Annotated in this window: 51 protein-coding genes (2 of these 51 cut by a window edge); 28 read left to right on the top strand and 23 right to left on the bottom strand. The window is 64.7% G+C overall.

Annotation, left to right across the window (positions count from 1 at the left end; translation table 11 throughout):
• From OSH05_RS07040 to OSH05_RS07025, 4 genes are all read left to right on the top strand, one after another.
• A protein-coding gene (locus OSH05_RS07040) for an HlyD family secretion protein (RefSeq protein ID WP_104216921.1) crosses the window boundary here: on the top strand, positions 1–440 show its 3' end. Its footprint begins 535 nt before the window's first position; the window shows 440 of its 975 coding nt (coding positions 536–975); the start codon falls outside the window, past its left edge; the stop codon is at positions 438–440.
• A 5-nt stretch (positions 441–445) separates the two neighbouring features.
• Entirely contained in the window at positions 446–1,408 is a 963-nt protein-coding gene (locus OSH05_RS07035) for an ABC transporter ATP-binding protein (RefSeq protein ID WP_104216922.1), read from the top strand.
• On the top strand, positions 1,405–2,547 hold the full coding sequence (locus OSH05_RS07030; RefSeq protein ID WP_104216923.1) for an ABC transporter permease: 1,143 nt from the start codon (positions 1,405–1,407) through the stop codon (positions 2,545–2,547). The genes OSH05_RS07035 and OSH05_RS07030 overlap by 4 nt, the downstream gene beginning before the upstream one ends.
• Positions 2,548–2,696: 149 nt before the next feature.
• On the top strand, positions 2,697–3,452 hold the full coding sequence (locus OSH05_RS07025; protein ID WP_104216924.1) for a hypothetical protein: 756 nt from the start codon (positions 2,697–2,699) through the stop codon (positions 3,450–3,452).
• Between the two features lie 126 nt (positions 3,453–3,578).
• Here OSH05_RS07025 and OSH05_RS07020 read toward each other — a convergent pair whose 3' ends face one another.
• On the bottom strand, positions 3,579–4,070 hold the full coding sequence (locus OSH05_RS07020) for a DUF1269 domain-containing protein (RefSeq protein WP_104216925.1): 492 nt from the start codon (positions 4,068–4,070) through the stop codon (positions 3,579–3,581).
• A gap of 169 nt (positions 4,071–4,239) precedes the next feature.
• Here OSH05_RS07020 and OSH05_RS07015 point away from each other — a divergent pair, with 169 nt between their 5' ends.
• Both OSH05_RS07015 and OSH05_RS07010 read left to right on the top strand, forming a co-directional pair.
• Positions 4,240–5,037 (top strand): hypothetical protein, encoded by a 798-nt coding sequence (locus OSH05_RS07015; protein ID WP_266352105.1) that lies wholly within the window; start codon positions 4,240–4,242, stop codon positions 5,035–5,037.
• 7 nt (positions 5,038–5,044) lie between these two features.
• The gene (locus OSH05_RS07010; protein ID WP_104216926.1) at positions 5,045–5,419 is read left to right on the top strand and encodes a VOC family protein; all 375 of its coding nucleotides are present in this window, start codon (positions 5,045–5,047) and stop codon (positions 5,417–5,419) included.
• 9 nt (positions 5,420–5,428) lie between these two features.
• Here OSH05_RS07010 and OSH05_RS07005 read toward each other — a convergent pair whose 3' ends face one another.
• The 5 genes from OSH05_RS07005 to OSH05_RS06985 all read right to left on the bottom strand — a co-directional run bounded on the left by OSH05_RS07005 (position 5,429) and on the right by OSH05_RS06985 (position 11,453).
• Positions 5,429–6,520 carry an ABC transporter ATP-binding protein gene (locus OSH05_RS07005; protein ID WP_104216927.1) on the bottom strand — a complete coding sequence of 364 codons (1,092 nt, stop codon included), beginning with the start codon at positions 6,518–6,520 and terminating at the stop codon, positions 5,429–5,431.
• Between the two features lie 23 nt (positions 6,521–6,543).
• Positions 6,544–8,211: a beta-galactosidase BglA gene (gene bglA, locus OSH05_RS07000; protein WP_104216928.1), complete on the bottom strand. Its 1,668-nt coding sequence runs from the start codon at positions 8,209–8,211 to the stop codon at positions 6,544–6,546.
• A 2-nt stretch (positions 8,212–8,213) separates the two neighbouring features.
• Complete coding sequence (locus tag OSH05_RS06995) at positions 8,214–9,044, bottom strand: carbohydrate ABC transporter permease (protein WP_104216929.1); 831 nt, start codon at positions 9,042–9,044, stop codon at positions 8,214–8,216.
• Positions 9,044–10,012 (bottom strand): carbohydrate ABC transporter permease, encoded by a 969-nt coding sequence (locus tag OSH05_RS06990; protein WP_104216930.1) that lies wholly within the window; start codon positions 10,010–10,012, stop codon positions 9,044–9,046. Before OSH05_RS06990 ends, OSH05_RS06995 begins: the two co-directional genes overlap by 1 nt.
• A gap of 175 nt (positions 10,013–10,187) precedes the next feature.
• Positions 10,188–11,453 carry an ABC transporter substrate-binding protein gene (locus OSH05_RS06985; RefSeq protein ID WP_104216931.1) on the bottom strand — a complete coding sequence of 422 codons (1,266 nt, stop codon included), beginning with the start codon at positions 11,451–11,453 and terminating at the stop codon, positions 10,188–10,190.
• Between the two features lie 400 nt (positions 11,454–11,853).
• Between OSH05_RS06985 and OSH05_RS06980 the strand changes: the two genes are divergently transcribed.
• The 5 genes from OSH05_RS06980 (at position 11,854) to OSH05_RS06960 (ending at position 15,332) form a co-directional block, all read left to right on the top strand.
• Positions 11,854–12,876 carry a substrate-binding domain-containing protein gene (locus OSH05_RS06980; protein ID WP_104216932.1) on the top strand — a complete coding sequence of 341 codons (1,023 nt, stop codon included), beginning with the start codon at positions 11,854–11,856 and terminating at the stop codon, positions 12,874–12,876.
• A gap of 54 nt (positions 12,877–12,930) precedes the next feature.
• A complete protein-coding gene (locus OSH05_RS06975) occupies positions 12,931–13,365 on the top strand; it encodes a lysozyme inhibitor LprI family protein (protein ID WP_104216933.1) in 435 nt (144 codons plus the stop codon).
• Positions 13,366–13,431: 66 nt separating this feature from the next.
• On the top strand, positions 13,432–14,367 hold the full coding sequence (locus OSH05_RS06970) for a 2-dehydro-3-deoxygalactonokinase (RefSeq protein WP_104216934.1): 936 nt from the start codon (positions 13,432–13,434) through the stop codon (positions 14,365–14,367).
• Positions 14,368–14,375: 8 nt separating this feature from the next.
• Positions 14,376–14,999: a 2-dehydro-3-deoxy-6-phosphogalactonate aldolase gene (locus OSH05_RS06965; protein WP_207778671.1), complete on the top strand. Its 624-nt coding sequence runs from the start codon at positions 14,376–14,378 to the stop codon at positions 14,997–14,999.
• A gap of 126 nt (positions 15,000–15,125) precedes the next feature.
• A complete protein-coding gene (locus OSH05_RS06960; RefSeq protein WP_104216936.1) occupies positions 15,126–15,332 on the top strand; it encodes a hypothetical protein in 207 nt (68 codons plus the stop codon).
• Here OSH05_RS06960 and urtE read toward each other — a convergent pair.
• The 6 genes from urtE to urtA all read right to left on the bottom strand — a co-directional run bounded on the left by urtE (position 15,322) and on the right by urtA (position 21,841).
• Positions 15,322–16,017 carry an urea ABC transporter ATP-binding subunit UrtE gene (urtE, locus tag OSH05_RS06955; RefSeq protein WP_104216937.1) on the bottom strand — a complete coding sequence of 232 codons (696 nt, stop codon included), beginning with the start codon at positions 16,015–16,017 and terminating at the stop codon, positions 15,322–15,324. The genes OSH05_RS06960 and urtE overlap by 11 nt on opposite strands.
• A 9-nt stretch (positions 16,018–16,026) precedes the next feature.
• Positions 16,027–16,551 carry a hypothetical protein gene (locus OSH05_RS06950; RefSeq protein ID WP_133163032.1) on the bottom strand — a complete coding sequence of 175 codons (525 nt, stop codon included), beginning with the start codon at positions 16,549–16,551 and terminating at the stop codon, positions 16,027–16,029.
• Positions 16,552–16,658: 107 nt separating this feature from the next.
• On the bottom strand, positions 16,659–17,447 hold the full coding sequence (gene urtD / locus OSH05_RS06945) for an urea ABC transporter ATP-binding protein UrtD (RefSeq protein ID WP_104216939.1): 789 nt from the start codon (positions 17,445–17,447) through the stop codon (positions 16,659–16,661).
• Positions 17,444–18,604, bottom strand: a complete 1,161-nt coding sequence (gene urtC, locus OSH05_RS06940; protein WP_104216940.1) for an urea ABC transporter permease subunit UrtC — start codon at positions 18,602–18,604, stop codon at positions 17,444–17,446. Before urtC ends, urtD begins: the two co-directional genes overlap by 4 nt.
• A gap of 181 nt (positions 18,605–18,785) precedes the next feature.
• Positions 18,786–20,408 carry an urea ABC transporter permease subunit UrtB gene (gene urtB, locus OSH05_RS06935; RefSeq protein WP_104216942.1) on the bottom strand — a complete coding sequence of 541 codons (1,623 nt, stop codon included), beginning with the start codon at positions 20,406–20,408 and terminating at the stop codon, positions 18,786–18,788.
• Between the two features lie 143 nt (positions 20,409–20,551).
• Positions 20,552–21,841: an urea ABC transporter substrate-binding protein gene (urtA, locus tag OSH05_RS06930; protein WP_407660383.1), complete on the bottom strand. Its 1,290-nt coding sequence runs from the start codon at positions 21,839–21,841 to the stop codon at positions 20,552–20,554.
• A 302-nt stretch (positions 21,842–22,143) separates the two neighbouring features.
• Between urtA and OSH05_RS06925 the strand changes: the two genes are divergently transcribed.
• Both OSH05_RS06925 and OSH05_RS06920 read left to right on the top strand, forming a co-directional pair.
• A complete protein-coding gene (locus OSH05_RS06925) occupies positions 22,144–25,500 on the top strand; it encodes an ATP-binding protein (RefSeq protein WP_104217640.1) in 3,357 nt (1,118 codons plus the stop codon).
• On the top strand, positions 25,493–26,416 hold the full coding sequence (locus OSH05_RS06920; RefSeq protein ID WP_104216944.1) for a response regulator transcription factor: 924 nt from the start codon (positions 25,493–25,495) through the stop codon (positions 26,414–26,416). Before OSH05_RS06925 ends, OSH05_RS06920 begins: the two co-directional genes overlap by 8 nt.
• A 7-nt stretch (positions 26,417–26,423) precedes the next feature.
• Here OSH05_RS06920 and OSH05_RS06915 read toward each other — a convergent pair whose 3' ends face one another.
• The 3 genes from OSH05_RS06915 to OSH05_RS06905 form a co-directional block, all read right to left on the bottom strand.
• On the bottom strand, positions 26,424–27,698 hold the full coding sequence (locus OSH05_RS06915; protein ID WP_104216945.1) for an NAD(P)/FAD-dependent oxidoreductase: 1,275 nt from the start codon (positions 27,696–27,698) through the stop codon (positions 26,424–26,426).
• 76 nt (positions 27,699–27,774) lie between these two features.
• The gene (locus OSH05_RS06910; RefSeq protein ID WP_104216946.1) at positions 27,775–29,160 is read right to left on the bottom strand and encodes an aspartate aminotransferase family protein; all 1,386 of its coding nucleotides are present in this window, start codon (positions 29,158–29,160) and stop codon (positions 27,775–27,777) included.
• Positions 29,161–29,267: 107 nt separating this feature from the next.
• Complete coding sequence (locus OSH05_RS06905; protein ID WP_207778672.1) at positions 29,268–30,677, bottom strand: glutamine synthetase family protein; 1,410 nt, start codon at positions 30,675–30,677, stop codon at positions 29,268–29,270.
• Between the two features lie 199 nt (positions 30,678–30,876).
• Between OSH05_RS06905 and OSH05_RS06900 the strand changes: the two genes are divergently transcribed.
• The 5 genes from OSH05_RS06900 (at position 30,877) to OSH05_RS06880 (ending at position 35,685) form a co-directional block, all read left to right on the top strand.
• Positions 30,877–31,968, top strand: coding sequence for a polyamine ABC transporter substrate-binding protein (locus OSH05_RS06900; RefSeq protein ID WP_407660352.1), 1,092 nt, complete (start codon positions 30,877–30,879; stop codon positions 31,966–31,968).
• 76 nt (positions 31,969–32,044) lie between these two features.
• On the top strand, positions 32,045–33,196 hold the full coding sequence (locus OSH05_RS06895) for an ABC transporter ATP-binding protein (protein ID WP_207778673.1): 1,152 nt from the start codon (positions 32,045–32,047) through the stop codon (positions 33,194–33,196).
• Between the two features lie 41 nt (positions 33,197–33,237).
• Positions 33,238–34,167 (top strand): ABC transporter permease, encoded by a 930-nt coding sequence (locus OSH05_RS06890; protein WP_104216949.1) that lies wholly within the window; start codon positions 33,238–33,240, stop codon positions 34,165–34,167.
• Positions 34,164–34,985, top strand: a complete 822-nt coding sequence (locus OSH05_RS06885) for an ABC transporter permease (RefSeq protein ID WP_104216950.1) — start codon at positions 34,164–34,166, stop codon at positions 34,983–34,985. The genes OSH05_RS06890 and OSH05_RS06885 overlap by 4 nt, the downstream gene beginning before the upstream one ends.
• An 85-nt stretch (positions 34,986–35,070) precedes the next feature.
• On the top strand, positions 35,071–35,685 hold the full coding sequence (locus OSH05_RS06880; protein ID WP_104216951.1) for a DUF2239 family protein: 615 nt from the start codon (positions 35,071–35,073) through the stop codon (positions 35,683–35,685).
• Between the two features lie 13 nt (positions 35,686–35,698).
• Here the strand turns inward: OSH05_RS06880 and OSH05_RS06875 are convergent, their stop codons facing one another.
• The 5 genes from OSH05_RS06875 to OSH05_RS06855 form a co-directional block, all read right to left on the bottom strand.
• Positions 35,699–36,157, bottom strand: coding sequence for a periplasmic heavy metal sensor (locus OSH05_RS06875; protein ID WP_165801415.1), 459 nt, complete (start codon positions 36,155–36,157; stop codon positions 35,699–35,701).
• On the bottom strand, positions 36,154–36,561 hold the full coding sequence (locus tag OSH05_RS06870; protein WP_165801416.1) for a hypothetical protein: 408 nt from the start codon (positions 36,559–36,561) through the stop codon (positions 36,154–36,156). Before OSH05_RS06870 ends, OSH05_RS06875 begins: the two co-directional genes overlap by 4 nt.
• Entirely contained in the window at positions 36,558–37,145 is a 588-nt protein-coding gene (locus OSH05_RS06865; protein WP_165801417.1) for an RNA polymerase sigma factor, read from the bottom strand. The genes OSH05_RS06870 and OSH05_RS06865 overlap by 4 nt, the downstream gene beginning before the upstream one ends.
• A gap of 85 nt (positions 37,146–37,230) precedes the next feature.
• Positions 37,231–37,755: an EF-hand domain-containing protein gene (locus OSH05_RS06860; protein WP_104216954.1), complete on the bottom strand. Its 525-nt coding sequence runs from the start codon at positions 37,753–37,755 to the stop codon at positions 37,231–37,233.
• Positions 37,756–37,829: 74 nt separating this feature from the next.
• Positions 37,830–39,650, bottom strand: a complete 1,821-nt coding sequence (locus OSH05_RS06855; protein WP_104216955.1) for an AsmA family protein — start codon at positions 39,648–39,650, stop codon at positions 37,830–37,832.
• 211 nt (positions 39,651–39,861) lie between these two features.
• Here OSH05_RS06855 and OSH05_RS06850 point away from each other — a divergent pair, with 211 nt between their 5' ends.
• Positions 39,862–41,817, top strand: coding sequence for an acetoacetate--CoA ligase (locus tag OSH05_RS06850; RefSeq protein ID WP_165801418.1), 1,956 nt, complete (start codon positions 39,862–39,864; stop codon positions 41,815–41,817).
• A 207-nt stretch (positions 41,818–42,024) separates the two neighbouring features.
• Positions 42,025–43,464, top strand: coding sequence for a pilus assembly protein TadG-related protein (locus OSH05_RS06845; RefSeq protein ID WP_266352104.1), 1,440 nt, complete (start codon positions 42,025–42,027; stop codon positions 43,462–43,464).
• A gap of 4 nt (positions 43,465–43,468) precedes the next feature.
• On the opposite strand, the gene OSH05_RS06840 is transcribed toward OSH05_RS06845, so the two are convergent.
• Positions 43,469–44,218 carry a 16S rRNA (uracil(1498)-N(3))-methyltransferase gene (locus tag OSH05_RS06840; RefSeq protein ID WP_104217642.1) on the bottom strand — a complete coding sequence of 250 codons (750 nt, stop codon included), beginning with the start codon at positions 44,216–44,218 and terminating at the stop codon, positions 43,469–43,471.
• A 103-nt stretch (positions 44,219–44,321) separates the two neighbouring features.
• On the opposite strand from OSH05_RS06840, the gene xseA reads away from it, so the two are divergent.
• On the top strand, positions 44,322–45,872 hold the full coding sequence (gene xseA / locus OSH05_RS06835; RefSeq protein WP_104216958.1) for an exodeoxyribonuclease VII large subunit: 1,551 nt from the start codon (positions 44,322–44,324) through the stop codon (positions 45,870–45,872).
• Here the strand turns inward: xseA and OSH05_RS06830 are convergent.
• Positions 45,869–47,548 (bottom strand): thiamine pyrophosphate-binding protein, encoded by a 1,680-nt coding sequence (locus OSH05_RS06830; RefSeq protein ID WP_207778674.1) that lies wholly within the window; start codon positions 47,546–47,548, stop codon positions 45,869–45,871. The genes xseA and OSH05_RS06830 overlap by 4 nt on opposite strands.
• Positions 47,549–47,689: 141 nt before the next feature.
• Here OSH05_RS06830 and OSH05_RS06825 point away from each other — a divergent pair, with 141 nt between their 5' ends.
• A complete protein-coding gene (locus OSH05_RS06825; RefSeq protein ID WP_104216959.1) occupies positions 47,690–48,616 on the top strand; it encodes a hypothetical protein in 927 nt (308 codons plus the stop codon).
• Positions 48,617–48,730: 114 nt separating this feature from the next.
• Positions 48,731–49,045 (top strand): YXWGXW repeat-containing protein, encoded by a 315-nt coding sequence (locus OSH05_RS06820; RefSeq protein WP_104216960.1) that lies wholly within the window; start codon positions 48,731–48,733, stop codon positions 49,043–49,045.
• A 39-nt stretch (positions 49,046–49,084) separates the two neighbouring features.
• Here OSH05_RS06820 and OSH05_RS06815 read toward each other — a convergent pair whose 3' ends face one another.
• Positions 49,085–51,517, bottom strand: coding sequence for a beta-mannosidase (locus OSH05_RS06815; protein WP_104216961.1), 2,433 nt, complete (start codon positions 51,515–51,517; stop codon positions 49,085–49,087).
• A 186-nt stretch (positions 51,518–51,703) separates the two neighbouring features.
• On the opposite strand from OSH05_RS06815, the gene tal reads away from it, so the two are divergent.
• From tal to OSH05_RS06790, 5 genes are all read left to right on the top strand, one after another.
• The gene (gene tal / locus OSH05_RS06810) at positions 51,704–52,672 is read left to right on the top strand and encodes a transaldolase (RefSeq protein ID WP_104216963.1); all 969 of its coding nucleotides are present in this window, start codon (positions 51,704–51,706) and stop codon (positions 52,670–52,672) included.
• Positions 52,673–52,840: 168 nt separating this feature from the next.
• On the top strand, positions 52,841–53,770 hold the full coding sequence (locus OSH05_RS06805) for a dihydrodipicolinate synthase family protein (RefSeq protein WP_104216964.1): 930 nt from the start codon (positions 52,841–52,843) through the stop codon (positions 53,768–53,770).
• Between the two features lie 81 nt (positions 53,771–53,851).
• Positions 53,852–55,090 (top strand): NAD(P)/FAD-dependent oxidoreductase, encoded by a 1,239-nt coding sequence (locus tag OSH05_RS06800; RefSeq protein ID WP_104216965.1) that lies wholly within the window; start codon positions 53,852–53,854, stop codon positions 55,088–55,090.
• Positions 55,091–55,107: 17 nt separating this feature from the next.
• Positions 55,108–56,124, top strand: a complete 1,017-nt coding sequence (locus OSH05_RS06795; protein ID WP_104216966.1) for a 4-hydroxyproline epimerase — start codon at positions 55,108–55,110, stop codon at positions 56,122–56,124.
• 81 nt (positions 56,125–56,205) lie between these two features.
• Positions 56,206–56,729 carry the 5' portion of an NAD(P)-dependent alcohol dehydrogenase gene (locus tag OSH05_RS06790; protein ID WP_104216967.1) on the top strand. 511 nt of this gene lie beyond the right edge of the window, so 524 of the gene's 1,035 nt are visible here — the first part of the coding sequence; its start codon is at positions 56,206–56,208; the stop codon falls past the right edge of the window.

Genomic DNA, 56,729 nt, shown 5'->3' with positions numbered 1-56,729 from the left:
GCGCGGCGGAGGAGAATGTCGCAGCGCTGACGGCGGCCGTCGACGTCGCCCGCATCCGGCTGGAGCGCCGGCAGCGAGCCGCCCCGGCCGCCGGGCGCATCGACGACACCTATTTTCGCATTGGCGAGATGGTCCCGGCCGGCCAGCCGGTCGTTTCGCTGCTGCCCGATAGCGGCCGCAAGATCATCTTCTTCGTTCCCGAGCCAAACCGCGCGTCCGTCCATCCGGGCGAGCGCGTCGCCATCGCCTGCGATGGCTGCGCGGCGGGCCTTTCGGCGATTGTCACCAGCATCGCCTCGGAGGCCGAATTCGCGCCGCCCGTGATCTATTCGACGCAGAGCCGCGCCAAGCTGGTCTTCCGGGTCGAGGCGCGGCCGGAGGGCGCGGCGGCGTCGCTGGAGCCCGGTCAGCCGGTCGACGTCACCTTGGCGGCGGAGTAGCGACCGTGGCGGATACGGCCTCGGACCGGGTAATCTCGATCGAGGGCCTCACCAAGAGTTTCGGCGGCCGCAAGGTCGTCGATGATGTCGCGCTGGAGGTTCGGCGCGGTGAGATCGTCGGCTTTCTCGGCCCGAACGGCTCCGGCAAGACGACGACGATCCGGATGATCTGCGGTCTGCTCCGGCCCGATGCCGGCAGCGGCACCTGCCTTGGCCTCGACATCCGAACCGACTCGGCCCGGATCAAGCGCGAGGTCGGCTACATGACGCAGCGCTTCTCGCTCTATGACGATCTCACCATCCGCGAAAATCTCGATTTCGTCGCCCGTATTTACGATCTGCCAGCGCGGCGGGAGGTGGTGGCCGAGACGCTGGATCGCCTTGGCCTCACCCGTCGCCGCAACCAGCTTGCCGGCTCGCTATCCGGCGGCTGGAAACAGCGCCTGGCGCTCGCCGCCTCGGTAATGCATCGCCCGCAATTGCTGTTGCTCGACGAGCCCACGGCGGGCGTCGATCCGCAGGCCCGGCGCGAGTTTTGGGACGAGATCCATCGCCTCGCCGCCGAGGGCCTGACCGTCCTGGTCTCGACCCACTACATGGACGAGGCCGAGCGCTGCCACCGCATCATTTATATCGCCTATGGAAGGGTGGTCGCGCGCGGCACGGTTCCGGAGGTGATTGCCGCCTCGCACCTGACCACCATGATCGTCACGGGCGGCGACACATTGAGGCTCGCCGACGCGCTGAAGGACCAGGATGGCGTCGAGCAGGTGGCCCCGTTCGGCAACGAGCTCCATGTCGTCGGCTCCAACGCCGATGCCCTCCGCCGCGCCGTCGATGCTGTCGTCGCGCAGTCGGGCGGCGGAGCGACGGCGCGAAGCGGCGAGACCAGTCTCGAAGACGTGTTCATCCGCCTGATGCAGCAGGCGCAGATCGAGGATCGCGCATCGAAGGACGGTGCCTCATGAACGGCGGTGGCCGTTTCTCGCCGGCGCGCATCGGGGCGCTGATGATCAAGGAATTCATCCAGCTCCGACGCGACCGCCTGACCTTCGCGATGATCCTGGTGATCCCGGTGCTGCAGCTCGTGCTGTTCGGCTATGCGATCAACACCGACCCGAAGCAGCTACCGGCGGTGATCACCTCCGCCGATAACGGCCCCGCCATCCGTTCGGTCGTGGCCGGCCTCGCCAGCTCGCGCTATTTCGCGATCCGCCCCGGCTTTGCCAGCGAGGCGGAAGCCGACGAAATGATGCGCAGCGGCGGCGTCGCCTATGTCATTTCATTCCCGCCGGATTTCGAACGCGACCTCGTCCGCGGCTTCCGTCCGCAGATCCTGGTCGAGGCTGATGCGACCGACCCTTCCGCCTCGGCCAATGCGCTGGGCGCGCTGCCGCAGATCGTCGACAAGGCGCTCGCCGTCTATCTGAAAGGTCCGATGGCGGGTACGGCGCCCACGGCCTCGCCGATCGATCTCGTGCTGCATCGCCGATTCAATCCGGAAGGCATCACGGCCTACAATATCGTGCCGGGCCTGCTCGGCACGATCCTGACCATGACGACCATCCTGATGACGGCGCTGGCGCTGACGCGCGAGCGCGAGCGCGGCACGCTCGAAAACCTGATGGCGATGCCGGCGACGCCGCTCGAGATCATGATCGGCAAGATCGTGCCCTATATCGGCATCGGCTGCCTTCAGGTCGCGGTGATCCTCCTCTGCGCCAATGTTCTCTTCCGCGTGCCGATGATGGGGTCGATGGCCCTGCTGGTGGCCATCACCTTCCTGTTCATCGCGGCGAATGTGACGCTGGGCTACACGTTCTCGACCATCGCCAAGACGCAGATGCAGGCCATGCAGATGACCTTCTTCTGGTTCCTGCCCTCGATCCTGCTTTCCGGCTTCATGTTCCCGTTCCGCGGCATGCCCGACTGGGCGCAGGTCATCGGTTCGATCCTGCCGCTCACCCACTACATCCGCTCGGTGCGCGGCATCATGCTGAAAGGCAGCGGCATCCCTGAACTGACAGGCGAAATCTGGCCCCTGGTTGCCTTCTGGCTGGGCGTCGCGGCGATCGCGCTGCTGCGATACCGGCGGACGCTGGATTGAACGAGACGAGCGCCGGGAACCCGGTGGCTCTTGACCCTCAGCGCTTCGCCGCGAGAGCGGGGGCCTCATACCGGCAAGACTTGACCTCGTCAGGGCCCTGTCACTACTTCTTGAGAGAGCATTTCTCGTCACCTCGGAAGTAGCTTTAGATGATCGAGACGAATCGGGACATGATGTCAAATGCCGTTCAAAATTGGATGAGCAAACTCGAGAACGAGCCGGGTTGGAAAGAATGGCGGCGAAAGCGGTTCTCCCGCACTTTATATTTCGATGATCCCTTCCCCTCCGATGCCAAATCGTTCGAAGCAGACTTTGTTTTCTCAGAAAAAATAGAAAAACAACATGCCGTCATTCTACAATATCTGGATCTACAGCGAACGATATTTTCCCTAAAAGAATGTGAGTATTATTTTCGGAGATACCCCTTTCGAGGATTGCCCGTAACGCGCGATAGTCATGTGACTAACGTTTGCGAAATGTATTTCAGTAGATTTTACGAATTCAAGGAGAGAATGAAGAAATATTTCGAGGCAATAAAGGCAGTCGAACCAAATCACGGCGCGGAATTTGGGAAATTCATCAAGCACTTTGCGGACGAATTCGACCAAGAGTTGCGAGCCCGGAATGATGTAAACCATCGTAGCCGATTTGAGGATATCGCGATCGATCGGGTGTTTCTAACTGGGTCAATTTCGCGAAATAACGATCAGCGGGGTTGGGCGCGCGAACACCTAGTTGCTTACCGCAAGTTGGTGCGCGAGTGGTCGCAACGAGTTCGAATGCGGGGCTTGAAAATGGATGAATTTCTTGAGGCAATCGCCAAAGCGACGCTCTCGATTTGCACGTTCCTTGAGACCTCGCAGCCTCCGTCCAAGCTTAGTCCTAACGGCTCACCAGTCGGCTAGTCGGCCCAAGTCGCCAAAGCAATCGACGTGCTGGCGCGGGCCGGCAAAGGCAATCCGCCGATGAAGGGCGACGCGCTGCCCGAGTAAGTGAACGGCGCGTCGCGAAGAGTTCTGAATGCGGACCGCTCAGGCAGCCGGGCCGGAAATCGCTTCGCGGAGCGCGGTTTCCTTCTCGTTGTCGAGCGAGGTCTTCAGCACGACGCCGCCGGTGCCCTTCATGTGCTCCAGCACCTTGTCGCCGGTCATCGAGCGGATCAGTACGAAGAGGGCGGCGTTGCCCGGCTGGATCGAACCGGCGAGGTCCTTCATGAACTTGTCGTTGATGCCGAAATCGGCCAGCAGGCCGCCGAGCGCGCCGGAAGCCGCGCCGATGGCGACGCCGACGACGGGCATCAGGAAAATCATGCCGACCAGCAGGCCCCAGAACGAGCCCGACGCGGCGCCGGCTGCCGTGGTGTTGACCATCTGGTGCAGCTTGATCTTGCCGTCATCCGTCTTGGTCGCGATCACCGCGTCATCGAGGGTGATCAGATATTCCTTCTGCAGCTCGAGCAGCTCGGTACGAACCGCTTCGGCTTTTTCGATCGTCGGATAGACGATGACGACGAGATCGGACATGGCGTGCCTCCTAGGGGACTGAGAACTCTAAAGCCGTCATCGCATATCATGCCGACGGATGAATGACAGCGGGGAAGGCCAATCGTCGCGCAATAGCCCGGACGATGCCGTGGGCGATTGCGTTCGCCCGAGGCGCGTGGCATCGAGAGATAGGTCTTGGGAGGATTGGATGATGAAACGGGTTTGGCTCCGCGCCTCGATGCCGGCGCTCCTATTCGCTATTGCCGCCGCGCTGCCCGCTTCCGCCGCGCCGACCAGCGCTCAGCAGCAGGCGATCCGCTCGGCTTGCCCCAGCGATTTCCGCGCGAACTGCTCCGGCGTTTCGCCGGGAGGCGCTGATGCGCTGCAATGCCTCGAAAAGAACCTTTCGAGCCTGTCGCCCGCCTGCCAGGCCGCGGTGAGCGCGGTCAGCCCTCCGGCTCCAGCCGCTGCCCCTGCTCCAGCACCCGCAGCGCCGGCGCCGGCCGCCGCGACGACGCCCCCGGCCGCCGCCAATCCGCCTCCCGCCGCCCAGGCCGCGCCGACCAGCGCCCAGCAGCAGGCGATCCGTTCGGCCTGCCAGGGCGATTTCCGCGCGAATTGTGCGGGCGTGTCGCCCGGAGGCGCCGAGGCGCTGCAATGCCTGCAGAAGAATGTCGCCAGCCTGTCGCCGGCCTGTCAGTCGGCGGTGAACGCCGTCGGCGCCGCTTCCGCCGGAGCCACTCCGCCGCCGCCCAAGAAGGGCGCCGCGCCGGCCGCGAAGGCTGTTCCGCCGCCCCCTCCGGCAGCCCAGATGGCGCCGCCGCCGCCCCCGCCCATGACCGCGCGCGAAGAAGCCCGCTTCGTCCGCCAGTCCTGCCGCGGCGATTTCCGCGCCTTCTGCCGCGGCATAACCGTCGGCGAAGGCAGAGCCGTCGCCTGCCTCCGGCTCAATTCCGCCGCGCTGTCGCCGACGTGCAAATATGCGCTGATGACGCTGGGGCGCTGAGCGCCGGATGGCGATCATTGGTCTGGACCACGTCCAGATCGCTATGCCTTGCGGTCGTGAGGCCGAGGCGCGCGCTTTCTATGGCGCCGTCCTCGGTCTCGCCGAGATCGCCAAGCCAGAGGAACTCGCCAGGCGCGGCGGCGTATGGTTCGAGGTGGGGGACCGCCAGCTGCATCTCGGCGTTGAGGCGGATTTCAGGCCCGCCCGCAAGGCGCATCCCGCCTTCCGCGTTGCCGATCTCGACGCAATACGCGCCAGCCTGACAAGCGCCGGCTACCAGCTGATCGAGGACGACGCGCTCCCCGGCTATGACCGCTGCTATGTCAGCGACCCGTTCGGCAACCGGCTCGAATTTCTGGAGCCGGCGGAAATCAGCGGCTGATTGCGCGGCTCAGTTCCGCGGATAGGCCTTGCCGCTCTCGTCGAAGACGTGGAGATGGCGGCGCTCGGTCGTCAGGGCCACCTTCTCGCCTCTGGCGACGGCGATGTCGTTGGCGATCTTGGCCACGATCGGCTCGGGCGCGCCGACATCGACATAGATCAGCGTGACCTCGCCGAGCTGTTCGACGATGTCGATGGTGCCGCGGAAGATCACGTCGTCGCCCGTGGCAATCTCCAGATCCTCAGGACGGACGCCGAAAGTGCCCTTCGAGCCTGCGGCGCTCGTCGGGATCACGGCGCGGACCGTGACGGGCTCGCAGCCATCCGGCTTGACGACCGGTTCCGCGCCGCCCGAGACGATCGTGCAGGGCATGGTGTTCATCGAGGGCGAACCGAGGAAGCGCGCCACGAACAGATTGTCCGGGTTGTGATAGAGTTCCATCGGCGCCCCGACCTGCTCGACGCGGCCGGCATTCAGCACGACGATGCGATCGGCGAGGGTCATCGCCTCGACTTGGTCATGCGTGACATAGATCATCGTCACGCCCGGCATGCTCTCGTGCAGCTTGTTGATCTCGATGCGGGTGGCCACGCGCAGCGCCGCGTCGAGATTGGAGAGCGGCTCGTCGAACAGAAAGACCTTCGGATCCCTCACGATGGCGCGGCCGATCGCGACGCGCTGGCGCTGCCCGCCGGAGAGCTGTTTCGGCAGGCGGTCGAGATAGGGCGTGATCTGCAGGACGTCCGCGGCCGAGCGTACGCGCTTGTCGACCTCGTCAGAGCTGTGGCCTTTGGCGAGCTTCATGCCGAAGGCCATGTTGTCGTAGACCGTCATATGCGGGTAGAGCGCATAGGACTGGAACACCATGGCGATGCCGCGCTTCGACGGCGCCAACTGGTTCACGACCTTGCCGTCGATCTGCAGCGTGCCGCCCGTAATGTCCTCGAGCCCCGCGATCAGGCGCAGCAGAGTCGATTTTCCGCAGCCCGACGGCCCGACGAAGACGACGAACTCGCCCGCCTTGATGTCGAGATCGATGCCGTGCAGTACCTTGACGTTGCCGTAGGACTTCTTGATCCCGCGCAGCAGCAGATCCGCCATGTTCGTCCCCTCTCTTCTGCCGTTCAGGCTATTCTTCCATAGAAAACATCGCGGCCGCCGAGGCTGACCGTCCGTGCCGCCGCATCGAGCGACGCCGTGAAGCCGTGTCCATCGAGCGCCGCCACCTCGGCGCCGGCCGGCAGCGCGACGCTCGCCGCACTGGCGCCGAGATTGAACAGACAAAGCACTGCCTCGTCGCCCTCGGTGCGCACGAAGCCGAGCACGTCGTCGGGCGTATCGACAAACGCGATCGAGCCGCGGATCAGCGCCGGATGGGCATGGCGGAAGGCGATCTGGCGCCGATACTGCTCAAGGACCGACGCATGGTCGCTCTCCTCGCGATTGGCCGCACGGGCGATGTGCTCCTGCGGCACCGGCAGCCAGGGCTTGGCGCTGGAAAAGCCGCCATAGGTGCCGTTCGATTCCCACACCATCGGCGTGCGGCAGCCGTCACGGCCCTTATATTCCGGCCAGAAGCGAATGCCGTAGGGATCCTGCAGATCCTCGAAGGCGATATCCGCCTCGGTGAGACCGAGTTCCTCGCCCTGATAAAGGCAGACCGAGCCGCGCAGCGACAGGAGGATCGCCGCGGCGAGCTTGGCCATGGCGTCGAAATCGCCGTCATGGGTCCAGCGGCTCACATGGCGAACGATGTCGTGGTTCGAGAACGCCCAGCACGGCCAGCCATCGCCAACGATCGCCTCGAACGCCTTGATGCGGGCGACGAAGTGCTCCTTGGTGAAGATCGGCGACAGGAAGTCGAAGGTGTAGCACATGTGCAGCTTGTCGCCGCCCGACGTGTACGCCGCCATGGTCTTCAGCGAACGCGGCCCGTCGCCGATCTCGCCGACGGTGGTCTGGCCCGGATAGCGATCAAGCAGCGCCCGCAACCGCTTCAGGAATTCGAGATTTTCCGGCTGGCTCTTGTCGTGGATGTGATCCTGCCAGTTATACGGATTGACGGCCGGCGCCTCGGGCGAATTGCGGTCTTCCAGCGACGAGGGCGGGTTGTTTTCCAGCCCCTGCGAGTGGACGTAGAAATTCACCGTATCGAGGCGGAAGCCGTCAACGCCGCGCTTCAGCCAGAACTCGACCGTGTCGAGCAGCGCGTCCTGCGCCGCCATGCAGTGGAAATTGACGTCGGGCTGCGAGGTCAGGAAATTATGCAGGAAATACTGGCAGCGGGTCGTGTCCCACTCCCAGGCCGAGCCGCCGAAGATCGACAGCCAGTTGTTGGGCGGGTTGCCATCCGGCTTCGCATCGGCCCAGACATACCAGTCGGCCTTGGCATTGTCCTTCGACGAGCGGCTCTCCTTGAACCAGGCATGCTGGTCCGAGGTGTGCGACAGGACTTGGTCGATCATGACCTTGATGCCGCGGTCATGCGCCTCGGCGATCAGGCGATCGAAATCCTCGATCGTGCCGAAAAGGCCATCAACGGCGCAATAATCCGACACGTCGTAGCCGAAATCCTTCATCGGCGATTTGAAGAAGGGCGAGATCCAGATCGCGTCGGCGCCGAGTTCGGCGATGTAGCCGAGCCGTTGTGTGATGCCCTTCAGATCGCCGACGCCATCGCCATTCGTGTCCTGGAACGAGCGCGGGTAGATCTGGTAGATCACCGCGCCGCGCCACCAGTCGGCATCGACGGGACGGGCAGCCGCCCCGACGGTGGAAACCTGCTCGTTCATTCTCAGCCTTTCACGCCGCCGGCCGTCAGGCCGGAAATGATCTTGCGTTGGAAGATGAGCACCAGCACGACCAGCGGCACGGTGACGATCACCGAAGCGGCCATGATGTTGCCCCAGGGGATCTCGAACTGGGAATTGCCGGACAGCAGCGCAATCGCGACCGGAACGGTGCGGGTGTCGTTGGAGGAGGTGAAGGTCAGCGCGAACAGGAACTCGTTCCAGGCGGCGATGAAGGCGAGCAGCCCGGTCGTCACCAGCGCCGGCCACATCAGGGGCAGGAAGACCCGCGTGACGATCACCCAGGAACTAGCGCCGTCGACGATCGCCGCTTCCTCGATCTCGATCGGCAGGTCACGCATGAAGGTCGTCAGCACCCAGACCGTGAAGGGCAGGGTGAAGATCATATAGGAGAAGATCAGCGCGAAGGGCGTGTTGAAGATGCCGAAGAAGCGCACCAGCTCGAACAGGCCCGAAAGCACAGCGATCTGCGGGAACATCGATACGGCGAGGATAGTGAACAGCAGGATTGAGCGACCCCGGAAGCGCACGCGTGACAGGGCAAAGGAAGCCGTCACGGCCAGTACCAGCGAGATCGCCACCACGACGGAGGCGATGAAGAGCGAGTTGCCCAGATTGCGGACGAAGGATCCTGTGGTCAGGACCGAATTGTAATTCTCCAGCGAGAATGTCGTCGGCCAATAGTTGATCGCGAACAGCGCCGTTCCGGTTTTGAACGACGTGATGATCGCATAGTAGAACGGGAAGACGGAGACGACGACGATGCCGACGACCAGCAGGTAGAAGGCCGCGCGTTTGACGATATGCCAGAGCATCAGCGGCCTCCCTCGAAATTGACCTTGCCGACGATGATGTAGACCACCGTAATCACGGTCAGGATCAGGAACAGCATGGTCGAGGCAGCGGAGCCATAGGCGAACTTGTCGAAATCGAACAAGTTCTCTCGGGCAAAGACCGACATGGTCTTGGTCTGCGAATTATTGGCGGTCAACACATAGATCAAATCGAAGATGCGCAGCGCATCCAGCATGCGGAAGATCACGGCGACCATCAGCGCCGGGCGGACCAGCGGCAGCGTGACCTTCCAGAATACTTTCACCGGATGGACGCCGTCGATCTTCGCGGCTTCATAGATGTCGCCGGGGATCATCTGCAGGCCGGCCAGGATCAGCAGCGCCATGAACGGCGTCGTCTTCCAGATGTCGACGACGAGCACGGCTAGCATGGCCGTATCGGCATTGGCGGTCCAGGCGATCTTGGTCGTGATCAGGCCGAGCCGGATGAGAATGTCGTTGATGATGCCGAACTGGTCGTTGAGCATCCAGGCCCACATCTTTGCGGACACAATGGTCGGGATCGCCCAGGGGATCAGGATCGCCGCGCGAACGACGCCGCGGCCGCGGAATTCTGCATTCAGGACCAGCGCGACCATCATGCCAATGATCGTTTCCATGATCACGGAGACGACGGAAAAGCGGACCGTGTTCCAGACGGACTTCCACCAGAGCGGATCGACGAGCAGGCCGTCATAAAGGACGCGACCGCTCTTCAGTGTGGTGACCGACAGGTAGTTCTCGAAGCCGATCCACTGCGCGCCCTCGATATTGGTGAGCGAGGCGTTGGTGAACGAGAAATAGATGCTTCGAAGCAGGGGCCAGCCCGCTACCATCGCCAGCACGATCAGCATCGGTGCCAGAAAGAGCCAGGCGGCTCGCACCCGCTGACGCATCAGTTCCGAGCCCGCCCTCGCGACGGGCGCATCCAGGGATTCGGCGACGGCCATGCTGCGTATCCCCCCTCCGAGCCGTTCGGCTTCGGTTCCGTTCTTGGTTGATCGTCGGGTCTAAGCTTTTAGGGTCTTGGCTTGTCGAATCGGACGACGGTATCGCAGTAGCGTCGTTCGTCAATCGCTTCGCCCCCGGCTTTGAAAGCCGGGGGCGATCTTCAGCGTCGAGCAACTACCAGGAGGCGCCCTTGAGCTTGGTCAGCTGGGCCTCGAGCAGTTCGAGGTTGTCGGCTGCCGATCCGTTGCCGCTGATCGTGTTGTGCACGGCGGTCCAGAAGTTGGACGAGACTTCGTTGTACTTGACCTTGGTCGGAGCCGACGGGCGCGGGACGGCATTCAGGAACACTTCCTTCCAGCGCGGGATGATCGGGACAGTCTTGGCGATATCGGGATCGTCATAGAGGTCGATGATCGTCGGCAGGTTGGAGGCCTTCATCGCCTGCAGTTTCTGCATGTCCTTCGAAGCCAGGAATTTCACCATCTCGATGGCTTCCTTCTGGTTCTTCGAATATTTCGACACGGCGAGGTTCCAGCCGCCGAGCGTCGCGGCCGACTTGTCGCCTTCGGCCGAGCCTGCCGGCAGCGGAACGACGTCAAACTTGTCCTTCACGGCCGAGTCGGCGCCATTGCCGAGACCATAGGCATAGGGCCAGTTGCGCATGAACACGGCATTGCCGGTCTGCCAGACGCCGCGAGCTTCTTCTTCCTGATAGGCGAGCACGCCGGGCGGGGAGATGGTGTTGACCCAGCCCTTGACGGTTTCGAGGGCCGCCGCGGCCTTCGGGTTGTTGATCGAGATCGTGCCGTCGGCCTCGACGATCTGACCGCCGCCATTCGACTTGACCCATTCCAGCGCGTTGCAGGTCAGGCCCTCATAGGCGTTGCCCTGGAACACGAAGCCCCAGATATCCTTGGAGCCGGCGGCGCGCTCCTTGTCCTGGATTTCCTTCGCCGTTGCGGTGAGCTCTTCCCAGGTCTTCGGCGGCGTCTTGCCGTATTTCTCGAGCAGGTCCTTGCGGTAATAGAGCGCCGGCGCGTCGGTGAAGAGCGGCATGGCGACGAGCTTGCCGTTCACGGTCTGCGATTCGACGATCGACGGGAAATGCTGGCCGATAACGTCCTTCGTCGCCTCGGTCAGATCGACGAGCTGCTCGGCGAGCTGCGGCGCCCAGATCACGTCGGTCTGGTAGACGTCGATGTCGGAATTGCCGGCCGCGAGCCAGAGCTTGTACTGGCCGAACTGGTCGGTCGTCGACGACGGCATCGGCACGATCGTGACCTTGTTGCCGCTCGCCTTTTCGAAGAGATCGAGTTTTTCGCGGAGCACCGCGATGCCGTTGCCGGTATCGCCGGACACGATCGAGAGATTGGCAGCATCGGCGCCGGCAATCAGCACGAAGCCCGCGGCAAAGCCGAGGAGCGCGGAACGCAATTTCATCTTGTGAACCTCCCTGAGAGATAGTCGATCGGCTCGGGAATGAGAGGTCGTCCGTGCCTGCCGCGAAGGACCGCGACAGCCGTCGATACCCCCCAGACCCAAAACGCACCAGAGTCTGCCAAAAGCGATGCCTCCAAAGCGCTTTGAGATGGAACATCATCAGCAAGCCAGTGGCGTGTCAAGCCTTCCGTGCAATTCCTCGTCGCTGCACCGCAACAGGCCGGGCATTGGAATAGTACGATAAATCAGAGTATTGCGTTGAATGTTCGATTGAATCCGAGGGCGCTGTGGCCTTGTGCACCGCAGTAACCCCCTGCCGTCGGGCACGTCGTTCTCAAAGAGGCTTGCCAGCATCTTTGAAAGCGCTTTGAATGGATTTAATGGGGAGGAATGGGGCTCAATGAAGCTCAAGGAATTGGCGTCGCATTTGAAGCTTTCGCAGACCACCGTGAGTCGGGCCCTGAACGGCTATCCGGAGGTCAACGAGGAAACGCGCCGCCGCGTGCTGGAAGCCGCGCGCCGTCACGGCTATCAGCCCAATGCGAGTGCCAGGCGACTGGCGACTGGCCAGGCCGGCGCCATCGGCATCGTCATGCCGACGGACCGCAACATGCTGCTCGATCCGCATTACATCGAGTTTCAGGCAGGGCTGGGCGAGACGCTGCTGCGCGACGAGATTGACATTGTGCTCACCCCGAGCGGGGCGGGCGACGAGACCGCCGCCTATCGCCGCATCGCCGTCGGCGAGCGGGTCGACGGCGTGGTGCTGTCCAGCCCGCTGGTCCATGACGAACGCATCGAATTGCTCACAGATCTCCGCCTGCCTTTCATCCTGCATGGCCGGACGGAGACGCCGATCGAGCACGCCTGGCTCGACATCGACAATGAGGGCGCGTTCCGCCATGCGACCAAGCATCTGCTCGATCTCGGCCACCGTCGCATCGGCCTGATCAATGGCGAGGCCCGCTACAATTTCGCCCGCGACCGCGAGCTCGGCTTCCGTGCCGCACTCGCCGCCCGTGGGCTGGAAGCAGATCCGCGGCTGATGGCGAGCGGGTTGATGAGCGACGAGATCGGCTATCGCATCACGGAGCGCTTCCTGGCCGAGCGGCCGAGACCGACGGCGCTTCTCGTCTCCTCCATGATGATGTCGTTGGGCGCATTCAGAGCCATTCGCGCCGCGGGGCTGGAACTCGGCCGCGACGTATCGATGATCGCGCACGACGACGTCTTCCCATTCCTGAACCCGGACGTGATGGTGCCGACCATGTCCACGACCCGTTCCTCGATCCGCGCCGCAGGCAAACGGGTCGGCGAATTGCTGCTGGAATTGCTGCGTGGGCGTTCCGCCGCTTCGATCCATGAGCTCTGGCCGGTGGAACTCGTCATCCGCGGATCGACAGGGCCTGTTCCGAGGGATTGACGGCAGCCCCCGCTTCAGCCGAAATCCCTCCCTCGACCCCTTGAGGAGGGATGCATGCTCATCTGGAAATCATCGGCAGCCGCCGCGATCCTCCTCGCCTTGGTCACGGCGGCCCCCGCATCCGCGCAGCCAGCGGCGGATGCCGCGGCGACCGATCCCATCGATGCGGAACTCAGCCGCTGCCTGGATTCGAAGGATGGCGAATCGACCGCTGGAATGCTCGTCTGCCTCGACGCCGCCTATGCCGCCTGGGACAAGGAACTCAACACCACCTATCAGGCGCTGTTCAAATCACTGGATTCCAAGTCGCGCGGCCTCCTGAAGCGCTCGCAGCGCCAGTGGGTCGCGTTTCGCGATGCCGAACGGAAGTTCTGGCAGGCACCCTGGACTGCGGGTCGGGGAACGCTGATCAACGTGACGCTGGACCAGGCCAATGTCGATCTCGTCAAGAGCCGGGTCCTGGCGCTGCGCAGCTATTCCAATCCGTGATCTTTTCTGAAGCCGGACGGGGCGGAGATCGCCGCGCCGGCAGCCATTCAATGGAGTCCAATTTCCATGACCGACGACCCCCTCGAAGCCGCCGCCCTCATCGCGGTCGATTGGGGCACCTCGCGCTGCCGGGCGCTGCTGCTGGGCAAGGACGGTGCGATCCTCGCCGAGGCCGACAGCGCCGACGGCATCGCCGCGCTGGGTGGCAACGGCCATGAGGAGGCCTTCGATCGCCTCGTGGCCGGCTGGCCCAACCGTCCGGCGATCATGGCGGGCATGGTCGGCAGTCGGCAGGGCTGGCGCGAGGCCGCCTATGTCGAGGTGCCAACCTCTCTGGGCGCCCTCTCCGCCGGGTTGCTGCGCTTCGAGACGACGCGCCATCGGCCCATGGCGATCGTGCCGGGCCTGGTGCTGCACTCGGCTGAACGCGATGGCGACGTCATCCGCGGCGAGGAGACCCAGCTTGTCGGGCTGATGGAGAAGGAGCCGGATTTCGAGGGTCTCGCCATCCTGCCGGGTACCCATTCGAAATGGGCTGCCATTCGCGGCGGCAGCATTTTGTCGTTCCAGACCTTCATGACAGGCGAATTGTTCGAGCTTCTTTCGAAGAAATCCTTCCTGCGCCATTCGGTCTCGGAATCGGCGGATGATCTCTCCGCCTCGCCGGATTTCGAGCTGGCGGTCCGCCGCAGCGTCGAGGCGGATCTGCCCTTTCTGGCGGCCGTCTTCTCGGTGCGCGTGCGTCAGCTTCTGAACGGCGTTTCCGGCGACGACAACCTCGCCTATCTCTCGGGCCTCGTCATCGGCGGCGAGATCGCGGCGGCTCGCAGGATCGGACTTCGCCGGACGGGCGAAGCGGTGCGCATCATCGGCTCGCGTTCGCTCGCCCGCGCCTATAAGAAGGCATTCAACATCCTCGGCGAGGAAGCCGAGACGCTCGACGGCACCGATCTGGTGCGTGCCGGGCTCGTCGTGATCGCCCGTGCCAACGGTCTTCTCTGAGGTTTCCATTGTCCCATCCGCTTTTCACCGGCCACCGCCCCCTCGTCGCCATCCTGCGCGGCATCACGCCGGCCGAGGTCGAGGCGGTGTTCGAGACGCTGGTTGCCGCCGGGATCACGCTGATCGAGGTGCCGCTCAATTCGCCCGATCCCTTTTCCTCGATCGGCAAGCTGGCCCGCATTGCCGGCGGCCGGGCGAAGGTTGGTGCCGGGACGGTGCTGACGGTTGAGGATGTCGTCGCCGTCAAGGATGTCGGCGGTACGCTGATCGTTTCGCCGAACGCCAATGTCGACGTGATCGCGAAGTCCAAGTCGCTGGGTCTTGAATCCTATCCCGGCGTCTTCACGCCGACCGAGGCATTCGCGGCGCTCGCCGCCGGTGCCGACGCGCTGAAGTTCTTCCCCGCTGAACTGATCGGTCCTGCGGGGATCCGGGCGATGAAGGCCGTGCTGCCCAAAGACGTGCCCGTGCTGGCTGTCGGCGGCGCCGGCCCATCCAACTTTGCCGAGTTCATCCAGGCTGGCTGCGCCGGATTCGGCCTCGGCTCGGCCGTCTACAAGCCGGGGTATGACGCGGCGGAAGTCGGCCGCAGGGCGGTCGAGATCGTCGCCGCCTTCGACGCTGCAGCATAGCGGTCGCGCGCGATATTGCCTTGCAGCATCAAGTAATTGTGAACGCGGCTTAAGGCTTCGTTCTTACAAACGTCACGTCCCGTCGTAATGTTACGGTCATACCGCAACACCCGAAGGAGGCCCGTGATGAACGACTCCACCGCCTGTGTGCGCAGGGACTCATCGCTAAACGAACTGCTGCATGAGCCGATTATCGCCATGCTGATGACGAGCGACGGCGTGCGCTCGGACGAGATAAGAGCGCTGTTCCGCGAAGTCGCCGAAAAAGGCCGCGTGCGTGACCCGATGCGATCACGCACGATGGAACTCTTCGAGCGCTGCTTCACACCGTGAGGTGAGCCCGGACGGTCTCGCTGCCCATCTCGGCCTGCGTTCCCGATGCGACGACTTCGCCGCGATCCATCACGGCGAAGGTGTCGGCGAGTTCATGCGCAAAGTCGAAATATTGCTCGACCAGCAGGATCGCCATCGTTCCCTGTTCGCGCAGCCATTGAATAGCCCGGCCGATATCCTTGATGATCGAGGGTTGGATTCCCTCGGTCGGCTCGTCAAGCACGAGCAGCCGCGGGCGCGTGACGAGCGCGCGTCCGATTGCTAATTGCTGCTGCTGGCCACCGGAAAGGTCGCCGCCGCGCCGGCCGAGCATGTCCTTCAAGACCGGGAAGAGATCGAAGATATAGTCGGGGATGTAGCGGTCCTTGCGGGAAAGCGGCGCATAGCCGGTTTCCAGATTTTCCTGCACGGTCAGCAGCGGGAATATCTCGCGGCCCTGCGGCACATAGGCGATGCCGGCCTTGGCGCGATCATAGGCCGGCGAGCGGCCGAGCACTTTGCCCTCCCACAGGATCTCGCCGGACGCGATCGGCTTCTGCCCGACGATGGCCCGGAGCAGGCTGGTCTTGCCGACGCCGTTGCGGCCCATCAGGCAGGTGACCTTGCCCGTCTCCGCCTTGATCGACACGCTCCGCAACGCTTGCGCCGCGCCGTAATAGAGATCGACATTCTTCGCTTCGAGCATGATCAGACCTCAGGATGGAACGACTAAGCCGCTGCGCAGGCGGCGCAACATATCTTTCTGCGCCGGCTCCGGCTCGCCCGCGCTGGATGCGAGATTGCCGGCGAACTCCAGAAGATCGTCTTTTTCCGACGGAGACAGCGCGTTGTTGAACAGCGGCAGCATCCGTCGCACGACATCATTGCCGTCTACGACCTCGCGCGACGCCCAGCGCGCGAAAGTGAGCGCCTCGACCGGTGACGCATAGTCCGCGACCTCGCGCAGCCAGCCGTCGATCCGCTTTTCGTGGTCCGGCCCGAAGGGACCTCCCGCCTCGACCAGCGATACGAACAGTACTGTCGCGCCGATGGCTGGATCCTCGATGCCTGATAGCGTCGAAGCCTGCGCCTTGTTGCGAAACTTTCGCCGTTTATAGGCGCCATGCAGCCGCCCGGCCTGGTCGACCACATCATCCACCGCCGTCTTGGCCGCATGAAGGCGCCAGTACCAGAAGCCGGCGCCAACGACGGCAGCTAGCAGCAATCCCAGAATATGCATTCCTTGGCCCCGTAATTCTTGCCCCTTCGAGCACAGCCCCTCGTCTGGCTCGGAATGCCAGATTGGATGCAGGCTGCGGTTGAGGCAAGTGACGGAGGGCACGCCAATCATCGTCCCAGATAGACTTCGATGACGGTCGGGTCGGCAGACACCGCGTCCAGCGTGCCCTCCGACAGCACCGAGCCCTGGTGAAGCACGGTCACCTTCACATCGAGGTCGCGGACGAAGGACATGTCGTGTTCGACGACGACGACGGATTTCGTCTTGGCGATCTCGCGCAGCAGCGAGGCCGTCTCGCGCGTTTCGGCATCGGTCATGCCGGCGACCGGCTCGTCGACGAGCAGGAGCTGCGGCTCCTGCGCCAGCAGCATCCCGATCTCGAGCCATTGCTTCTGGCCATGCGAGAGGTTGGCGGCGAGCCAATCCTTCTTGTCGGTCAGTCGTATCGTCGCGAGAATCTCCTCGATGCGGGCGGTCTCCCGCGCGCTGGTGCGATGGAACAAGGTCGCGAAGGGCTTCCGCACGCCGGCCAGCGCCAAGTCGATATTGTTCCAGACGGTGTGGCTCTCGAAGACCGTCGGCTTCTGGAACTTGCGGCCGATGCCGAGCGAGGCGATCGAGGCCTCGTCCATGCGCGTCAGATCGGTGTCGCCAGCGAAATAGACGTCGCCCGTGTCCGGCTTGGTCTTGCCGGTGATCACATCCATCATCGTCGTCTTGCCGGCGCCGTTCGGGCCGATGATAGCGCGCATCTCTCCTGGCTCGATGATCAGCGACAGGCCGCGGAGCGCCTTGAAGCCGTCGAAGGAAACCGAGACGCCGTCGAGATAGAGCAGCGAGTTCTTAGCCTTCTCGTGGCCCTTCGCCTTTTCGTCACCCTTGGCTTTCTCGCTCATGCCCCTTCCTCCGCAGCCTGGCTCGCCTGGATCGGCGTTGGTTCCGGCGGGGACTTCGCCTCGTCAGGCTTTCTGGCTTTACGCGCGAGGATCGTGCCGACGACGCCCTTTGGCAGGAACAGCGTGACGGCGACGAACAGCCCGCCGAGGACGAACAGCCAGTATTCGGCTAGCACGCCGCTCGTGAACCACGTCTTGCCGAAGTTCACGAGCAGCGCGCCGACGATCGGGCCGATCAATGTGCCGCGCCCCCCGACGGCGACCCATATGACCGCCTCGATCGAATTGGCAGGGGCGAATTCGCCCGGATTGATGATGCCGATCTGCGGCACGTAGAGCGATCCGGCGACGCCTGCCATCATGGCGGAGAGGACAAAAACGACCAGCTTGTATCCTTCGACACGGTAGCCGATGAAGCGCGTCCGGCTCTCCGCGTCGCGGACGGCAATCAGCACCTTGCCGAATTTCGACGAGATGACGGCGCGGCAGATTAGGAAGCCGAGCGCCAAAGCGAGCGCCGAAGCGAAGAACAGCGCACCGCGCGTCTCGGGGGCCTGGATGTTGAAGCCGAGGATGTCCTTGAAGTCGGTCAGGCCGTTATTGCCGCCGAAGCCCATGTCGTTGCGGAAGAAGGCGAGCAGCAGCGCATAGGTCATCGCCTGGGTGATGATCGAGAGATAGACGCCGGTGACGCGCGAGCGGAAGGCGAACCAGCCGAAGACGAAGGCGAGCAGCCCCGGCGCCAGCAGCACCATGAGCGCCGCGAACCAGAACATGTCGAAGCCGTGCCAGAACCAGGGCAGCTCCTGCCAGTTCAGGAAGACCATGAAATCCGGCAGGACCGGGTTGGCATAAACGCCGCGTGTGCCGATTTGGCGCATCAGATACATGCCCATGGCGTAGCCGCCGAGGGCGAAGAACGCGGCATGGCCGAGGGAGAGAATGCCGCAATAGCCCCATACCAGGTCGACCGAAAGCGCGAGCAGCGCATAGCAGAGATATTTGCCGATCAGCGCAATGGCGTAGGTCGGAATGTGCAGCGGGAAGGATGGGTCGGTGAGGCTGAGCAGCGGCAGCGCAATACCGATGCCGATCAGGATCGCCAATACGATTAGGGTCTTGCCGTCGAGGGCACGAAAGAAGAAGGCGGTGATCATGACTGGGGCCCCCGGGCCGACTGTTGCCTGTCATCGCCGGATCCGATTCTCGCACCCGGCTTCGATCCGACCGGCGTCGGGACGGAGGCCGGGCTCGGTTCCGGCTCGTTCAGCCCGCACCAGACCAGCGGCGAAACCTTGGGCGGCAGATCGATATAGGTGAACGCCCGCGCAATCATGCTCACGCCTCCACCGACCGGCCCTTGAGGGCGAAGAGGCCCCGCGGACGCTTCTGGATGAACAGGATGATGAAGACGAGCACCAGGATCTTGGCGAGCACGGCGCCCGCATACGGCTCCAGGAACTTGTTGGCGATGCCGAGCGTGAAGGCGCCGACCAGCGTGCCCCAGAGATTGCCGACGCCGCCGAACACGACGACCATGAAGCTGTCGATGATGTAGCTCTGGCCGAGATTGGGGCTGACATTGTCGATCTGGCTGAGTGCGACCCCGGCGATGCCGGCAATGCCCGAGCCGAGACCGAAGGTCATCGCATCGACCCAAGGCGTGCGAATACCCATCGAGGAGGCCATCGGACGGTTCTGCGTCACCGCTCGGGTCTGCAGGCCGAACGGCGTGCGCTTCAGTACCAGCATCAGCACGGCGAAGACGCCGAGCGCGAAGACCACGATCCACATGCGGTTATAGGTGATGGCGAGATGGCCGAGGTCGAAGGTGCCGGACATCCAGGACGGGTTGCCGACCTCGCGGTTGTTCGGGCCGAAATAGGTGCGGACCGCCTGCTGCAGGATCAGCGATATACCCCAGGTCGCGAGCAGCGTCTCCAGCGGCCGGCCATAGAGGAAGCGGATCACCGAGCGCTCGATCAGCACCCCGACGGCGCCCGAAACGAGGAAGGCGAGCGGCAGGGCGATCGCCAGCGACCAGTCGAACAATTCGGGATAGGAGGTGCGGATGATGTCCTGCACGACGAAGGTCGTGTAGGCGCCGAGCATGACCATCTCGCCATGCGCCATGTTGATGATGCCCATCACGCCGAAGGTGATGGCCAGGCCGATCGCGGCGAGCAGCAGCACCGAGCCGAGCGATACGCCGTACCATACGTTCTGTAGGCCGCTCCAGAGCTGCAACGTCCCCTGGATGGTGGAGATCGCGGAAGCCGCCGCCGTCTTAGCGGAGCCATCCGGGGCTGTGGCAAAGAACGAGGACAACAGCGAGACGGCATCCTGGTCGCCGCGCGCACTGATGACATCGACGGCAGCCAGCTTGTCGGCATCGCCCATATCGGAGCGAAGCACGGCCGCGGCCCGCGCCATCTGCAGAGCTGCGGTGACTTTCTTGTCGGTCTCCTTGGCGATCGCTGTATCGAGCAGCGGAATCTGCTTGGGATCCTGGCTCTTGTAGACGTCGCCTGCCGCGGCGAGCCGTTTCTGCGGGTCGGGCGAAAGCAGGGTCATCAGGCCAAGCGAGGCGCTGATCGTCTCGCGGACGGAATTGTTGACGGTGATCTTGCTGACTTCGTCGGCGGCCGCCGGTCCGGCGTCCTCGCCCGTCAGCGGATCGAGCAAATTGTAGCCGTCATCGGTCTCCGTGACCTTGAAGACGGCGCTGTCGGCCGCGCGGACGTAAAGCTCGCCATCGCTGAGCGATTGCAGCAAGGCGGGAACGGCGGGGTCGCCGGTTGCCGCCAGCGCCGCGATCGCGTCCTTCAGCGACGAATAGCCGGGATTGCCGAGCGCGTTGACCTCCGGGCGGATATCCGCGCCGAAAGCCGGGTTGAATGCCGTCAGGATCAGCAAGAAGGCGGCAGCCAGGGTCGAGAGGGACGGGAGCGAAACACGCATGGTCAACGATGTCCGTTCAGGCGTCACGAGGGTCCGGGCGGCAAGATGTCTTGGGGCCCTGGGGTTGCCCGGAGGCGGCGATCACCGCCTCCGGCGCTTTTTCCAGACGGATCGCAAAGCAGGATCCGTGCCATGCGTTGCCGTCAGCCGCCGCACTTTCCGGTGGCGACGTCGTAGTTTCCGCAGGAGAGCGGCGACCGCCAATCCGAGATCAGGCTCTTGGATTCCGGCAGGTAGGGCGACCAGGCATCGCCCGGAAGAAGACCCTTGGTCTGCCACACCACGTCGAGCTGGCCGTTGCCCTGGATCTCGCCGATATAGACCGGCTTGGTGATGTGGTGGTTCGGCATGACGGCCGAGTATCCACCCGTGAGGTTCGGCACGGCGGTGCCGATGAGCGCATTGATGACCGGATCGGTATCGGTCGTGCCGGCAGCCTGCACGGCCTTGATCCAGGCGTTGAAGCCGATATAGGTGGCTTCCATCGGGTCATTGGTGGTGCGCTTGTCGTTCTTGATGAACGCATGCCACTTCTTGATGAACGCCTTGTTCGCGGGCGTATCGATCGATTCGAAGTAGTTCCAGGCGGCGAGATGGCCGACCAGCGGCTTGGTGTCGATGCCGGCCAGTTCTTCTTCGCCGACCGAGAAGGCCACGACCGGAATGTCGGTCGCCTTGATGCCCTGGTTGCCGAGTTCCTTGTAGAAGGGAACGTTGGCGTCGCCGTTAACGGTTGAAACCACCGCCGTCTTCTTGCCGGCGGAGCCGAACTTCTTGATCGCCGCGACTTCCGTCTGCCAGTCGGAGAAGCCGAACGGCGTGTAGTTGACCATGATATCTTCTTCGGCGACACCCTTCGACTTCAGGTACGCCTCGAGAATCTTGTTGGTCGTGCGCGGATAGACGTAGTCGGTGCCTTCGAGGACCCAACGCTTCACCGAGCCGCCATCGGCGCTCATCAGGTAGTCGACGGCGGGAATGGCCTGCTGGTTCGGGGCAGCGCCCGTGTAGAACACGTTCCGCTCGGATTCCTGTCCCTCATATTGGACCGGATAGAACAGGATCGAGTTCAACTCCTTGAAGACCGGCAGGACCGACTTGCGGGACACGGAGGTCCAGCAGCCGAACACGACGGCAACCTTGTCCTGGCTGATCAGTTCGCGGGCCTTTTCCGCGAAGAGCGGCCAGTTCGACGCCGGGTCGACGACGACGGCCTCGAGCTTCTTGCCGAGAAGGCCGCCCTTCTTGTTCTGCTCGTCGATGAGGAAGAGAACGGTGTCCTTCAGCGTCGTCTCGGAAATCGCCATCGTGCCCGAGAGCGAATGCAGCACGCCGACCTTGATTGTGTCTTCCGCGGCCATCGCGCTCGTTACGCCGGCGCCGATCATGGCCGCCGTCGCAAGGGCGCCGATGGTACGGCTCACCTTGTTCAACATCTGGAATTCCCCCTGTTGCTTCTCGCCGCCCCGGAAGCGGGTCGGCGATTGCGGTTGGTTCACGGATCGAAACGGCGCGGAGACCTCATTGGAGGCCGGGACTCCGTGACGCTCGGGGGGAATGTCCGATGGTTTTCGCAACGCAGCATATACGTCGAACGACGTAGGGTCGCTCCCACTGCCGCCGGGCCGATCCGGCAAAACGCATCGAAGGGCCGGTCTTTCCTTGCGCTGGCGCGCCGGATCGCTACAGTTTTCGCTGAATTCCTAGGCAGGCTTATCGAGTGAGCAGAGGCAGCATAGCGGGCCGGCAGCGTATTCTTCCGGTCCGCCGGGAATATAATCGCTGGGTCGCCAACCAGACGCTGGAGGATTACGCGCTCCGCTTCACCGCGAAGAGCGCCCGCCGCTGGTCGTCGCCGCGCGTCGCGCAGACGGCGATCGGCGCCATCTCCTTCCTGGCATTGGAGGCGATCGGCGGCACGATCACCCTGTCGCACGGCACGGTCAACGTCATCGCCGCGACGCTGGTCGTCGGCGTCGTGCTGCTGCTCACCGGCCTGCCGATCGCCCGCTATGCCGCGCGCTACGGCGTCGACATCGACCTGCTGACCCGCGGCGCCGGCTTCGGCTATATCGGCTCGACGATCACCTCGCTGATCTACGCCACCTTCACCTTCATCCTCTTCGCCATCGAAGCGTCGATCATGACGACGGCGCTGCAGCTTGCCTTCGGTATACCGATCTGGCTTGGCTACATCCTCTCCGCCGCCGCCGTCATTCCGCTTGTCACCCACGGCATCACCTGGATCAGCCGTTTCCAGATCTGGACACAGCCGCTCTGGATCGTCCTCAACATCCTGCCGGTCGGGTTCATACTGTGGCAGGACTGGGGCTCGGTCTCGGAATGGCTATCCTTTCCCGGCCTCGCCTCGGCGCGTGGGTCGAGCTTCGACCTCGTCGCCTTCGGCGCTTCTTGTTCCGTCATCCTCGGGTTGATGCCGCAGATCGGCGAGCAGGTCGATATACTGCGCTTCGTGCCCCCTTCCGGCCCCGGAGGCTGGCGTGGCCGCCTCGCCATGCTGCTCGCCGGCGCCGGCTGGATCATCGTCGGCGCGCCGAAGCTTCTCTTCGGCTCCTTCCTCGCGGTGCTGGCACTGCGCCATGGCGTCCCGGCCGAGCATGCGGCCGAGCCGGCACGCATGTATGTCGTCGCCTTCGGCTATGTGTTGCCCTGGCAGGACGCGGCACTCTTCCTCACCGCCGCCTTCGTCGTGGTCTCGCAATTGAAGATCAACGTGATGAACGCCTATGCGGGCTCGCTCGCCTGGTCGAACTTCTTCTCGCGCCTGACGCACAGCCATCCGGGCCGCGTCGTCTGGCTCGTGTTCAACGTCGCGATCGCGCTGCTCTTGATGGAACTCGGCATCTATCGCGCGCTTGAGCAGACGCTCGGCCTGTTCTCGGTCGTCGCCGTCGCCTGGCTCGGCACGATCGTTGCCGACCTTGCCATCAACAAGCCGCTCGGCCTCTCTCCTCCAGGCATCGAGTTCAAGCGCGCCCATCTCTACGACATCAACCCGGTCGGCGTCGGCAGTATGGGCATTGCTGCTTCGATCTCGCTGATCGCCGCGGTGGGCCTCTTCGGCGAGACGGCGAAGGCGTTCGCCCCCTTCATCGCGCTCGGCATTTCGCTTGTCGCCGCGCCCGCCATCGCCTGGCTGACGGGCGGTCGCTTCTATTTGGCAAGGAAGCCTCGGGCTCACTGGCACCTCCTGAAGGAGATCCAATGCACGGTCTGCGAGCATTTCTTCGAGCCGGAAGACAGCGCCTATTGCCCGGCCTATTCGGGGCCGATCTGCTCGCTCTGCTGCTCGCTCGACGCCCGCTGCCACGATCTCTGCAAGCCGCATGCACGGCTGCAGACCCAGGTCAGCGAGGCGGTTTCGGCGGTGCTGCCCCGAAGCGTCGCCGCCCGGATCAGCCCGCGCATCGTCCAGTATTTTGGCATATTGACCTTGTTCATGGCCGTGATCAGCCTTGTCCTTATGCTGATCCACGTCCAGGCGACCTCCTATGGCGGCGCGCATAGCGCCATCATCGGCCAGACGCTCTGGGCCGCCTTCTTCATCCTCCTGATCGTCTCCGGTATTGCCTCCTGGTTCCTCGTCCTCGCCAATGAGAGCCGCCATGTCGCGCAGGAGGAATCGGCGCGGCAGACGACGCTGCTGCTGCGCGAGATCAGCGCGCACCAGCGCACCGACGCCGAATTGCAGCGCGCCAAGGAGGTGGCGGAGGCCGCGAACCTCGCCAAGAGCCGTTATCTCGTCGGCCTCTCGCACGAGCTTCGCACGCCTCTCAACGCGGTCTTCGGCTATGCGCAGATCCTGGAGCGCGACGAGGCGATCCCGCGTGTCCGCCGCGGCAACATTTCCGTCATTCGCCGCAGCGCCGAGCATCTCTCCGGCCTGATCGACGGGCTGCTCGAAATTTCGCGGATCGAGGCGGGTCGGCTGCAATTGCAGCGCGACGAGGTGCGGCTTGGCGATTTCCTCGACCAGATCGTCGACATGTTCCGCTTCCAGGCAGAAGCGAAGGGGCTCACCTTCCGCTTCGATCGCCCCGATCGGCTGCCGGAGGTGATCGCGACCGACGAGAAACGGCTGCGTCAGATCCTGGTCAACCTGCTGTCCAACGCGATCAAGTTCACCGAGAGCGGCATCGTCGTGCTGAAGATCGCCTATCGCAGCCAGATCGCGACCATCACGGTCGAGGATACCGGGCCCGGCATTCCGGCCGAGGATATCGAGCGCATCTTCGAGCCCTTCGAGCGCGGCACCAGCTCCGTGGCGAAGCTGGTGCCCGGTACCGGCCTCGGCCTGACCATCACCAAGATGCTGGCGCAGCTCATGGGCGGCGATCTGGCGGTCATGAGCGAGCCCGGCATCGGCAGCCGCTTCACCGTAAGGCTGATGCTCGCCGCCATCGACCGGCCTCTGCCTTCGCCCGCGCCGCCTCGGCGCATCTTCGGCTATGAGGGGCCGCGGCGCACCGTCCTCGTCGCCGACGACGACGAGGATCACCGCGACCTGGTGCGCCAGATCCTGGAGCCGCTGGGCTTCATCGTGCTCGCCGTGCCGGATGGGCCTTCCTGCCTAGCGCTCACCGGTGACATAAGGCCGGATATCTTCCTGCTCGACATATCCATGCCCGGCATGACGGGATGGGAATTGGCGGCGCGGCTGCGCGAAAGCGGCCATGGGGCGCCGATCGTGATGCTGTCCGCCAATCTTGGCGAGATGCAGCCGCAGAAGGCCGAGGACGCGGTTCATGACGGGGCGCTGCCGAAGCCTTTCGATGTTCGACAACTGCTGGACCGCATTCAGGCTCTGCTGCGCATAGATTGGATCGACGAGGCGTCTGTACCGCCCAAGGCGGAATCGGACGCGACGCTGCGCAGTCCGGGCGCCGGCCATGTGCGCGAACTTCTAGACCTCGGCCATATCGGCTATGTCCGGGGGATCGAGGCGAAACTCGCCCGGCTCGAGACGGATGCGGATAATCAGGCCTTCGTCGCGGCGATGCGGGTCCACATCCGCAATTTCGATTTCGCGCAGTACCATTCCGTCCTGGAGGCGATGGCGAGCCATGACTGAAGTATCGCGCGCGCGCGACATCGTCCTGGTCGTTGACGATTCACCCGAGACGCTCTCCTTCCTGACGGACGCGCTGGAGCATTCCGGCGCCACGGTTCTGGTCGCGACCGAGGGGGCGCGGGCGCTGGCTCTCGTCGAGCGGATCACCCCCGACATCGTCCTCATGGATGCGCTCATGCCGGGCATGGACGGTTTCGAGACCTGCCGCCGTCTGAAAGCCAACGCCGCGCTCAGCCATGTGCCGATCATCTTCATGACCGGGCTTTCCGAGACCGAGCACATCCTTGAAGGGCTGGAAGCCGGCGGCGTCGACTATGTGACGAAGCCGATCGTGCTCGACGTGCTCCTCGCCCGCATCCGCGTCCACCTCGCCAATGCGCGCACCGCGCAGAGCGCCCGATTGGCACTCGATACTGCGGGCCGCTTCCTCCTGGCGGCCAATCGCAACGGCGAGATCCTCTGGTGCACGCCGCAGGCCGCGAAGCTGCTTGAGGCGGCGCTGCCGAGTCGCGGCGGTACCATCCATCTGCCCGAGACGGTTCGCGTCTGGCTCAAGGTCGCGGCCGGTCAGCGCGGCGCCGTCTCCCCGCCGACGCCGATCATCGTCGAGGGTGGGCGCCAGCTTCAACTCTCCTTCCTCGGCAATACCGGGGAAGACGAGTTCCTGTTCCGTCTGACCGGCGACAATGACAGCGGCCAGGAGGCGGCGCTGCGCCGCCAGTTCGCCGTCACGCAGCGCGAGGCGGAGGTACTGCTCTGGATCACGCGCGGAAAATCCAACCGCGACATCGGCGAAATCCTCGGCCTCTCGCCGCGCACCGTGAACAAGCATCTGGAAACGATCTACCAGAAGCTCGGCGTCGAAAACCGCGCCTCAGCCGCGATCGTGGCGCTGTCGGCAATCGGGGAGCGGTAGAGCTTCTTCAGATCCGGTCCCGGAGCGCGTACCAGCTCATGCCCGCAACCAGCGCCGGCCAGCGCAGCAGCTTGCCGCCGGGAAAGCGCGGGCAGGGCAGAGCGGCGAAGGCGTCGAGGCGGCCCGGATCACCGAGGATCGCATCGGCGATGATCTTGCCCCCGAACGGCGCCAGCGCGACGCCCTGACCCGAATAGCCGGAAGCCGCATAGACTCCGGTACTTAGCCGGCGCAAGAACGGCAGCCGATTGACGGTGACGGCGAGCGTGCCGCCCCAGGCGTGGTCGATGCGGGCGCCCGCCAGTTGCGGATAGATCTTCAGGAGATGCCTGCGCACGAACGCGGTGATGTCGGAGGGGTCGCGGCGCGAATAGGTTTCGCCGCCGCCAAACAGGATGCGGCCATCCGCCGTCGGGCGCCAGTAATAGACGACGAAGCGCGAATCCGACACCGCCTCGCCACCGGGAATAAGCCCGCCGGGTGCACCGGCGCCGATCGGCGCCGTCGTCAGGATGTAGTTCTTGATCGGCATCGCCCGCGTCTCGGTCTCTGCATCGATGCCGTCGAGGAGGCCGTTGCCGGCGAGGACGATGATGTCGGCGCGAATGCGCCCGCGTGCCGTCTCGATCGTCGGCGTCGCCCCGTCGAGGAGACGGATCGCCGGCGTTTGCTCATGGAGCCGCGCCCCGGCCCTGGATGCGGCGCGGGCGAGGCCCTGTGCGAATTTGAGCGGATGGAGATGGCCGGCTGTGCGGTCGAACCGCCCGCCATAATAGTCGCCCGTGCCGATCCTCGCGGCCAGGCGGTCGCGCTCTATCCACTCCGCATGCGGATAGGCGTAGTCGTCGCGAAGCTTGTCCACATAGTGCCGCTCTTCGTCGACGAGGCGCGGCTTGTGGACCGCCTCGATCAGGCCGGGGCGCCATTCGGCGTCGATGCCGTGCCTGTCGATCAGCGCCATGACCAGCGCCTTGGCCTCCTCGGCAAGGTTCCATAGCTCATGCGCCGCCAGCCGCCCGACATGGCGCTCCAGCCAGTCCTGGTCGCGGCGTTGGCCGGTGTGAAGCTGGCCGCCATTGCGCCCCGAAGCGCCCCAGCCGATGGTGTTCGCTTCGATCAGGATCGTGTCGATGCCAGCTTCTGCCAGATGCAGCGCGGCCGACAAGCCCGTAAAGCCGCCGCCGATGATCGCGACATGGGCCTTGGTGTCGCCGTCGAGCGGCGGGAAGGCGAGCTTCCCGTCGGCCGTCGCCTCATACCAGGAAGGCGGTCGGTCGGTCATGGGGCGATGTCGATGAAGGCGGCGGGACCTCTCCCCCACAAGGGGGGCGGGAATGCGACGGAGACCCGGCCCGGCATCAAACCAGCCCCAGCCGCTTCACCTCGGCCCACGTATCGTCGAGCGTCTTGCGCGCCGTCGCGGCCAGGATATCCGCCTCGTCATGGCTGAGCGTCAGCGGGGGGGCGATGATCAGCGAGTCACGCACCGCGCGCATCACCAGGCCGTTCTTGAACGAGAAATCGCGCGCGATCGTGCCGACCTTGCCCGTATCGGGAAAGTGCTTCGCGCGTGAGGGCTTGCTCGGCACCAGTTCCAGCGCGCCCATCAATCCGGTCATTCGCGCTTCGCCGACGAGCGGATGGTCACCGAGCGCCAGCCAGAGCTTCTGCAGATAGGGCCCGATATCGCCCCGCACCCGCTCGACCAGATTCTCGGCCTCAAGGATCCGCAAATTCTCGATCGCAGCCGCTGCCGTCACCGGATGGGCGGAATAGGTGAAGCCGTGATTGAATTCGCCGCCCGGCCCGATCAGCACATCGGCCACCTTGTCCGAAACCATGACGCCGCCGATCGGCAGATAGCCGGAGGAAAGGCCCTTGGCGATCGGCATCAGGTCGGCCTCGATGCCGAAGGTCTCGCATCCGAACCAGTTGCCGGTGCGGCCGAAGCCGGTGATGACCTCGTCGGCGACCAGCAGGATCTCGCGATCTTTCAATATGCGCGCGATTTCCGGCCAATAGGTGGAGGGCGGGATGATGACGCCTCCCGCGCCCTGGATCGGCTCGGCCACGAAGGCTGCGATGTTCTCCTCGCCGATCGCCTCGATCGCCTTCTCAAGCTCGCGCGCGGCGAGGATGCCGAATTCCTCGGGGCTCGCCTCGCCGCCTTCGCCGAACCAGTAGGGCTGGGCGATGTGGTGGATTCCGGGGATCGGCAAGCCGCCCTGCGAATGGATTGAGGACATGCCGCCAAGACTGCCGCCGCCCATGGTCGAGCCGTGATAGCCGTTCTTGCGCGCGATCAGCACATTCTTGTTCGGCTTGCCGAGGCTCGCCCAATAATGCCGAGCCATGCGGATGACGGTGTCGTTCGCCTCCGAGCCGGAACCGCAGAAGAAGACGTGGTTGAACTGCGGCGGCGCCAGACGGGCGAGCGTCTCGGCGAGCGCCACCGCCGGCGGATGCGTCGTCTTGAAGAAGGTGTTGTAGTAGGAAATATCCGCCATCTGGCGCTGGACCGCCGCGGCGATTTCCGGGCGGCCATGGCCGATATTGACGCACCAGAGCCCCGACATGCCATCGAGAATGCGGTTGCCGTCGCTGTCCCAGATCCAGGAGCCCTCGCCGCGCACGATCACGCGGCTGCCCTCGGCATTGAGCGCCTTCATGTCCGAGAAGGGATGGATGTGATGGGCGGCGTCGCGAGCGCGATAATCGGCCGTGATGTTGGAAAGCTGGGTCAAGGTACCGACTGCCCTGTGTCGCGGTAGCGAAGATGATCGCCGTCATCGCCGTTCGACGCGGCGACGAAAGCGCAGGCCGAAAGCTCGCACACCGAGCCGATAGCGCCCTAGACGTTCAGAAGCAGGAATTCCCGCTCCCACGGGCTGATCACCTGCATGAACGTCTCGTATTCGGCCTGCTTGATCGCGCGGTAGGTCGACACGAAGCGCTGACCGAAGATCTCGACCAGTTCCTCGCACTCCTGAAACAGCGACACCGCTTCGAGGATCGAACGTGGCAGGTCGATCTCGTCGGAATTGGCCGATCCGGTCACCGGCTCGCCGGGCTTCAGACCTTCCATCAGGCCGAGATAGCCGCAGGCCAGCGAGGCGGCGATTGCCAGATAGGGATTGGCGTCGGATGACGGCAGACGGTTTTCCAGCCGACGGCCGGACGGACTCGAATTTGGCACGCGCAGGCCGACCGTGCGGTTGTCGTAACCCCATTGTGTGTTCACCGGCGCCGAGGAAGAGCGGACCAGCCGGCGATAGGAGTTCACATAGGGCGCCAGCATGCACATGACGGCCGGCAAATATTTCTGCGAGCCGCCAATGAAGGCGAAGAACTCCGGCGTCGGGTCGCCATCGGCATCGGAGAAGATGTTCTTGCCCGTGTCGCGGTCGGTGACCGACTGGTGGATATGCATGGCCGAACCCGGCTCGCGCGACATCGGCTTGGCCATGAAGGTCGCATACATATCGTGCCGCAGCGCCGCCTCGCGGATGGTGCGCTTGAACAGGAACACCTGATCGGCGAGCGCCAGCGGATCACCGTGCAGGAGGTTGATCTCCATCTGCGCCGCGCCTTCCTCGTGGATCAGCGTGTCGATCTCGAGGCCCTGTTGCTCGGAGAAATCATAGATGTCGTCGAATAGATCGTCGAACTCGTTGATCGCGGCGATCGAATAGGACTGGCGCGCGGCTTCCGGCCGGCCCGAGCGCCCCGTCGGCGGTTCAAGCTGATAGTCCGGGTCGTGGTTGGGCTTGACGAGATAGAACTCGATTTCCGGCGCCACCACCGGGTTCCAGCCCTGATGGTGATAGAGCTCGACCATGCGGCGCAGCACCTGGCGCGGCGCCGTTTCCACCGGCCGCCCGTCGCGGTGATAGCCGTCATGGATCAGCTGCGCCGTCGGGTCCGTTTCCCATGGCACGACGGCGAGCGTCGAAAAGTCCGGCTCGAACAAGATGTCCTGGTCGGCCTCATCACTCTTGTAGTCGTCATCGTCAGGCGGATAGTCGCCGGTGATCGTCTGGGTCAGGATCGAGCCCGGCATCGACATGGTCGCGCCGGCCAGAAACTTCGATACCGGCATCATCTTGCCGCGGGCGACGCCGGCCTGATCCGGAACGACGCACTCGATATCCTCGATGCCTCGTTGCTTCAGCCAGTCGCGCGCCTCCTCAAGCGAAGTGGCGCCGCGCCGCGCATCTTCGAGCGGCTTCAACGGCTTCAACGGTTTCTTCCGCTTCGTCACAGCGTCTCCTGGGCCTCTAGCCTTTACCTCGGAAGTGACGCCAGCCAGCCGATGAAGTCAACTGCCGCGCCTTGCGGGACGGAGTTGTCGCAGCGCAAAAGGAAACGGTTGAGCTGACGCAAAAAGCCTCATAACGTCCTGAACATCAGGCAGGCTTGACGGGGGCGCATCGATCTCCGCGGGCGCCGTTCCGGAGGTAGTGCGAATGAAGGAATTGCTGGGCCGGCTGGCCTTGTCGACAATGCTGGTTGCTGGCAGCACCCTGGTTGCCTCGGCTGCGAACCAGGAAGTTCACATCTACAACTGGTCGAACTATATCGACGATTCCATCCTCAAGGATTTCACCAAGGAAACCGGCATCAAGGTCGTCTATGACGTCTATGACGCGATGGAGACGCTCGAAGCCAAGATGTATGCCGGCCGCTCGGGCTACGACATCGTCGTCCCGACTGATCGCAACATGCAGATCCTGATCGAGGCCGGCGCCTTCCAGCCACTCGACAAGGCCAAGATCCCGAACCTCCAATATGCCTGGCCGGACATTTACAAGCGCCTCGCGACCTATGATCCGGACAACAAATACGCCGTGAACTATATGTGGGGCACCACGGGCCTCGGCTATGACAAGGTCAAGATCGACCAGCGCATGCCGAACGCGCCGGTCGATTCCATGGACATGATCTTCAAGCCGGAAGTGGCGGCAAAGTTTGCCGATTGCGGCATCTATCTGCTGAACTCGGCCGAAGACGTGATGCCCGCGGCGCTCAACTATCTCGGCCTTCCTGCCGATTCCAAGAGCCCGGAAGATCTGCAGAAGGCCGCCGACCTCCTCATGAAGGTCCGCCCCTATATCCGCAAGTTCGACTCCTCGCTGATCAACCCGCTGGCGACGGGCGAGGCCTGCCTCGTCTTCTCCTTCTCCGGTGACATTCTGCAGGCCAAGGACGGCGCCAAGGCCGGCATCGACGTGCATTATTCGATCCCGAAGGAAGGCGCGCTGCTCTGGATGGATTCGATGGTGATCCCCAAGGATGCGCCTAACCCCGAGGCGGCTCTCGCTTTCATCAACTACATCCAGAAGCCGGAAGTCATCGCCAAGGCGACGAATTTCGTGAAATATCCCAACGGCAATCTCGAGTCCCAGAAATATGTCGACCCGGCGATCCTGAAGGATCCGTCGATCTACCCGCTGCCGGATACTTTCGCGCATCTCTACACGACTACGCCGAACAGCGAGGATGTGCAGGATGCTCTGACGGACACCTGGCAGAAGATCCTCGCCGGCAACTAGTCGGCCCGTGCGCATCATCGGCCGCCCGCTGCATCTCGCTGCGGGCGGCTTCTTCCGGCGAAATGGGGGTTAGAGCATGGTGGGTCTTGCGATCGGTCCGGTTCGGCGCTCCTTTGCGCCCTGGAATGACCCCAGCTCCAAGCCCTTCATCGAATTTCGCAACGTCACCAAACGCTTTGGCGATTTCGTCGCCGTCGACAATCTGAGCCTCAAGATCTACGAGCGTGAGTTCTTCGCCCTGCTTGGCCCGTCTGGCTGCGGCAAGACGACCTTGATGCGCATGCTTGGGGGCTTCGACAATCCGACCGAAGGCCAGGTGCTGCTTGACGGGCAGGATATGGTCGGCATTCCCCCTTACCGGCGCCCGACGAACATGATGTTCCAGTCCTATGCGTTGTTTCCGCATATGAGCGTCTGGGACAATATCGCCTTCGGCCTGAAACAGGCTGGCATGCCGAAGGCCGAGATGGCGCAGCGTGTCGAGGAGATGCTCGCCCTCGTCAAGCTGGAGAAATTCGCCCGCCGCAAACCGCACCAGCTCTCCGGCGGCCAGCGCCAGCGCGTGGCGCTGGCAAGGTCGCTCGCCAAGAAGCCGAAGGTGCTGTTGCTCGACGAGCCGCTCGGCGCGCTCGACAAGAAGCTGCGCGAACAGACGCAGTTCGAGCTGACCGATCTGCAGGTCAATCTCGGCATGACCTTCCTGATCGTCACGCATGACCAGGAAGAGGCGATGACCGTCGCCGATCGTATCGCCGTGATGGACCAGGGCCGCATCGTCCAGGTGGCGACGCCGGCCGAGATCTATGAGCAGCCGAATTCCCGCTACGTCGCGGATTTCATCGGCGACATCAATCTGCTCGAAGGCCGCGTCGGGGCGAGCGGGGCCGGCGAGGCGCGGCTCGAATGCGTCGGCACTGGCGCAACGGTCCAGATCGCGCAATCGCTGTCGGCGCCGGTCGGCTCGCAGGCCTGGTTTTCGATCCGCCCGGAGAAGGTGCGCATCTCGCTGGAGCCGCCAGCCGATCCGACGGTCAATGCCGTTTCCGGCGAAGTCTGGGATATCGGCTATCTGGGTGACGTGTCGATCTATCATGTGCGGCTTCCAACCGGCGCCACCATGAAGGCGACGATCACCAACGCGACCCGGCTCGTCGCGCGGCCAATCACCTGGGAAGACAAGGTCTGGCTCACCTGGTCGAACGATGCCGGCGTGGTGCTGACGAGCTAGCAGCGGCCATCGGTGACGAGGCAATGAGGGGCGGGAACGACATGGCGGTGACGGAAACGATCGCTCCCAAGGAAAAGCGCGGCTGGCTCAAATGGCTGCTGGTCGCGATCCCCTTCGCCTGGCTGCTGGTCTTCTTCCTCATCCCGTTCTTCAACGTCTTCAAGATGTCGTTTTCGACCCGGGCGAGGGCGATGCCGCCCTATAAGCCCGTGCTCGATTTCGCCGATGGAATCGCGGGACTGTGGGCGCAGCTCCAGCTTTTCACGCCTGCCAATTATTGGACGCTGATCAGCCAGTCCAAATATTGGCAGTCCTATCTCTCCAGCGTCCAGATCGCGCTCATCTCAACGGTGCTGATCCTCATCGTCGCCTATCCGATCGCCTATGGCATGGCGCGGGCGCCGCGACAGTGGAGGTCGATCCTGGTGATGCTGGTGATCCTGCCGTTCTGGACGTCGTTCCTGATCCGCGTCTATGCCTGGATCGGCATTCTCGGCAATGAGGGCCTGCTCAACGGCTTCCTGCTCTGGACCGGGCTGATCGACCAGCCGCTGACCATCCTGACGACGAATTGGGCCGTCTATATCGGCATCGTCTATTCCTACCTGCCCTTCATGGTGCTGCCGCTTTACGCGACGCTGGAGAAGATGGACGAGACGCTGCTGGAGGCCGCTGCCGATCTCGGCTGCCCGCCGACGCAGGCCTTCTGGAAGATCACCTTCCCGCTGTCGCTGCCGGGCGTCGTCGCCGGCTGCTTCTTGGTCTTCATCCCGATCACCGGTGAATTTGTCATTCCGGAGCTGCTCGGCGGTTCCGGGACGATGATGATCGGCAAGCAGCTCTGGTACGAGTTCTTCAACAACCGGAACTGGCCGCTGGCATCCGCCGTGGCGGTGGTGCTGCTGCTGATCCTCGTCGTGCCGATTGTCCTGTTCCAGAATCATCAGCAGGCGGCGGAGGCCGGAAAATGAGATACGGCCAAAGCTGGTTCAACACGACCTCGGTCGCGCTCGGTTTTGCGTTCCTCTATGCGCCGATCGTCATCCTCGTCATCTATTCCTTCAATGATTCAAAGCTCGTAACGGTCTGGGGCGGCTTCTCGACGCGCTGGTATTCCGCGCTGCTTCAGGACCAGGCCATGCTGGATGCGGCGTGGATCACGCTGCGCCTCGCCTTCGTCTCGGCGACAATCGCGACCGTGCTCGGAACGCTGGCCGCGATCACCATGGTGCGGTTCGGCCGCTTTCTCGGCCGGACTGTCTTTTCCGGCATGATCTATGCGCCTCTCGTCATGCCGGATGTGATCACCGGCCTGTCACTGCTGCTCCTCTTCGTCTCGCTCGACCTCGACCGCGGCTTCTGGACGGTGACGCTCGCCCATGTGACGCTGACCATGTGCTTCGTCGCCGTGGTCGTGCAGTCGCGCCTCGTCGTCTTCGATCGCAGCCTGGAGGAAGCGGCGCTGGATCTCGGTTGCCCGCCCTTCAAGACCTTCTTCGTCATCACGCTGCCGCTGATCCTTCCGGGCGTCATTGCCGGCTGGATGCTGGCTTTCACGCTCTCGCTCGACGATCTGGTGATCGCGAGCTTCACCACCGGTCCCGGCGCGACGACGCTGCCGATGAAGATCTTCAGCCAGGTGAAGTTCGGCGTGACGCCGGAAATCAACGCGATCTCCACGATCTTGATCGCCATTATTGCCGTCGGCGTGCTCGTCGCCTCGCTGTTTGGCAAGCGGCGCGAAGTCGAGCGGCAGAAGGCCGAGCGGCTGGCGGCCCAACAGGGCTGATACCAAGCACACTGCTTCCGTCATGGACACGGATATTTTATCCGGGTATAAATTGTCCATTGGTCGGAAAGCTGAGGATGCCGCGATGAAAGTTGTCAGTACGCTCTATTGCACGGCCTTTTGCGGGCTGAAGCGGGTCGCCTCGGGGCTTGCCGGCGATGTGGCGGTCGCTGTCAAGGGACTGGTCGACCGCGGCGAAACCGTCGCGATTTTCGATGATGCCACCAGCCGTCCGATCGAGATCGACTTTCGCGGCACGGCGGAGGAGGTGCGGGCCCGCATCGATACCGAACCGGAAACGGTCGAGGCGGTCGCTAAAACGGAGCCGGCCGACATGGACATCCCGGCAGCGAGGGGACGCGGGCGGCCGAAGCTCGGTGTCGTCGCTCGCGAGGTCACGCTGCTGCCGCGGCATTGGGAGTGGCTGGGCCGCCAGCCGGGCGGCGCGTCGGTCGCGCTGCGGAAGCTCGTCGATGAGGCCCGGCGCGTCCATGGCGAGCGGGACCGGAAGCGCGATGCCCAGGAAGCCGCCAATCGCTTCATGATGGCGATGGCCGGAGACCAGCCGCGCTTCGAGGACGCGAGCCGGGCACTGTTCGCGAGCGACGCCGAAGCGTTCGACGCGCTGACCGAACTCTGGCCGGCGGACATCCGCGATCACAGCCGCGGATTGGCCGCCGCCGCCTTCGCCGCGGTCTGACTTTTCGCCTCGATCAATTGTCCTTCCGAACCGTGGCCTTCGGCTTGCCTGATGCTTCGATCTGGCTGCGGATCTCCGGCGAGACATGCTGGAGTCCCTGGACGACCGCCGCCTCGCCGATCGCCGCGACCTCGTCGAGCCGGCGCCGGAGATCGGCGAACGCGGCTTCCAGGTCCGCCGGATCGAGCGGATCGGCCCGCATCGCCTGCAGGACCGCAAGCCGCGCGTCGCGCATCTGGCGGAACGCGGTCTTGAGATCGTCGCGTCGCGGCGCCAGCGCCGCAGCGATCTCGGCGCGCAACGGCTTGGGCAACGCGGCACCCCCGAGCGAAATCAGCCTTTCGGCGGAGGGTGGCTGCGGACCCGGTCCGACGGAACGGGAGACCTGAAAGCCGAGCCAGACGAAATTGGCGCAGAGCGACAGGCCCAGTGCTGTGAGGACGAGCGCCGCCCATCGGCCGGTCAAGGTCACAGCAGGCCTCCGTCGCCGGCATCGACATCCTGGACGGCTATATAGACCGGGCCGATCTCCTCGTCCGGCGGCGGTACCACGCTGCCCATCACGAAGCCGGCGACCAGCGAAGCTGCGAGCCCGACCGAACCCCAGGTAGCGATGCGCCGGAAAGATGGCCGTTGCACGATCGCGGCGCGGGGCGCAAACCGTCGAACGGAGAGTGTATCTTCGCGCATGAGGTCGAAAAGTGCGCCGTCCACCCGCCTTGCCGCCTCATGAATGCGCCGGGCCGGTTGGCTGGAGATGAGCAGCCGCTCGGCGGTGATGCGCTCCGCCTCCGGCCAGCGGCCAAGCTCGGAGCCCCAGCGGTCGAGACCATGCTCCAGCCGCCGGATGCCGTCCTCCTCGTCAAACTGGTTCATTGCCCCTCACTTCCTTCGGCCCTCAACCGTTCGAGCGCCCTCGCCCTCAGCGTGCGGCGGGCTCGAACCAGTAATTGCTCCACCGCCCCCACGGAGAGCGCCATCGTCTCGGCGATCTCGGCGATCGAATGATCGCCGCTTGAGACCAGCAGGATGGCCGCGCGCTGTCGCGGCGGCAGCGTTGTCAGGTCACGGGCGACCGCCCGCATCTCCGACCGGGCCTCGATGACATCATCCGCCGCCGGAGCCTCGTCCTCAACTTCGGGAACGACGTCGAGGCCGATCCATCGGCGTATCCGCTCCCGCCGGGATCGATCGATGCACCGGTTGATCACCGTGCGGGTGAGATAGGCGCCGATGGAGACCTGACCGACTTCGATCCGGGCCGCGCGGCGCCATATTGCGACGAACGCCTCCTGCACGATGTCCTCGGCCTCGTCGGCCCGCCCGGTCATGCGCCGGGCGAGCTGCCGCAATCTTCCGCCATGCCTTGCCATGAGCAGACCAAGGGCCTGCTCGTCGCCGGCCTGGAGGCGGACGGCGAGCAAGGCGTCAGGATCGTCCGACGGCGTCGCTGGGGGCAAGCTCACCTTCCGATAAGGCTCTCGGGCGGGGTGAATACCACCCGTCCTCCCCCAGTCGCCGAACGCTGCCCGCACGGCATTTTCCTCAGTCTGGCATTGCCCGATGCGCCTTGCTACCCCAAGAGGCGAGGAACTCGGCCTGATCGATCTTGCCATCGGCGTTCTTGTCGGCGCGCTTGAACCAGCCCGGCTCCTTGGCGACGAATTCGGCCAGCGTGATCGTTTCGACATCGCCCGTGAAGCCCAGCCGGCGAAGCATGGCCGCCTCGCGCTTGGCGAAGCGCTCGCCTCGCGCCTCGTCCTTGTCGAGCTTCACCTTGTCCGGCTTGGCCCCATCCATCTTGCCGCCATGTCCGGGACGCCGCGCCGTCTCGATCATCGTGGTCGCTTCGGCCTTGGTGAGCGTGCCACTGCCATCTTGGTCGATCGAGCGGAACTGCGCGGTGCGGAACGCCTCGATCTCGCTGGCATCGATGAAGCCGTCGCCATTCCTGTCGAGGAACCAGAACATCATCTTGGCGCGCGGCGGCGCCGGCTCGTCTGCCGCGGCCGGCAGGGCGAGCGAGGCGGCCATCATGGCGAGGCCAGCGGAAATGATCAGCTTTTTCATCGGAACTCCGGGTACGATCGGACCGGCGAGTGCCGCTCCTGATCTCTTCACGCACCAGGGACCGTGTTCCTACGTCAGCGCGCGAAGAATTCCGCCGGCACGATCCGATCGGTGAGGCGGACCGGAGCGACGTCTCCGGCCGAGCCCTGCTCGCTTCGCCGCATCGGCGCCGGATCCGGCGCGAAGATCGGTGCGCCCTTGCCGTCGCCATGTACGGTAAAGGGAACCGGCTCCGCCGCCGAACCCGTCGCGGTGCCAAAGCGGATTTCGCCGCGCAGGTCATAGCCGGAATCGGCGAGCGCGGCGGCGCCTGCCAGGCTCACCTTGAAATCGCTGCCGGTTGCCTCGGCCTGATCGACCCGGGCGACATCGCCTCGTATCGTCACGGCGCAACTTGCCGTGCTGAAGCGGGTCGATCCCGATATAGCGGCCCGGGCGGTCGTATCGGCGCTGCCCCAGCCGTTGCGCAGTGCCGTCAAGTCGACGCCGTCAAGACCGCCGTCGGTAATTACGAGATCGCCATCGCCGGAGAGCGATGCGGAGAACTCGCTCCAGTGGTTGCCTGCCGCTTCGAGGTTGAGCGTGCCTTCGGCCGTTCCGCGAGCGGAGAGCAGCGGCAGCCAGTCATTGGGAAGGGACTTCAGCGGCAGGCTGTCGAGGCGCAGGCGAAGCGCGGCCGATGGGCGCGGTCCACTGGCATCCGCCGTCACGTTTCCTGACAGGCGCCCGTCGAACAGCCGCATGTCGGCAAGGGCAATATCGAGCCGCCCGTCCCGCAGCGCGGCCGAACCGGCGACCCGGCCGATATTGCTTCCGCTATAGAGAAGACGTTCGGTGGAAAGGCGCATATCGAAATCGACCCAGCGCATCGGGGCGGGATCGATCGGCGCATCCGGCGTGGCACGAACGTCCCGGACGAAACTGGATGCAAGCTCCACCAGTGGCGCTGCCTCGAAATCGTCGAATGCCAAAGTCGCCTGCAGCGAAGGCCGCGGACCGGTCAGGTCGAGCGCGAGCGCGCCTTCGCCGTCGCTGCCATCGATGGAGAGCGCGGCATCGGCCATCGTCGCGACACCCCGGGCAAAGGAAAGCGAAGTGCGCAGCGACGCCGCGCCATAGGCGGTATGTTCCGACAGCTTCCAGCCGAATATGTCGCCGAGCTGCCGGATCGAAGGAGTCTCGGCCGAAATTTCGCCATTGGCGGTGAGGCCGTCCACCGACTGGACCTGGCCGTTGAACGTCGTGCGCAGCGGCGTCGAGGCGAGCGCGAATTGCAGCGCCGTCGGCTGGCCGCCGAAGAAATCGCGCAGCGATCCGATCGAGGCCGAAAAGTCGCCGGACTGTCCTCTCCAACTGGCGCTGCCCTCGAAGCTGGCGGCCCCGGCTACGCTTGGCCAGCGCAGCACCGCGTCGACGTCGCCGATATCGACGACACGGCCGTCGGCGGCGCGATAGTGGATCGAACCACCCGTCACGGTGAGGCGGCTGACGCGGCTGGTGGAATCGAGGCCGTAGGGCAGCGTCCAGTTCGGTCGGCCGGCAGCGTCGCTCTCGAAATGAAACTCCGGCTTGCGGAAATCGAAGGCGGAAGGCTCGATCCGTCCCTGGAAGAGGAGCGGCAGCAGCGGAACCTGCGCGGAGAGCTGGTCCATGGAAACGAGCGTTTCGCCGTTCCGGCTGGATGCGATGCGAGCCTTCGGGAACGTGACGGTGAGATACGGGCGGAACGCGACCGTCGGCGTGCCTTCGAACGTCAGGGCGCTGCCGCCCCAGCCGGCGATCTCATAGGCGAGCGAGCGGCGCACCACCTCGATCGAGACGAGGCTCGGCGCAGTGATGATGAAGGCGCCGACGAGCACGACGAGTGCGATGGAGAGGGAAGCGAGCCTTTTCATTCTACCCGATGGCAATTGGTGCTGCGCGCAACGGCCAAGGGGATAGGCACAATCCGGCCGCGACGCAACGATTCCGCCGAAAACCGAACGGCTTGCGGCACGTGACTCGCACGTATGATCCGGTTATCCAATGGTTCTGTGGCGCATTTGTGCCGCACCGCAATGCATTCCTGCCGGAGGTTTCCGGCGCCTCGGACCGTGTGAGATGCTTATGGAATCCTCGCCCCTGTGGACGCCGTCCGAAGAGCGCATGCGCCGCCATCCGATGACGCGATTCCGCGCGGCTGCCGCGACGCGGGCCGGACGTGCGTTGCCCGATCACGACGCGCTCCATGCCTGGTCCATCGAGGACCGAGCCGCGTTCTGGGACCTCGTCTGGGATTTCTGCGGCGTTTCCGGCGACAAGGGCGAGCGACGCCTCGTCGCTGGCGACCAGATGCCGGGCGCCCGCTTCTTTCCCGATGCCAAGCTGAATTTCGCCGCCAATCTGCTGCGCCGGCACGGCACAGACGACGCGCTGGTGTTCTGGGGTGAGGACCGCGTGCGACGTCGGCTCTCCTGGAACGAGCTGCATGATCTCGTCTCGCGCCTGCAGCAATGGCTTCGCGCGTCCGGTGTCGAGCCGGGAGACCGCGTCGCCGCCATGATGCCCAACCGGCCGGAGACGATCGCGCTGATGCTGGCGACCGCCTCGATCGGCGCGGTGTTCTCCTCCTGCTCGCCGGATTTCGGCCCGCGCGGCGTGCTCGACCGTTTCGGCCAGATCGAGCCCAAGGTGTTCGTTGCCTGCGATGGCTATTATTACGCCGGCAAGACGATCGACCTCGCCCCGAAGCTGGCCGAGATCGTGCCGCAACTGCCGACAGCGGCGCAGGTGCTGATCGTTCCCTATATCGGCACGGCGGATGCCGTCGCCGCCGGCTTGCCTCATGCGGTCACGTTCCGTGTGGCGTTGGAGCCTTACTTGGCGAAGCCGGTCGAGACCGTGTCGATGCCGTTTTCGCATCCGCTCTACATCATGTTCTCGTCCGGAACGACGGGCGTGCCGAAATGCATCGTCCATTCCGCCGGTGGGACATTGCTGCAGCATCTGAAGGAGATCCATCTCCATTGCGGCATCGGCGAGGGCGACCGGCTGTTCTATTTCACGACCTGCGGCTGGATGATGTGGAACTGGCTTGCCTCGGGCCTCGCCACCGGCGCGACGCTGCTGCTCTATGACGGCTCGCCCTTCCATCCGAGCGGCAACATCCTGTTCGACTATGCTGACGCCGAGCGCATGACGCTTTTCGGCACTTCGGCGAAGTTCATCGACAGCGTCGCCAAGGCGGGCCTGCGCCCCATCGAGACGCATGACCTCTCGTCGCTGGCCATGATGACGTCGACCGGCTCACCGCTCTCGCCGGAGAGCTTCGCCTTCGTCTATGAGGGCATCAGGCACGACATTCATCTGGCCTCAATCTCGGGCGGCACCGACATCGTCTCCTGCTTCGTGCTCGGCATTCCGGGCAAGCCGGCCTGGAAGGGCGAGATCCAGGGGCCGGGTCTCGGCCTCGCCGTCGATGTCTGGGACGATGACGGACGGCATATGGATGCCGGCAAGGGCGAACTCGTCTGCCGTAAGGCGTTTCCGTCCATGCCGGTCGGCTTCTGGAACGATCCGGACGGCGCGCGCTATCACGCCGCCTATTTCGAGCGCTTCGACAATGTCTGGTGTCATGGCGATTTCGCCGAATGGACGGAGCATGGCGGCCTGGTTATCCATGGCCGTTCCGATGCGACGCTCAATCCCGGCGGCGTCCGCATCGGCACCGCCGAGATCTACAACCAGGTCGAGCAGATTCCGGAAGTCCTGGAAGCCTTGGCAATCGGCCAGGACTGGGACCATGATGTCCGCGTCGTGCTGTTCGTGCGCCTGCGCGAAGGTATCGACCTCGACGACGCGCTGCAGGCGGTGATCCGCACCCGCATCCGCACCGGCTGCACACCGCGCCACGTGCCGGCCCGCATCGTCGCGGTTCCCGACATCCCGCGCACCAAGTCCGGCAAGATCGTCGAACTGGCCGTTCGCGAGGTGGTGCATGGCCGCCCGGTCAAGAACCAGGAAGCCCTCGCCAATCCGGAAGCGCTCGCCTTCTTCAGAGACGTTCCATCGCTGCGCGAATGAGCGAGGAGCGTATGGTTATCGATCTATGAATCGATAGTAAGGATTATCGCAATTGGATTAAATGAGGTCTTTATCAAGTTTAAATCCAATATTATTTGTTAAGGTCTCGTTTACTGGTTCAGCTCGCATATCGACCGCATTCGGGTTGGATGCGCGGGCTGGACCATGTGGTTTTTCGATTTCTTTCGCCGGGATCGCCGGGGCAATGTGGCGGTTGCCTTTGCGCTTGCCGCCATACCGCTTCTCGGCGCCACGGGCGCAGCGGTTGACTATGGGCGGGCGAGCGTCGCCAGGTCACGCATGGCCGATGCGCTCGACTCGGCCCTGATCGCGGTGGGCTCCAAATCGTCCATGTCCGACGATGCCGCCAAGGCGATGATAACGGACTGGGTCAATACCCAGCTCAAGGACCAGACGATCGGTAGCTGGAAGATCGCCAGCTTCTCGCAGGCGGGCGGCAAGATCGACGTCACCGTGTCCGGCACCGTCCCGACGACGGTCGCCAGCATCCTTGGCGTCTCAAGCCTGCCGATCGCGGTCGCCAGCCAGGCGGTGCGTAGCATCAACAAGCTCGAAGTGGCGCTGGTGCTGGATACGACGGCGTCGATGAACCAGCCGGCAACGAAGATGTCGAGCCTCAAGCAGGCGGCGACCGATCTGGTTACCAAGATCACCGCCGACCCCAAGGCCGACGTCAAGATCGCCGTGATCCCATACGGACAATACGTCAATATCGGTGTCGCCAACCGCACGCAGCCTTGGGTCAGTGTTCCCGACGACTACAATACGACCAAGGATGCCTATTGCGATCCCGATGTCACCAGCGCCACGGTCTGCGACAAGTCGACTACGACCAAGACGAGCTGCACCAAATATAGCGACGGCGTTCCCTATACCACGACCTGCTCGACGACGACCTGCACGGCTTCGCACACCGTCACCTATGATCCGCCAAAGAAGGGAACCTGCTATGCAGCCAAGACGACTCCGCACGTCTTCTCAGGCTGCGTTGGCTCGCCCAATTATCCGGACAACGTCACGGACGACAATTCATCCCGCGTCTATCCGGGCTATATCGATCTGACCTGCAACAGCCAGATGATCCCGCTGACTACCAATGTTGCGACGGTCAAGAGCACGATTTCCGGTCTGACGGCCAAGGACAACACCTATATCCCTTCGGGACTTGCTTGGGGCTTCAACGCCTTATCCTCCGCCGTCCCGCTCACCGAGGCGGCTGCCTATGACAGCTCCGGTCGCAACATCAATCCAAGCAAGGCGCTCGTTCTGATGACGGACGGTTTCAACACCGTTCTGCGCAACACGACCACCAACAAGACCAGCACCAGCTTCGGACGTCACGATAAGAGCCCCGGCACGAATTCCGACGGCTCGACCAAGATCGCGACGCAGACCAACACTTGGACGACCGAGCTCTGCAACAATATCAAGGCGAAGAACATCGAGGTCTTCACGGTTGCCTACGCGCTCGACAGTTCGATCTCGGGCGCGACCGAGGCGAAGACAATGCTGAAGAACTGTGCGTCCAACGACGGAAATTTCTACGACGCCGCCGATTCAGCGGCCCTTCTCGCCGCCTTCTCTCAGATTGCCGAGGACATGAACAAGCTCCGCCTGTCGAAATAGGCCTTCAACTCCGCCAGTCGCCGATCGCGGCTTGAACCAGCGCCAGGGCCGCTACCGCCGCCGTGTCGGCTCTGAGGATGCGCGGTCCGAGCGCGATCGGCGTGACGAAGGGCAGGCTCGCCAGCAGCGCCCGCTCCTCCGCCGAGAAGCCGCCTTCGGGTCCGATCAGAACGGCGATCGGGGCGGGTGGCAGGGCCCGGAGCCGCGCCGCTGGATCGGCGCCGGTCTCGTCCTCGTCGCAGAACAGGATCCGCCGCTCGCCGGATTCGGCAGTCCAGCGCGCCAGCACATCGCCGAGCGCCACCGGCTCGTCGATCGCGGGAATCGTCAGGATGCCGCATTGCTCGGCCGCCTCGATGGCGTTGGCGCGCAGCCTTTCGCCATTCAGCCGATGCACCTGGGTATGCCGCGTGATCACCGGCCGCAGCCTTCCGGCGCCCATCTCGACCGCCTTCTGCACCATGTAGTCGAGCCGCGCCTGCTTCAGCGGCGCGAAGAGATAGTGCAGGTCCGGCGGCCGCGTCTGTTCGCGCGTCTGGTCCTCGATGCGGAGCGCGGCACGCTTGCGATCGCCCTCCAGCGCGGCGCGCCATTCGCCGTCGCGCCCGTTGAAGACGAGGACCCCGGCGCCGGGGCTCAGGCGCAGGACATTGACCAGATAATTCGCCTGGTCGCGATCGAGCGGCACGGTCTCACTGGCACCGAGGTCGGCGTCGAGGAACAGCCTTTGTGAGGTGAAATCGTAGCGGGACATAAGCGAGCGATACGCAAGCCGCGTCCGGGCCGCAAGTCCCATTGCTGGCAACGCCTGGCTTGACCGGCGCGGAGACGGCGGGCATTCAGGAGTGGAGGACCCCATGCCCGAATCCCCGTCCAACGCCACCGAATATTCCGTCTCCGAAATCTCGCTGGCGCTGAAGCGCACCGTCGAGGAGGCCTATGGCTATGTCCGCGTGCGCGGCGAGATTTCCGGCTATCGCGGGCCGCATTCCTCCGGCCATGCCTATTTCGCGCTCAAAGACGACCGCGCCAAGATCGAGGCGGTGATCTGGAAGGGCAATTTCGGCCGCATCCGCTTCCGTCCCGAAGAGGGCATGGAGGTGATCGCGACCGGCAAGCTCACCACCTTCCCGGGCTCGTCGAAATACCAGATCGTCATCGAACAGTTGGAACCGGCCGGCGTCGGCGCGCTGATGGCGCTGCTGGAAGAGCGCCGCCGAAGGCTCGCCGCCGAGGGTCTGTTCGAGAGCGCCCGCAAGCGCCCCATCCCCTATCTGCCGCGCGTGATCGGCGTGGTCACCTCGCCGACCGGCGCTGTCATCCGCGATATCCTGCACCGCCTTGCCGATCGCTTCCCGGTCAAGGTTCTGGTCTGGCCGGTGCGCGTCCAGGGCGAGACCTCGGCCGCTGAGGTCGCGGCGGTGATCGCCGGCTTCAATGCGATCGCGCCCGGTGGGCCGATCCCACGGCCGGACGTGCTGATCGTCGCGCGCGGCGGCGGCAGCCTTGAAGATCTCTGGGGCTTCAACGAGGAAATCGTCGTTCGCGCCGCGGCCGCCTCCGATATCCCGCTGATCTCGGCCGTCGGCCACGAGACCGATACGACCTTGATCGATTTCGCCGCCGATCTGCGTGCACCGACGCCGACCGGCGCGGCCGAGATGGCGGTGCCGGTGCGCTCGGAACTGGTCGGCACGGTCGCCGATCTCGCGCGCCGCCTCGACGGCGCCATGCTGCGCCATGTCGAGGGTCGCAGGCGCGATCTGCGCGCCGCCGTCCGCGCGCTGCCGAGGCTCGACGATCTGCTCGCCGTGCCGCGCCGCTCGTTCGACGAGGTGTCGGCGCGCCTCGGGCGCAGCCTTTCCGCCAATACGCTCGCCCATCGCGCCCGGCTGGAGCGCTCGGCGGGACGACTGAATCCCGCTTCACTCGGCCGTCTCGTTGCCCGCGCGGAGGAGCGGCTGGACGCGCTTTCGGCGCGGCAGGGCAGGGCGCTGGTTGTCCATGCCGAACGCAAGCGCGCGGCCTTTGCCCGTCTGGCTGGCCGGCTGCGGATCGAGCCGCTCGGCGAGCGCGTGGCGCGAGGCCGCGAGCGCCTCCGCCAGGCCGACGAGCGCGGCGGGCGTGCCTTCGCGCGGATCGTCGAGAGAAGCCGAGACCGCTTCGATCGCGCCTCGCGCCTCGTGGATACGCTCTCTTATAAAAGCGTGCTTGCGCGTGGCTATGCGCTGGTGACCGATGCCGCCGGAGCCCCGGTTCGCCTTGCCGCCACGGTTGCGCCCGGTGACGCGCTGACGATCGAGTTGCAGGACGGCAAGCTGAGCGCCGTGGCCGTCGGCTCGCCCGTGCCGCCGAAGCCAAAGAGCCGGACGAAACCGAAGGCGGCGTCGCAGGAGAGCCTGTTCTAGGCCTTCGATCCGCGCTTCGCCCCCAGCCCGCTCAGCGTCGCGGATGGGGATATCGCCTCCGGATCGGTATGGAGATGCAGGAGCGCCGGCTTGCCGCTGGCCAGCGCCCGTTCGAGGGCTGGCGCGAACTCCTCCGTGGTTCGCACCGTCTCGCCATGTCCGCCATAGGCCTTTGCCAGCGCGGCGAAATCAGGATTGACGAGGGCGGTGGCTTCGACCCGGCCGGGATAGCTCCGCTCCTGATGGGCCCGGATGGTGCCGTACATCTGGTTGTCGGCGACGATCACGACGATCGCGGCGCCTTCCTGCACGGCGGTGGCGAGTTCCTGGCCGGTCATCTGGAAGCAGCCGTCGCCGGCCAGCGCGATCACAGTTCGCTCCGGATGACGCAGCTTCGCCGCGATGGCCGCGGGCACGCCATAGCCCATCGAGCCCGAGGTCGGCGCCAGCTGCGTGCCGGGCCGGCGGAAGCGGTAATAGCGATGCAGCCAGCCGGCATAATTGCCGGCGCCATTGGTGAGGATCGCGTCGGCCGGAAGGCTTGCGCGCAGATGGGCCATCACCGCGCCCAGCTCGACGCCGCCGACCGAGCGCGGCGCCGGTTCCGACCAGGCACGATATTCGGCATTGGCCGCGCGGGTCGCCTCGCTCCAGCCGATGGTAACGGGCGGATGCACGACTTCCAGCTGCGAGGCGAAGCCGTTCGGGCTCGCATGGATGGCCAGCGTCGGACGATAGATCCGGCCGAGTTCCTCGGCACTAGCATGGACATGAACCAGCGCCTGACGCGGCTCGGGCACGTCGATCAGCGAATAGGATGAGGACGGCACCTCTCCGAACCGGCCGCCGAGGAGCAGCAGCAGGTCGGCCTCGCGGATCCGCCGCGCGAGCGCCGGATTGATGCCGATGCCAACATCGCCCGCATAGTTGGGGTGTTCATGGTCAAACAGTCCCTGCCGGCGGAAGGAGACGCCGACGGGCAGGTCGAAGCGCTCGGCGAAGCGCTGCAGCGAGGCGATGGCCTTGTCGCTCCAGCGCGAGCCGCCGGCGATGACGAACGGCCTTTCCGCGGCCCAGAGCAGCTTCTGCAATTGCGCGGTCTGCGTCAGGCCCGGATAGGTCTCGGTCGGCTCGAAGGGGGCCGGCAACGTCACCTCGACCGGATCGCGCAGCATGTCCTCCGGCAAGGCGAGCACCACGGGGCCGGGGCGGCCGGACATGGCGACATGGAAGGCCCGCGACAGCATTTCCGGAATGCGCGCCGCCTCGTCGATCTCGGCAACCCATTTCACCACGCCGGAGAAGACGCGGCGATAGTCGAGTTCCTGGAACGCCTCGCGGTCGCGATGGCCGCGCGCGATCTGGCCGACCAACAGGATCATGGGCGTCGAATCCTGCATCGCGACATGAAGGCCGCTCGCTGCGTTCGTCGCGCCGGGGCCGCGGGTCACGATCGCGACGCCGGGCCGGCCGGTGAGCTTGCCCCAGGCCTCCGCCATCATCGCCGCGCCGCCCTCATGCCGCGCATTGGTGACCCCGATCGGCGATTCGTACAGCGCGTCGAGGACAGCGAGGAAGCTCTCGCCGGGCACGGTGAACAGCCGCTCGACGCCGTTCGCCGCCAGCATGTCGACGATGAGCTGGCCACCGGTACGGAGCAGTTTCGCAGATGTCATGGGTTGGCCTCGGAGAGCGGGTCGGTCCCCATGTTCATAGGCGCAGCTACCAGCCATCATCAAGTCGCGCCGCTTTGATGCCGCTTTCCCGGCGTGGAATCCGCGCCTAGATTCAGGAACGTTCGATTCGGGAGACTTCCGGTGATCCTCAAACCGACCGCCGGCCTTGCCGCGATCCGGACGCTGGTGCTTTTCGCCTCTGTTTATGCCCTCCTGCTCGGCACGCCGGCTAGAGCCGAGGACGAGGAGGATGCGCCCGCCTATCCAACGACCGAATTTGCCGACGGTGCAACGGACGCCTCGGTGACGGATTCGGGCATAACCGCCCGCGTCTTCGAGGAACGGCGCCCCAAGGTCGATCCCAATCTCGACGTTCCCGTGCTGCAGGTCAGCGTCGGCGGGCAGCAGGTGCTCGAATATGTCGGGGTCGCCTCCGGCATGGACGTGCCGGCGGCGAGCGCGTCGATCGTCGAGATCGACCCGGCCAATGATGCCAAGGAAGTCTATTTCTCGAGCTATACGGGCGGCGCCCATTGTTGCTCGCAGATCGTCATCGCCGACAAGACCGCGAAGGGCTGGGTCACGGTCGAGGTCGGCTCGTTCGATGGCGATGGCTTCTATCTCCAGGACCTCGACAATGACGGCGTCGCGGAGATCGTCACCGTCGACAATGCCTTCCTCTATGCGTTCGATTGCTACGCCTGCAGCGCCGCGCCACTCGTGATCCAGACGGTGCGGGACGGCAAACTGGTCGACCTCACTACGGAGCCGCGCTTTGCGAAGAACCATCGCGACTGGCTGAAGCAATTGGAAGATGACGCCGATCCGGCGACGCGCTGGACCTCGCCGGGCTTCCTCGCCGGCTGGGTTGCCCAAAGCGCGCGGGCGGGAAGTGGCAAGGCCGCCTTCGCGGCGCTTCAGCAACACTGGAATCTCGCCAAGGACGAGGGCGAGGAGACCTGCCTGACCGGCGGCGATATTGATGCTTGCCCACCGAGCGACAGGAAGGTGCTCAACTTCCCCGACCGGCTGAAACTGTTTCTGGATCGGCACGGTTATAGTCTCTGACGGAGGGTCGATGGGCGTCGTTTCGCGGGCAGGGCGACGGAACACGGCGTCCTCGACGTTTAAGCGATGCGGGCTGTTCCGGCGAAACATGCCGGCTAGAGGAGAGAAACGACAATGATATCCAGACGAAATCTTCTGCGCGGCCTGTTCGCGGCCGGCGTCGTCGCTCCGCTTGCTACCCTGCCGGTCGCCGATGCCGAAGCCCAGACGATGTGGATGGCACCGCCGCCCGTGCGCCGCGAACGGGTACCCCCGCCCCGGCGTGGTCAGGTATGGGTCCCCGGGCACTGGGGCTGGCGCCGCGGCGCCTATGTCTGGATCCCGGGCCGTTGGGTCGCCGCCCGTCCAGGCTGGCGCTATGTGCAGCCTCGCTGGGTCCGCCGCGGCGGACGCTGGGTGTTCGTGCCGGGCGGCTGGGTGCGCTGGTAGGATTGCGGGAGGCGCCGCGGGAGCGGCGCCTCGCTTTCTTCAGCGATAGCTGGCGGCGAGATGATGGATCGTGATGTCACCGGCCGCCGGCATCGCCGTTCCTGCTTCGGCGCGGAACGTCACGACGCGATCCTCGCCGGGCAGCAGCAGAAAGCTCGTATCGTCGAAATGACCGGGCCATCCCTCCGCCTCGGCGCGGACATGGAAGGCGGGTGCGTCGGTCGAGAGCACGAATCTCCCGCCGCCATCCGACCCGATCGAGATCTGGGCCTCGGGCAGTTCGAAGCGCTTCGGCACATCCGGGAAGACGGTAATCTGCAAGGCGGGATCGAACTCGCCGTCGATGCGCCCATCCACGACATAGAACCGGTCATTCGCCGGCCCGGCGGCGACCGAGAGCAGATCGATCGCGCGGTCGGGCGGCAGCGAGGCATTCACGCGCCGCTCGTCGAGCCACTGGCCGGCGAGGTCGAGCGTTCGGAGCCGGATTTCGATCGGCACGGCCTCATGACGGTCATTGACGCCGCGCACTGCCAGCCGGCCGTCGACGATGCGGGCGGCGAGCGCCACCGGCGCGAAGAAGCGCTTGGCGTGATAGTGCAGCGTCTTCCAGGCGAGCGTGTGGTCGATCGACGACCACGACACCGCCGGCCAGACATCGTTCAATTGCCAGTAGAGCGCGCCCATCGAATGGGGCTTCAGGCTGCGCCAGTAGCGAACCGCCGTCTCGATCGCCAGCGCCTGCTGCAATTGCGACAAATAGACGAATTCGCCGAAGCCCGTGGGCATGCGGAAATAGCGCGCCATGGTGTCGATGATGCGCGAGTTGCCGGCGCGGTCGCGCTGGTGGAACTCCATCACCGGTGACGTGGCGTTCCAGTCCTTCGGTTCGGCAAAGGCGCGGATCGCCGTCATCGATGGAAAGGACTGGAAGCCAAACTCGGAGCAGAAGCGCGGCTTCACGGTGTAATAGTGTTCGAAATTCTTGTTCGAGTGCCACACGTCCCAGAAATGGATGTCGCCCGAGCCGTCATCATGCCAGGCATCGCCATAATCGAGATCGCCATTGCATGGGCTTGACGGCCAGAAGCGCCGGCCGGGATCGGTATCGAGCACCGCCTTCTCGATGACGCGGTTCAAGCGGTCATAATTGACGAGATAGCGGTCGCGATTGTTGATCGAGAGTTCATACCAGGTGAGCGAGCCGATCACCTCATTGTCGCCGCACCAGATCGCGATCGACGGCCGGCTGGAGAGGCGCTGGATCTGGTAGCGGAGTTCCGCATCGACGGTTTCGAGGAATTCCGGCGTCGAGGGATATTGCGAGCAGGAGAACATCATGTCCTGCCAGACCAGGAGGCCGAGTTCGTCGCAAAGATCGTAGAACAGATCGAACTCGTAGAAGCCGCCGCCCCAGACGCGGATCATGTTCATATTGGCTTCGACGGCGGCGGAAAGCAGCGCACGGACGCGGTCTTCGGTGATCGCAGAGGGCAGGGCGTCGGCCGGGATCCAGTTGGCGCCCTTGGCGAAGATGTCGATGCCGTTGACGCGGAAGATCATCGAGGCACCGGCCTCGTCCTTCTCCGTCACCACCTCCAGCGTCCGGAAGCCGATGCGGCGAACGGCGCGGTCGCCGGGGATGGTGACGACCGCCTCATGGAGCGGCTGCTCACCATGGCCGGCCGGCCACCAGAGTGCCGGCGTCCCGACATCGAGTTCGAGGCTGGTCTTGGTGACGCCGGCCATGACCGCGACGACGGCTTCCATGCGGCGGCCGCAGAGTTCGAAGCTGACGGGAAGGCTCGCTTCGCCATTCGCTGCCAGCTCGATCTCGGCAATGGCGAGGATCCGGCCATCCGCTTGATGCCGTTGGCGGATCTGGACGCTCTCGATCCGGGCCGTCTCATAGAGATGCAGCACCGGCCGCGCATAGATGCCGCTGACCAGAAGGCAGGGCCCCCAGTCCCAGCCGCCATGGCACTGCGCCTTGCGGATCATGTTCAAATCCGGGACGCGATTGTTGGATACGCTCCACGGAATCGGAAAGGGCTGCAGCGCGGCGAGGCGGCTCGCTTCCGCGCCGGGGGGATAGAAGCGGATGCGCAATTCGTTCTCGCCCTCGACCAGCAGGCCGGTGAGGTCGATGCGATGGCGGATGAAGCTCGATCCGAGCCGTGCCGCGAGGCTGCCATTGACGAAGACATCGGCGAAAGTATCGACGAATTCGAGTTCCAGCACCGGCCAGCCGTGGTCAAGTCCGGCCCTATCGAGCGTGAAATGGCGCGCGATCTCCCATTCGCGCTCGCCGACCCACTGCATGTCGGCCTCGTTGGTGCCCCGGTGCGGATCGGCAATCCGCCCGAGCGCCTGAAGCGCGGAATGGACGTCGCCGGGGATGGGAATAGCGCCGAGGCGCTCGCCCGAGGCGTCCGCGAGGGCCCAGTTTCCGGATAAATGAATATCGGTCATGGCGGCGCTTCTCCCTCGCTCCCAGGGAGAGAGCCCTAGCATGGAACACCGTGCGAAGGGGAAGGCCGGCGCGCTGGCCTTTTGCTCCGGACGGGCATTTTTCGGCTTCCATTTGGGGACCAAGATGATCATATGCCCTCCATATGCGCGCGCTATAAGCGTGTCTCTTTCCTGGAGGAACGACGGATGACCTCGAAACTCGACCAGCTCAAAGCCATGACGGTTGTTGTCGCCGACACGGGCGACCTCGAGGCGATCAAGGCGTTCCGTCCGGTCGACTGCACCACCAATCCTTCGCTTGTGCTGAAGGCGTTCGACCTGCCCTTGTACAAGGACGTGATCGACGCCGCCGTCGCCTGGGGCTCGAAGCAGGGCGGAACCAAGGAGGCGGTGGCCGCCGCCGTCGCCGATCGGCTCGCCGTCGCCTTTGGCGCCGAAGTGTCGAAGCTGGTGCCCGGCCGCGTGTCGACCGAGGTCAATGCCGACCTCTCCTTCGATACCGAAGCCTCGTTGGCCCGGGCGCGCGCCATCATCGCCGACTACAAGGATCTCGGCGTGCCGCGCGAGAAGATCCTGATCAAGCTCGCCTCGACCTGGGAAGGCATCCGCGCCGCCGAAGTGCTGCAGAAGGAAGGCATCGACTGCAATCTGACGCTGCTGTTCTCGCTCGCCCAGGCCGCCGCCTGCGCCGAGGCCGGCGTGTTCCTGATCTCGCCCTTCGTCGGCCGCATCCTCGACTGGCACGTCAAGGCGAGCGGAAAGACCTTCGAGCCGGAGCAGGATCCGGGCGTCCTCTCGGTCCGCTCGATCTACGCCTATTACAAGACCCGCGGCATCCAGACCGTCGTCATGGGCGCCTCGTTCCGCTCGACCGGCGAGATCGAGGCCCTTGCCGGCTGTGACCGCCTGACGATCGCCCCGGCCCTTTTGGAAAAGCTCGCCGCCGACGAGGGCGCTCTCGCCCGCAAGCTCGACCCGGCCCATCCCGGCGAATCGCCCGCGACCGTCGCCTCCGACGAGAAGAGCTTCCGCTGGGAAATGAACGAGGACCAGATGGCGACCGAGAAGCTCTCGGAAGGCATCCGCCAGTTCGCCAAGGATCTGCGCACCCTCCGTGGCCTGGTCGCCGCCAGGCTTGAGGCCGTCCCGGCGTAGACCTTCTCCTCGCCTCTCCGCTGGGGAGGTGAAGGCGCCTGCCCGATCCAGCCCGCCATGCCCGCATGGCGGGCTTTTCTTTGCCGCACTGCCGCCCCTGCGGGCATTGCCCTCTAACGGAATTGATGTTAAATACAAACTGTCGACAGAACAAAAGGGCGAGATAACATGGATCCGAGGACGAGCTGGAAGGGTGTGTTTCCGGCGGTAACGACGCAGTTCCGCGATGATTTTTCCGTCGATCTGGACGCGACGAAAAAGGTTGTCGAGGCGTTGATCGCCGACGGTGTTTCCGGTCTCGTCATGTGCGGCACGGTCGGCGAGAACTGCTCGCTGTCTCAGCCGGAGAAATTCTCTCTGCTGGAAATGGCAGTCGGGACCGTGGGCGGTCGCCTGCCGGTGATTTCCGGTCTCGCCGAATACACGAGCGTTCTCGGCTCCACCTATGCGCGCGAGGCCAGTCGTATCGGCGTCGACGGGCTGATGGTGATGCCGGCCATGGTCTACCCGGCCAAGCCGCGCGAGACGCTGGATCATTTCGCAACGATCGCGCGGGCGAGCGATACGCCGATCATGATCTACAACAACCCGCCATCCTACCGCACGGACGTGACGCCGGCGATGCTGGCGGCGCTGTCCGAGATCGACACGATCGTCGCCTTCAAGGACTCGTCGGGTGATACGCGCCGCATCGTCGATGTGCGCAACATGACCGGCGATCGCTTCATTCCCTTCTGCGGTCTCGATGACGTCGTGCTGGAAAGCGTCGCGCTTGGCTGCGTCGGCTGGGTCTCGGGCATGTCCAACGTGTTCCCGCGCGAAGGCGAGACGCTGTTCCGTCTGATCCGCGATCGCCGCTTCGACGAAGCGATGCCGCTTTACGACTGGTTCATGCCGATCCTGCATCTGGATGCCCGTTCGGACCTCGTCCAGGCGATCAAATATTGCGAGAAGCTGATCGGCCGAGGTAGCGAATTGACCCGCCCGCCGCGCCTGGCGCTCGACGCCGCCGAGAAGGTCGAGCTGGAGGCCGTCATGAAGCAGGCCGAAGCGACGCGGCCGGCGCTGCCGGAAGTCGGTCTGCCGCTCGCGGCTTGACGCGATCCTTCCGCTCCCCAGGTGGAGTGACGAGGGGCGCGCCACCGCGCCCCCAATTCATGCGGGAAGGCAGTCACGGGCATGCGCGTAGCGGTCATCGGAGCGGGCATTGTCGGCGTTGCGATCGCCCATGCGCTGCTAGACCAGGGCCATGCGGTCGATCTCGTCGATCGCGACGGCATCGCGGCCGGCGCGTCGGCCGGCAATGCCGGCTGGATCGCCCATGTCGACATCCTGCCGCTCGCTTCCGGCAAGGCCTGGCGCAACCTGCCGCGCTGGGCGCTCGATCCGCTGGGGCCGCTCTCGATCCGGGCCGCCTATCTGCCGAAGCTCCTGCCCTGGTTCGCCCGCTTCGCCTCGGCGAGCCGACCAGCCCGCATCGAGGCCTCGACGCTGGCTATCTCCGCCCTGAATAGCCGTGCCTTGCCCGCCTGGGAACGGCGGCTGGAGGCGCTCGGCCTCGGCCATCACCTTCGCCGTCACGGCCTTCTCTCCGTCTGGTCGAGCGAGGCGGGATGGCGCGCTGCCGGACCGCTGATCGAGCGCCAGCGGGCGCTTGGCGCCCCGGTCGAGGCGCTGGATGCCACGGCGCTGCAGGCGCTCGAGCCGGCGCTGGGGCCGCGTGCCCGGTTTGGCGCGCTCTATCCTTCGGGCTGCCACGTCTCCGATCCGCGCAACCTGACGCTCGATCTTGGCCGGTCGGCGCTGCAGCGTGGTGCCCGGCTGCTGCCGATGGAAGCGGTGTCGCTGCGCCGGGGCGAGGATGTCGGCTTCCACCATTCGCTCGGCACCGCGCTCTATGACGCCGTCATCGTCGCCGCCGGCGCCTGGTCGAAGCCGCTCGCCGCCTCGATCGGCGATCACGTCCCGCTCGATACCGAGCGCGGCTACAACGTGACGCTGCCGTCGGGCCGGCTCGGCCTGTCGCGGCCGGTGATGTTCGAGGGCGAGGGTTTCGTGGTGAGCCCGCTCGATACGGGCGACCGGGTGGGTGGCAGTGTCGAATTCGCCGGTCTCGAAGCGTCGCCCAATTATGCCCGCGTCGACGCGATCCTGACGCGGCTGCAGCGCTTCCTGCCGCAGGCCGAGCTTTCCGGCGGCACGCGCTGGATGGGTTTCCGTCCGTCCATGCCGGATTCGCTGCCCGTCATCGGCGCGGCGCCGGACGAGCCGCGCATCCTCTATGCCTTCGGCCATGGCCATTACGGCTTGACCCAGGCCGCGGCAACGGCAGAGATCGTTGCGGACCTTCTCGCTGGCCGTCAGCCGGCGATATCGATCGCTCTTTATTCGCCTCGGCGCTTTGCCGAGCGCTTCTGACGAGAGGCCTTTACGAAATGGCGCGCCATTCCTTCTTCTGCATCGACGGCCATACCTGCGGCAATCCGGTGCGCGTCGTCACCGGCGGTTCGATCCCGGTGCTGAAGGGCGCCACGATGTTCGAGAAGCGCCAGCATTTCCTCGCCGAGTTCGACTGGATCCGGAAGAGCCTGTGTTTCGAGCCGCGGGGCCACGACATGATGTCTGGCTCGATCCTTTATCCGCCGTCGAGCGAGGCTTACGACGTCGCGATCCTGTTCATCGAAACGTCGGGCTGCCTGCCCATGTGCGGCCATGGCACGATCGGCACGGTGACGACGATCATCGAGCATGGCCTCGTCACACCGAAGACGCCGGGCCTGCTGCGGCTGGAGACGCCGGCCGGCCTCGTCGAGGCGCGCTATGTCCAGAATGGTCCCTATGTCGACAGCGTCACGCTGACCAATGTGCCGTCCTTCCTGCTCGGGCGCGACTATGAGGTCGAGGTCGACGGGCTCGGTACGCTCAAGGTCGATATCGCCTATGGCGGCAATTTCTATGCGATCGTCGAGCCGCAGGCGAACTATGCTGACCTTTCGGATCTCGATCCGTCCGATATCCTCCGTCTGTCGCCGAAGCTACGCGCGGCCTTCAATGCGCGCCATAAAATCGCCCATCCGACCAATCCGGCGCTGAACCAGCTCACCCATGTGCAATGGACCGGCAAGCCGAAGAACCAGGGTTCGTCGGGCCGCAACGCCGTCTTCTATGGCGACAAGGCGATCGACCGCTCGCCCTGCGGGACGGGAACGTCGGCGCGCCTCGCGCAGCTTTTCGCCACCGGCCGGCTGGAGCAGGGCGAGGCTTTCGTGCACGAGAGCATCATCGGCTCAACCTTTACCGGCCGTGTTGCCGACACCACGAGCGTCGGCGACCTGCCCGCGATCATCCCAACCATCGAAGGCTGGGCCCGCGTCACCGGCCTCAACACCATCTTTGTCGATGATCGCGATCCGTTCTGGGCCGGCTTCCAGGTGGTCGACGGCGAGGCGTAGGGGCCTTCGTCCTGCTGCTTTCACCGCCCGGCCCAATGCTCTAAGACTTGGCTTCCTCGACGCCAATCCGGAAGCCTTGCCATGCGCGCCCTCGTCCTTGAAGAACGACTGAAGCTCTCCCTCCGTGACATCGATCTGCCGCTCGAAGTCGGGCCGCGCGACGTCAAGATCGCCATCCATACGGTCGGCGTCTGCGGTTCGGACGTGCATTATTACACGCATGGCCGCATCGGACCCTTCGTCGTCAACGCGCCGATGGTGCTGGGGCACGAGGCGGCGGGAACCGTCGTCGAGATCGGTTCGGCCGTGAAGAGCCTCAAGGTCGGCGACCGCGTCTGCATGGAGCCGGGCATTCCGGACCTGAACTCCAGGGCCTCCAAGCTCGGCCTCTACAATGTCGATCCGAGCGTCGTTTTCTGGGCGACGCCGCCGGTTCATGGCTGCCTGACGCCCTTCGTCGTTTTCCCGGAAGCCTTTACCTTCAAGCTTCCCGACAATGTCTCCTTCGCGGAAGGGGCGATGGTCGAGCCCTTCGCCGTCGGCATGCAGGCTGCGGCCAAGGCGAAGATCGTGCCGGGTGACACGGCGCTGGTCATCGGCGCCGG

The organism is Kaistia algarum (assembly GCF_026343945.1).
GTDB classification, from domain to species: Bacteria; Pseudomonadota; Alphaproteobacteria; order Rhizobiales; family Kaistiaceae; genus Kaistia; species Kaistia algarum.
The sequence above is the reverse complement of the archived record's forward strand: the minus strand, read 5'-3'. Positions and strand labels throughout refer to the sequence as shown.

What these genes read in the sequence shown, in the direction of transcription:
- OSH05_RS06990 (WP_104216930.1), bottom strand. Translation starts at nt 10,012, where the DNA reads ATGGCCGTCGCCGAATCCCTGGATGCGCCCGTCGCGAGGGCGGGCTCG.
- OSH05_RS06880 (WP_104216951.1), top strand. Translation starts at nt 35,071, where the DNA reads ATGAAAGTTGTCAGTACGCTCTATTGCACGGCCTTTTGCGGGCTGAAG.
- OSH05_RS06915 (WP_104216945.1), bottom strand. Translation starts at nt 27,698, where the DNA reads ATGACCGACCGACCGCCTTCCTGGTATGAGGCGACGGCCGACGGGAAG.
- OSH05_RS06995 (WP_104216929.1), bottom strand. Translation starts at nt 9,044, where the DNA reads ATGCTCTGGCATATCGTCAAACGCGCGGCCTTCTACCTGCTGGTCGTC.
- OSH05_RS07010 (WP_104216926.1), top strand. Translation starts at nt 5,045, where the DNA reads ATGGCGATCATTGGTCTGGACCACGTCCAGATCGCTATGCCTTGCGGT.
- OSH05_RS07030 (WP_104216923.1), top strand. Translation starts at nt 1,405, where the DNA reads ATGAACGGCGGTGGCCGTTTCTCGCCGGCGCGCATCGGGGCGCTGATG.
- urtB (WP_104216942.1), bottom strand. Translation starts at nt 20,408, where the DNA reads ATGCGTGTTTCGCTCCCGTCCCTCTCGACCCTGGCTGCCGCCTTCTTG.
- OSH05_RS06800 (WP_104216965.1), top strand. Translation starts at nt 53,852, where the DNA reads ATGCGCGTAGCGGTCATCGGAGCGGGCATTGTCGGCGTTGCGATCGCC.
- OSH05_RS06920 (WP_104216944.1), top strand. Translation starts at nt 25,493, where the DNA reads ATGACTGAAGTATCGCGCGCGCGCGACATCGTCCTGGTCGTTGACGAT.
- OSH05_RS06970 (WP_104216934.1), top strand. Translation starts at nt 13,432, where the DNA reads ATGACCGACGACCCCCTCGAAGCCGCCGCCCTCATCGCGGTCGATTGG.
- OSH05_RS06830 (WP_207778674.1), bottom strand. Translation starts at nt 47,548, where the DNA reads ATGACATCTGCGAAACTGCTCCGTACCGGTGGCCAGCTCATCGTCGAC.
- bglA (WP_104216928.1), bottom strand. Translation starts at nt 8,211, where the DNA reads ATGAACGAGCAGGTTTCCACCGTCGGGGCGGCTGCCCGTCCCGTCGAT.
- OSH05_RS07020 (WP_104216925.1), bottom strand. Translation starts at nt 4,070, where the DNA reads ATGTCCGATCTCGTCGTCATCGTCTATCCGACGATCGAAAAAGCCGAA.
- OSH05_RS06805 (WP_104216964.1), top strand. Translation starts at nt 52,841, where the DNA reads ATGGATCCGAGGACGAGCTGGAAGGGTGTGTTTCCGGCGGTAACGACG.
- OSH05_RS06860 (WP_104216954.1), bottom strand. Translation starts at nt 37,755, where the DNA reads ATGAAAAAGCTGATCATTTCCGCTGGCCTCGCCATGATGGCCGCCTCG.
- OSH05_RS06950 (WP_133163032.1), bottom strand. Translation starts at nt 16,551, where the DNA reads ATGCATATTCTGGGATTGCTGCTAGCTGCCGTCGTTGGCGCCGGCTTC.
- OSH05_RS06885 (WP_104216950.1), top strand. Translation starts at nt 34,164, where the DNA reads ATGAGATACGGCCAAAGCTGGTTCAACACGACCTCGGTCGCGCTCGGT.
- OSH05_RS06795 (WP_104216966.1), top strand. Translation starts at nt 55,108, where the DNA reads ATGGCGCGCCATTCCTTCTTCTGCATCGACGGCCATACCTGCGGCAAT.
- OSH05_RS06815 (WP_104216961.1), bottom strand. Translation starts at nt 51,517, where the DNA reads ATGACCGATATTCATTTATCCGGAAACTGGGCCCTCGCGGACGCCTCG.
- tal (WP_104216963.1), top strand. Translation starts at nt 51,704, where the DNA reads ATGACCTCGAAACTCGACCAGCTCAAAGCCATGACGGTTGTTGTCGCC.
- OSH05_RS06895 (WP_207778673.1), top strand. Translation starts at nt 32,045, where the DNA reads ATGGTGGGTCTTGCGATCGGTCCGGTTCGGCGCTCCTTTGCGCCCTGG.
- OSH05_RS07005 (WP_104216927.1), bottom strand. Translation starts at nt 6,520, where the DNA reads ATGGCGGATCTGCTGCTGCGCGGGATCAAGAAGTCCTACGGCAACGTC.
- OSH05_RS06985 (WP_104216931.1), bottom strand. Translation starts at nt 11,453, where the DNA reads ATGAAATTGCGTTCCGCGCTCCTCGGCTTTGCCGCGGGCTTCGTGCTG.
- urtE (WP_104216937.1), bottom strand. Translation starts at nt 16,017, where the DNA reads ATGCTCGAAGCGAAGAATGTCGATCTCTATTACGGCGCGGCGCAAGCG.
- OSH05_RS06975 (WP_104216933.1), top strand. Translation starts at nt 12,931, where the DNA reads ATGCTCATCTGGAAATCATCGGCAGCCGCCGCGATCCTCCTCGCCTTG.
- OSH05_RS06960 (WP_104216936.1), top strand. Translation starts at nt 15,126, where the DNA reads ATGAACGACTCCACCGCCTGTGTGCGCAGGGACTCATCGCTAAACGAA.
- OSH05_RS06890 (WP_104216949.1), top strand. Translation starts at nt 33,238, where the DNA reads ATGGCGGTGACGGAAACGATCGCTCCCAAGGAAAAGCGCGGCTGGCTC.
- urtC (WP_104216940.1), bottom strand. Translation starts at nt 18,604, where the DNA reads ATGATCACCGCCTTCTTCTTTCGTGCCCTCGACGGCAAGACCCTAATC.
- OSH05_RS06870 (WP_165801416.1), bottom strand. Translation starts at nt 36,561, where the DNA reads ATGAACCAGTTTGACGAGGAGGACGGCATCCGGCGGCTGGAGCATGGT.
- OSH05_RS06855 (WP_104216955.1), bottom strand. Translation starts at nt 39,650, where the DNA reads ATGAAAAGGCTCGCTTCCCTCTCCATCGCACTCGTCGTGCTCGTCGGC.
- OSH05_RS06850 (WP_165801418.1), top strand. Translation starts at nt 39,862, where the DNA reads ATGGAATCCTCGCCCCTGTGGACGCCGTCCGAAGAGCGCATGCGCCGC.
- OSH05_RS06820 (WP_104216960.1), top strand. Translation starts at nt 48,731, where the DNA reads ATGATATCCAGACGAAATCTTCTGCGCGGCCTGTTCGCGGCCGGCGTC.
- xseA (WP_104216958.1), top strand. Translation starts at nt 44,322, where the DNA reads ATGCCCGAATCCCCGTCCAACGCCACCGAATATTCCGTCTCCGAAATC.
- OSH05_RS06840 (WP_104217642.1), bottom strand. Translation starts at nt 44,218, where the DNA reads ATGTCCCGCTACGATTTCACCTCACAAAGGCTGTTCCTCGACGCCGAC.
- OSH05_RS06980 (WP_104216932.1), top strand. Translation starts at nt 11,854, where the DNA reads ATGAAGCTCAAGGAATTGGCGTCGCATTTGAAGCTTTCGCAGACCACC.
- OSH05_RS07015 (WP_266352105.1), top strand. Translation starts at nt 4,240, where the DNA reads ATGATGAAACGGGTTTGGCTCCGCGCCTCGATGCCGGCGCTCCTATTC.
- OSH05_RS07025 (WP_104216924.1), top strand. Translation starts at nt 2,697, where the DNA reads ATGATCGAGACGAATCGGGACATGATGTCAAATGCCGTTCAAAATTGG.
- urtD (WP_104216939.1), bottom strand. Translation starts at nt 17,447, where the DNA reads ATGAGCGAGAAAGCCAAGGGTGACGAAAAGGCGAAGGGCCACGAGAAG.